The sequence below is a fragment of the Exiguobacterium sp. s7 genome, assembly GCF_018618195.1.
Taxonomy (GTDB): Bacteria; Bacillota; Bacilli; order Exiguobacteriales; family Exiguobacteriaceae; genus Exiguobacterium; species Exiguobacterium mexicanum_A.
Genome location: NZ_JACSLO010000010.1, coordinates 1 through 55,863, shown reverse-complemented (window position 1 = coordinate 55,863; position 55,863 = coordinate 1). Strand labels below are relative to the sequence as shown.

Annotated in this window: 66 protein-coding genes (1 of these 66 only partly in view); 45 read left to right on the top strand and 21 right to left on the bottom strand. The window is 50.2% G+C overall.

Annotated features, from left to right (window positions below; genetic code table 11):
- On the top strand, window positions 1-707 hold the end of the coding sequence (locus KNP79_RS12215; RefSeq protein WP_215192561.1) for a Piwi domain-containing protein. Its footprint begins 1,402 nt before the window's first position; 707 of the gene's 2,109 nt are visible here — the last part of the coding sequence; its start codon lies off the left edge, out of view; its stop codon occupies window positions 705-707.
- 58 nt (window positions 708-765) lie between these two features.
- A complete protein-coding gene (locus KNP79_RS12210; protein WP_214712039.1) occupies window positions 766-1,188 on the top strand; it encodes a hypothetical protein in 423 nt (140 codons plus the stop codon).
- A 611-nt stretch (window positions 1,189-1,799) separates the two neighbouring features.
- Here KNP79_RS12210 and KNP79_RS12205 read toward each other — a convergent pair.
- From KNP79_RS12205 to KNP79_RS15885, 3 genes are all read right to left on the bottom strand, one after another.
- Window positions 1,800-2,507, bottom strand: coding sequence for an ABC transporter permease (locus KNP79_RS12205; protein ID WP_215192559.1), 708 nt, complete (start codon window positions 2,505-2,507; stop codon window positions 1,800-1,802).
- Window positions 2,504-3,352, bottom strand: a complete 849-nt coding sequence (locus KNP79_RS12200) for an ABC transporter ATP-binding protein (protein WP_215192557.1) — start codon at window positions 3,350-3,352, stop codon at window positions 2,504-2,506. Before KNP79_RS12200 ends, KNP79_RS12205 begins: the two co-directional genes overlap by 4 nt.
- A 130-nt stretch (window positions 3,353-3,482) precedes the next feature.
- Window positions 3,483-4,469: a LytTR family transcriptional regulator DNA-binding domain-containing protein gene (locus KNP79_RS15885; protein ID WP_215192556.1), complete on the bottom strand. Its 987-nt coding sequence runs from the start codon at window positions 4,467-4,469 to the stop codon at window positions 3,483-3,485.
- A gap of 133 nt (window positions 4,470-4,602) precedes the next feature.
- Between KNP79_RS15885 and KNP79_RS12190 the strand changes: the two genes are divergently transcribed.
- The 3 genes from KNP79_RS12190 to KNP79_RS12180 all read left to right on the top strand — a co-directional run bounded on the left by KNP79_RS12190 (window position 4,603) and on the right by KNP79_RS12180 (window position 6,161).
- Window positions 4,603-4,911, top strand: coding sequence for a nucleotide pyrophosphohydrolase (locus KNP79_RS12190; protein ID WP_215192554.1), 309 nt, complete (start codon window positions 4,603-4,605; stop codon window positions 4,909-4,911).
- 94 nt (window positions 4,912-5,005) lie between these two features.
- Complete coding sequence (locus KNP79_RS12185; protein WP_215192553.1) at window positions 5,006-5,671, top strand: DUF3841 domain-containing protein; 666 nt, start codon at window positions 5,006-5,008, stop codon at window positions 5,669-5,671.
- A 19-nt stretch (window positions 5,672-5,690) separates the two neighbouring features.
- Window positions 5,691-6,161, top strand: a complete 471-nt coding sequence (locus tag KNP79_RS12180) for a hypothetical protein (RefSeq protein ID WP_215192551.1) — start codon at window positions 5,691-5,693, stop codon at window positions 6,159-6,161.
- Between the two features lie 26 nt (window positions 6,162-6,187).
- On the opposite strand, the gene KNP79_RS12175 is transcribed toward KNP79_RS12180, so the two are convergent.
- Window positions 6,188-6,460 carry a hypothetical protein gene (locus tag KNP79_RS12175; protein WP_215192549.1) on the bottom strand — a complete coding sequence of 91 codons (273 nt, stop codon included), beginning with the start codon at window positions 6,458-6,460 and terminating at the stop codon, window positions 6,188-6,190.
- 18 nt (window positions 6,461-6,478) lie between these two features.
- The gene (locus KNP79_RS12170) at window positions 6,479-6,706 is read right to left on the bottom strand and encodes a hypothetical protein (protein ID WP_215192547.1); all 228 of its coding nucleotides are present in this window, start codon (window positions 6,704-6,706) and stop codon (window positions 6,479-6,481) included.
- A gap of 479 nt (window positions 6,707-7,185) precedes the next feature.
- Between KNP79_RS12170 and KNP79_RS12165 the strand changes: the two genes are divergently transcribed.
- Complete coding sequence (locus tag KNP79_RS12165; protein WP_215192546.1) at window positions 7,186-8,226, top strand: flavin monoamine oxidase family protein; 1,041 nt, start codon at window positions 7,186-7,188, stop codon at window positions 8,224-8,226.
- A gap of 43 nt (window positions 8,227-8,269) precedes the next feature.
- On the opposite strand, the gene KNP79_RS12160 is transcribed toward KNP79_RS12165, so the two are convergent.
- Complete coding sequence (locus KNP79_RS12160; RefSeq protein ID WP_232819589.1) at window positions 8,270-8,701, bottom strand: MarR family winged helix-turn-helix transcriptional regulator; 432 nt, start codon at window positions 8,699-8,701, stop codon at window positions 8,270-8,272.
- Between the two features lie 14 nt (window positions 8,702-8,715).
- Window positions 8,716-9,921 (bottom strand): MFS transporter, encoded by a 1,206-nt coding sequence (locus KNP79_RS12155; protein ID WP_215192544.1) that lies wholly within the window; start codon window positions 9,919-9,921, stop codon window positions 8,716-8,718.
- A gap of 160 nt (window positions 9,922-10,081) precedes the next feature.
- On the opposite strand from KNP79_RS12155, the gene KNP79_RS12150 reads away from it, so the two are divergent.
- The 17 genes from KNP79_RS12150 (at window position 10,082) to KNP79_RS12070 (ending at window position 27,035) form a co-directional block, all read left to right on the top strand.
- A complete protein-coding gene (locus tag KNP79_RS12150; protein ID WP_215192543.1) occupies window positions 10,082-10,546 on the top strand; it encodes a hypothetical protein in 465 nt (154 codons plus the stop codon).
- Between the two features lie 55 nt (window positions 10,547-10,601).
- Window positions 10,602-11,057, top strand: a complete 456-nt coding sequence (locus tag KNP79_RS12145; RefSeq protein ID WP_215192542.1) for a hypothetical protein — start codon at window positions 10,602-10,604, stop codon at window positions 11,055-11,057.
- Window positions 11,058-11,068: 11 nt separating this feature from the next.
- Window positions 11,069-11,530: a hypothetical protein gene (locus KNP79_RS12140; RefSeq protein WP_215192541.1), complete on the top strand. Its 462-nt coding sequence runs from the start codon at window positions 11,069-11,071 to the stop codon at window positions 11,528-11,530.
- Window positions 11,531-11,541: 11 nt separating this feature from the next.
- The gene (locus KNP79_RS12135) at window positions 11,542-12,024 is read left to right on the top strand and encodes a hypothetical protein (protein ID WP_215192540.1); all 483 of its coding nucleotides are present in this window, start codon (window positions 11,542-11,544) and stop codon (window positions 12,022-12,024) included.
- A 17-nt stretch (window positions 12,025-12,041) separates the two neighbouring features.
- Window positions 12,042-12,497, top strand: coding sequence for a hypothetical protein (locus KNP79_RS12130; protein ID WP_215192538.1), 456 nt, complete (start codon window positions 12,042-12,044; stop codon window positions 12,495-12,497).
- Between the two features lie 2 nt (window positions 12,498-12,499).
- On the top strand, window positions 12,500-12,982 hold the full coding sequence (locus tag KNP79_RS12125) for a hypothetical protein (RefSeq protein ID WP_215192536.1): 483 nt from the start codon (window positions 12,500-12,502) through the stop codon (window positions 12,980-12,982).
- A gap of 267 nt (window positions 12,983-13,249) precedes the next feature.
- A complete protein-coding gene (locus tag KNP79_RS12120) occupies window positions 13,250-15,376 on the top strand; it encodes a glycoside hydrolase family 3 N-terminal domain-containing protein (protein WP_215192534.1) in 2,127 nt (708 codons plus the stop codon).
- Window positions 15,373-18,591: a GH36-type glycosyl hydrolase domain-containing protein gene (locus tag KNP79_RS15880; protein ID WP_215192533.1), complete on the top strand. Its 3,219-nt coding sequence runs from the start codon at window positions 15,373-15,375 to the stop codon at window positions 18,589-18,591. Before KNP79_RS12120 ends, KNP79_RS15880 begins: the two co-directional genes overlap by 4 nt.
- A 35-nt stretch (window positions 18,592-18,626) precedes the next feature.
- A complete protein-coding gene (locus KNP79_RS12110; protein ID WP_215192531.1) occupies window positions 18,627-20,159 on the top strand; it encodes an alpha-glucosidase in 1,533 nt (510 codons plus the stop codon).
- 17 nt (window positions 20,160-20,176) lie between these two features.
- Window positions 20,177-21,151: a LacI family DNA-binding transcriptional regulator gene (locus KNP79_RS12105; RefSeq protein WP_215192529.1), complete on the top strand. Its 975-nt coding sequence runs from the start codon at window positions 20,177-20,179 to the stop codon at window positions 21,149-21,151.
- Between the two features lie 146 nt (window positions 21,152-21,297).
- Window positions 21,298-22,539: a sugar ABC transporter substrate-binding protein gene (locus KNP79_RS12100; protein WP_215192527.1), complete on the top strand. Its 1,242-nt coding sequence runs from the start codon at window positions 21,298-21,300 to the stop codon at window positions 22,537-22,539.
- A 43-nt stretch (window positions 22,540-22,582) separates the two neighbouring features.
- Complete coding sequence (locus KNP79_RS12095; RefSeq protein ID WP_034781489.1) at window positions 22,583-23,470, top strand: carbohydrate ABC transporter permease; 888 nt, start codon at window positions 22,583-22,585, stop codon at window positions 23,468-23,470.
- A gap of 12 nt (window positions 23,471-23,482) precedes the next feature.
- Window positions 23,483-24,376, top strand: a complete 894-nt coding sequence (locus KNP79_RS12090; protein WP_152567792.1) for a carbohydrate ABC transporter permease — start codon at window positions 23,483-23,485, stop codon at window positions 24,374-24,376.
- A 118-nt stretch (window positions 24,377-24,494) separates the two neighbouring features.
- Window positions 24,495-25,433, top strand: a complete 939-nt coding sequence (locus KNP79_RS12085) for a DMT family transporter (RefSeq protein ID WP_215192525.1) — start codon at window positions 24,495-24,497, stop codon at window positions 25,431-25,433.
- Between the two features lie 15 nt (window positions 25,434-25,448).
- Window positions 25,449-25,874, top strand: coding sequence for a DMT family transporter (locus KNP79_RS12080; RefSeq protein WP_131436846.1), 426 nt, complete (start codon window positions 25,449-25,451; stop codon window positions 25,872-25,874).
- A 6-nt stretch (window positions 25,875-25,880) separates the two neighbouring features.
- A complete protein-coding gene (locus KNP79_RS12075) occupies window positions 25,881-26,549 on the top strand; it encodes a Crp/Fnr family transcriptional regulator (RefSeq protein ID WP_215192523.1) in 669 nt (222 codons plus the stop codon).
- Between the two features lie 12 nt (window positions 26,550-26,561).
- Window positions 26,562-27,035 carry a DMT family transporter gene (locus KNP79_RS12070; RefSeq protein ID WP_034781495.1) on the top strand — a complete coding sequence of 158 codons (474 nt, stop codon included), beginning with the start codon at window positions 26,562-26,564 and terminating at the stop codon, window positions 27,033-27,035.
- Here the strand turns inward: KNP79_RS12070 and KNP79_RS12065 are convergent.
- Window positions 27,032-27,235 (bottom strand): hypothetical protein, encoded by a 204-nt coding sequence (locus tag KNP79_RS12065; RefSeq protein ID WP_034781499.1) that lies wholly within the window; start codon window positions 27,233-27,235, stop codon window positions 27,032-27,034. The genes KNP79_RS12070 and KNP79_RS12065 overlap by 4 nt on opposite strands.
- 78 nt (window positions 27,236-27,313) lie before the next feature.
- Here KNP79_RS12065 and KNP79_RS12060 point away from each other — a divergent pair, with 78 nt between their 5' ends.
- The 5 genes from KNP79_RS12060 to KNP79_RS12040 are packed head-to-tail and all read left to right on the top strand — an operon-like array spanning window position 27,314 to window position 30,140.
- Window positions 27,314-27,805, top strand: coding sequence for a hypothetical protein (locus tag KNP79_RS12060; protein ID WP_215192521.1), 492 nt, complete (start codon window positions 27,314-27,316; stop codon window positions 27,803-27,805).
- Window positions 27,805-28,287: a hypothetical protein gene (locus KNP79_RS12055; RefSeq protein ID WP_215192519.1), complete on the top strand. Its 483-nt coding sequence runs from the start codon at window positions 27,805-27,807 to the stop codon at window positions 28,285-28,287. The genes KNP79_RS12060 and KNP79_RS12055 overlap by 1 nt, the downstream gene beginning before the upstream one ends.
- A 34-nt stretch (window positions 28,288-28,321) precedes the next feature.
- Window positions 28,322-29,101, top strand: coding sequence for an SMI1/KNR4 family protein (locus KNP79_RS12050; RefSeq protein ID WP_215192517.1), 780 nt, complete (start codon window positions 28,322-28,324; stop codon window positions 29,099-29,101).
- A gap of 58 nt (window positions 29,102-29,159) precedes the next feature.
- Entirely contained in the window at window positions 29,160-29,639 is a 480-nt protein-coding gene (locus KNP79_RS12045; protein WP_215192515.1) for a hypothetical protein, read from the top strand.
- A 15-nt stretch (window positions 29,640-29,654) separates the two neighbouring features.
- Window positions 29,655-30,140, top strand: coding sequence for a hypothetical protein (locus tag KNP79_RS12040; RefSeq protein ID WP_034781514.1), 486 nt, complete (start codon window positions 29,655-29,657; stop codon window positions 30,138-30,140).
- Between the two features lie 245 nt (window positions 30,141-30,385).
- Here KNP79_RS12040 and KNP79_RS12035 read toward each other — a convergent pair whose 3' ends face one another.
- The 4 genes from KNP79_RS12035 to KNP79_RS12020 form a co-directional block, all read right to left on the bottom strand.
- Window positions 30,386-31,114 carry an ATP-binding cassette domain-containing protein gene (locus tag KNP79_RS12035; RefSeq protein WP_215192513.1) on the bottom strand — a complete coding sequence of 243 codons (729 nt, stop codon included), beginning with the start codon at window positions 31,112-31,114 and terminating at the stop codon, window positions 30,386-30,388.
- Between the two features lie 9 nt (window positions 31,115-31,123).
- Entirely contained in the window at window positions 31,124-31,849 is a 726-nt protein-coding gene (locus KNP79_RS12030) for a hypothetical protein (RefSeq protein ID WP_034781519.1), read from the bottom strand.
- Between the two features lie 110 nt (window positions 31,850-31,959).
- Window positions 31,960-33,456, bottom strand: a complete 1,497-nt coding sequence (locus tag KNP79_RS12025; RefSeq protein ID WP_215192511.1) for a phytoene desaturase family protein — start codon at window positions 33,454-33,456, stop codon at window positions 31,960-31,962.
- Between the two features lie 123 nt (window positions 33,457-33,579).
- Window positions 33,580-34,182: a TetR/AcrR family transcriptional regulator gene (locus KNP79_RS12020; RefSeq protein ID WP_215192509.1), complete on the bottom strand. Its 603-nt coding sequence runs from the start codon at window positions 34,180-34,182 to the stop codon at window positions 33,580-33,582.
- 171 nt (window positions 34,183-34,353) lie between these two features.
- Between KNP79_RS12020 and KNP79_RS12015 the strand changes: the two genes are divergently transcribed.
- Entirely contained in the window at window positions 34,354-35,082 is a 729-nt protein-coding gene (locus KNP79_RS12015; RefSeq protein ID WP_215192506.1) for an ABC transporter ATP-binding protein, read from the top strand.
- Window positions 35,075-36,088 carry an ABC transporter permease gene (locus KNP79_RS12010; RefSeq protein ID WP_215192504.1) on the top strand — a complete coding sequence of 338 codons (1,014 nt, stop codon included), beginning with the start codon at window positions 35,075-35,077 and terminating at the stop codon, window positions 36,086-36,088. The genes KNP79_RS12015 and KNP79_RS12010 overlap by 8 nt, the downstream gene beginning before the upstream one ends.
- Window positions 36,089-36,138: 50 nt before the next feature.
- On the opposite strand, the gene KNP79_RS12005 is transcribed toward KNP79_RS12010, so the two are convergent.
- The gene (locus tag KNP79_RS12005; RefSeq protein ID WP_215192502.1) at window positions 36,139-36,744 is read right to left on the bottom strand and encodes an SAM-dependent methyltransferase; all 606 of its coding nucleotides are present in this window, start codon (window positions 36,742-36,744) and stop codon (window positions 36,139-36,141) included.
- A gap of 288 nt (window positions 36,745-37,032) precedes the next feature.
- On the opposite strand from KNP79_RS12005, the gene KNP79_RS12000 reads away from it, so the two are divergent.
- On the top strand, window positions 37,033-37,491 hold the full coding sequence (locus KNP79_RS12000) for a hypothetical protein (RefSeq protein WP_215192500.1): 459 nt from the start codon (window positions 37,033-37,035) through the stop codon (window positions 37,489-37,491).
- Window positions 37,492-37,539: 48 nt separating this feature from the next.
- Here KNP79_RS12000 and KNP79_RS11995 read toward each other — a convergent pair whose 3' ends face one another.
- A complete protein-coding gene (locus tag KNP79_RS11995; protein ID WP_215192498.1) occupies window positions 37,540-39,033 on the bottom strand; it encodes an MDR family MFS transporter in 1,494 nt (497 codons plus the stop codon).
- A gap of 154 nt (window positions 39,034-39,187) precedes the next feature.
- Between KNP79_RS11995 and KNP79_RS11990 the strand changes: the two genes are divergently transcribed.
- The 8 genes from KNP79_RS11990 to KNP79_RS11955 all read left to right on the top strand — a co-directional run bounded on the left by KNP79_RS11990 (window position 39,188) and on the right by KNP79_RS11955 (window position 47,053).
- Window positions 39,188-40,060 (top strand): TetR/AcrR family transcriptional regulator, encoded by an 873-nt coding sequence (locus KNP79_RS11990; RefSeq protein WP_215192496.1) that lies wholly within the window; start codon window positions 39,188-39,190, stop codon window positions 40,058-40,060.
- A gap of 146 nt (window positions 40,061-40,206) precedes the next feature.
- Window positions 40,207-41,220 (top strand): LacI family DNA-binding transcriptional regulator, encoded by a 1,014-nt coding sequence (locus KNP79_RS11985; protein ID WP_214754579.1) that lies wholly within the window; start codon window positions 40,207-40,209, stop codon window positions 41,218-41,220.
- A 196-nt stretch (window positions 41,221-41,416) separates the two neighbouring features.
- Window positions 41,417-42,730: an ABC transporter substrate-binding protein gene (locus KNP79_RS11980; protein ID WP_251132960.1), complete on the top strand. Its 1,314-nt coding sequence runs from the start codon at window positions 41,417-41,419 to the stop codon at window positions 42,728-42,730.
- Between the two features lie 62 nt (window positions 42,731-42,792).
- Window positions 42,793-43,692, top strand: coding sequence for a carbohydrate ABC transporter permease (locus KNP79_RS11975; protein WP_034781543.1), 900 nt, complete (start codon window positions 42,793-42,795; stop codon window positions 43,690-43,692).
- A gap of 3 nt (window positions 43,693-43,695) precedes the next feature.
- Window positions 43,696-44,622: a carbohydrate ABC transporter permease gene (locus KNP79_RS11970; protein ID WP_214754577.1), complete on the top strand. Its 927-nt coding sequence runs from the start codon at window positions 43,696-43,698 to the stop codon at window positions 44,620-44,622.
- A gap of 21 nt (window positions 44,623-44,643) precedes the next feature.
- Window positions 44,644-45,996 (top strand): GH1 family beta-glucosidase, encoded by a 1,353-nt coding sequence (locus KNP79_RS11965; protein WP_215192492.1) that lies wholly within the window; start codon window positions 44,644-44,646, stop codon window positions 45,994-45,996.
- A gap of 92 nt (window positions 45,997-46,088) precedes the next feature.
- The gene (locus tag KNP79_RS11960) at window positions 46,089-46,589 is read left to right on the top strand and encodes a hypothetical protein (RefSeq protein WP_215192490.1); all 501 of its coding nucleotides are present in this window, start codon (window positions 46,089-46,091) and stop codon (window positions 46,587-46,589) included.
- Between the two features lie 2 nt (window positions 46,590-46,591).
- The gene (locus tag KNP79_RS11955) at window positions 46,592-47,053 is read left to right on the top strand and encodes a WapI family immunity protein (RefSeq protein ID WP_215192488.1); all 462 of its coding nucleotides are present in this window, start codon (window positions 46,592-46,594) and stop codon (window positions 47,051-47,053) included.
- Between the two features lie 47 nt (window positions 47,054-47,100).
- Here the strand turns inward: KNP79_RS11955 and KNP79_RS11950 are convergent, their stop codons facing one another.
- From KNP79_RS11950 to KNP79_RS11925, 6 genes are all read right to left on the bottom strand, one after another.
- A complete protein-coding gene (locus KNP79_RS11950) occupies window positions 47,101-47,283 on the bottom strand; it encodes a hypothetical protein (protein ID WP_034781551.1) in 183 nt (60 codons plus the stop codon).
- 339 nt (window positions 47,284-47,622) lie between these two features.
- Complete coding sequence (locus KNP79_RS11945) at window positions 47,623-48,951, bottom strand: PTS sugar transporter subunit IIC (RefSeq protein WP_034781555.1); 1,329 nt, start codon at window positions 48,949-48,951, stop codon at window positions 47,623-47,625.
- Window positions 48,952-48,962: 11 nt separating this feature from the next.
- Window positions 48,963-50,369, bottom strand: coding sequence for a GH1 family beta-glucosidase (locus KNP79_RS11940; RefSeq protein ID WP_034781558.1), 1,407 nt, complete (start codon window positions 50,367-50,369; stop codon window positions 48,963-48,965).
- A 15-nt stretch (window positions 50,370-50,384) separates the two neighbouring features.
- Window positions 50,385-50,693, bottom strand: coding sequence for a PTS sugar transporter subunit IIB (locus KNP79_RS11935; RefSeq protein WP_034781560.1), 309 nt, complete (start codon window positions 50,691-50,693; stop codon window positions 50,385-50,387).
- Window positions 50,690-51,037, bottom strand: coding sequence for a PTS lactose/cellobiose transporter subunit IIA (locus tag KNP79_RS11930; RefSeq protein ID WP_034781561.1), 348 nt, complete (start codon window positions 51,035-51,037; stop codon window positions 50,690-50,692). Before KNP79_RS11930 ends, KNP79_RS11935 begins: the two co-directional genes overlap by 4 nt.
- A gap of 152 nt (window positions 51,038-51,189) precedes the next feature.
- Window positions 51,190-51,900: a GntR family transcriptional regulator gene (locus tag KNP79_RS11925; protein ID WP_215192486.1), complete on the bottom strand. Its 711-nt coding sequence runs from the start codon at window positions 51,898-51,900 to the stop codon at window positions 51,190-51,192.
- Window positions 51,901-52,098: 198 nt separating this feature from the next.
- On the opposite strand from KNP79_RS11925, the gene KNP79_RS11920 reads away from it, so the two are divergent.
- From KNP79_RS11920 to KNP79_RS11895, 6 genes are all read left to right on the top strand, one after another.
- Window positions 52,099-52,539: a hypothetical protein gene (locus KNP79_RS11920; protein ID WP_215192485.1), complete on the top strand. Its 441-nt coding sequence runs from the start codon at window positions 52,099-52,101 to the stop codon at window positions 52,537-52,539.
- 66 nt (window positions 52,540-52,605) lie between these two features.
- The gene (locus KNP79_RS11915; RefSeq protein WP_215192483.1) at window positions 52,606-53,049 is read left to right on the top strand and encodes a hypothetical protein; all 444 of its coding nucleotides are present in this window, start codon (window positions 52,606-52,608) and stop codon (window positions 53,047-53,049) included.
- A complete protein-coding gene (locus KNP79_RS11910; RefSeq protein ID WP_214834037.1) occupies window positions 53,050-53,559 on the top strand; it encodes a hypothetical protein in 510 nt (169 codons plus the stop codon).
- Entirely contained in the window at window positions 53,552-54,022 is a 471-nt protein-coding gene (locus KNP79_RS11905; protein ID WP_215192481.1) for a hypothetical protein, read from the top strand. The genes KNP79_RS11910 and KNP79_RS11905 overlap by 8 nt, the downstream gene beginning before the upstream one ends.
- A gap of 35 nt (window positions 54,023-54,057) precedes the next feature.
- The gene (locus KNP79_RS11900; protein WP_215192479.1) at window positions 54,058-54,603 is read left to right on the top strand and encodes a P-loop nucleotide/nucleoside kinase family protein; all 546 of its coding nucleotides are present in this window, start codon (window positions 54,058-54,060) and stop codon (window positions 54,601-54,603) included.
- Window positions 54,600-55,358, top strand: coding sequence for an endonuclease/exonuclease/phosphatase family protein (locus tag KNP79_RS11895; protein WP_215192478.1), 759 nt, complete (start codon window positions 54,600-54,602; stop codon window positions 55,356-55,358). The genes KNP79_RS11900 and KNP79_RS11895 overlap by 4 nt, the downstream gene beginning before the upstream one ends.
- Before the next feature lie 33 nt (window positions 55,359-55,391).
- On the opposite strand, the gene KNP79_RS11890 is transcribed toward KNP79_RS11895, so the two are convergent.
- Window positions 55,392-55,727, bottom strand: coding sequence for a hypothetical protein (locus KNP79_RS11890; protein ID WP_215192476.1), 336 nt, complete (start codon window positions 55,725-55,727; stop codon window positions 55,392-55,394).
- Between the last annotated feature and the right edge of the window lie 136 nt (window positions 55,728-55,863).

Sequence of the window (55,863 nt, the reverse complement as noted above, 5' to 3'; positions counted from 1 at the left end):
TGCTCGGTGTATACGTAAAGGCAGGCCTCCAGCCTTGGATTCTCGGTGAACCGCTCCACTCTGATTGTTTTGTCGGGTTAGACGTAAGCCATGAGAATGGAAAACATGCGTCGGGCATCATTCAAATCATTGGGAAAGACGGGGCGATGATTAAGCAGAAATCACTCTCGACAAGTGAAGCGGGGGAGAAAATCAGTGCTGAGACGATGCGGGAAATCGTCTATGACACGCTTCATGCATTTGAAGAACAGTATGGTCATGCGCCAACGCATATCACGTTCCACCGGGATGGATTCTGCCGCGAAGATTTGGCTCTCATCGACTCGCTTCTTTCTCCACGTGGGATTCAGTTCGACTACGTGGAAATTTTGAAGAATGTCAATCGACGGATGGCGATTCATGAAGAAGGATGGAAGACCTCGCAGGGGCTTAGTTATACAAAGGAACGCATGGGCTATCTTCTTGCGACCAATCCAAGCAAGCATGTCGGGATGGCGAAACCGCTCAAAGTGGTGCAACAGACAAACGTCTTACCGTTTGAGGCTGTGTTAAGTGATGTGTATCGTTTATCGTTCATGCATGTCCACTCGCTCTTAAAGACACGACTGCCGATTACGACACACTATGCGGACTTGAGTTCGACGTTCCATAACCGTGGATTGATCAATGCAAATACGCGACATGAAGAGGCGTTGCCGTTTGTATAACATGTGGAGTTGAAAGGTATCGTATAATTAGATTGAGACAATACTAGGAGGTAGAGTGATGAGTGAAAAAGGAGAAATCAGTCAATCCGCAAAACAGCTTATGGAAAATGAACATGCGTTAAATGACATCCCTTTTAAACAATATGAAACACTTTTAAAGCATACTCCAGACGTCATAAATGCAGTTAGCAATATGGGAGGAGTCGGCTCGAAATCGCAAGACAAAGTGTACAGTACGATCGATAAAGCGATTGATGTCTTTTCTGAACAACTCAAAGACGACAACCTAACGGATGAAACTAGAGACAAACTCAATGATCGGATTGAGCGAATGGTGGATAAGTCATTTCAAAAAGATTCGGAGTTCAAGAGATGGATGGGTGCATCGATTGTAGCCGGAGTCAGTGGTGCCGCATTGGCACTAGCAAAAAATCCAGAAGCGAGAAAAACGCTGATTAATTTGCTGACGAAGAAGGGCTGAATGTAGCAAATAGGATAGTTGTACGAAGTTTTTAAAATAGCAGGAGCGACGATTCAATTCGTCGCTCTTTTCTAGTTCACCTGATCTATTCTCCATTACCGATACACTAGCATTCAAACTGGTCGTTTGTTAAAACGAAACTTAAGTAGTACTGATACGTAAAAGAAAGTGAGAAAGGGGAGGGGGATAATGGCGCCACGTTGCACGAATTGTCACTACAAATGGAGAATAAAAGAAGTTTTAGCACTCGGTTTTTCTAGGGACGGAAAAGACTGCCCAAATTGTGGTCAAAAACAATTCATTTCTGCTGAAACTCAAAGTTTGTTGACCTTGGGATACTTAAGCCTCGTATTCGTTCCGTTTATCCTACTTTGGATTAAATTAAGTGATCACGATGAGAACGCAAGCAGATGATTAAATTCCTAGGACTATGCTTATCTATTGGTTTAGCGTATTGGGCCCTCGATTATGGGATTCACGATGAAGGGTTAGGGTTTCGTAGAACGGTGCCGTTGTTTACCGTGCTGCCGTCGTGTATTTTATACGTAGTTCTTTATGGAATGGATTTAAAAGAACGCTTTAAAAAAAGCGACGAGTAACATCGTCGCTTTTTAGTCTGTCTGTTTCCGGTTATACATCACAATACTCCCGACGAACATCACAAGCGCCCAGGCAGACAGAATCACGAGCTCTATCCATGTAGAGCCGAGTCCAGCTCCCGCTTCGATTTGATGAGCGAGGTCGATCAAGACGATGTTCGGCAAGTACTCGAGGAGACCGATGATGGAGAAGCGGTCCTCGTATACCAACAGCATCGGTGAGAACGAGAAGAAGAAAAACGCCGGCATGACGATGAGTGAGGCTTCCATGACCGTCTTCGTCATCAATCCGAGAATCGTTCCAATCCCGATATAAAAGAACGTCGAGACGATGAGTGCGAGTGAGATGACGAGAAGGTTCGCCGGGCTGTATCCCATGATAAAGGCACACGCCGCGATGAGGATGAGCGTCGTCACGAACGTGAGCGCGCTCTTTCCGAGTAAGATGTCGAGCGTGCTTGCAGGCGATAACATCAGCCCGCGGAGCGTGTTCTTCTCTTTCTCTTCGGCAATCAAGGCACACTGGACGAACGTCGCGACGAGGCTGAACGTGATGTTGATGACGAAGTATGTCACGTCGATGCCTCCTCCGCCGAGCTGTGAATAGAAGACGGCGAAGAACAGCGGCATAATCAACGTCGACGAGACGAATAAGTTCCGCGACAAGTCTTTATAGTCTTTCTGGAAAATGGCGAGTGCCCGTTTCATTGAAAATGTCATGATAATTTCCTCCCCGTCACTTCGATAAAGATATCCCCGAGCGTCGGCTCGTTTGAATGAATGGCCGCGATATTTTGGTCGCGCATTTGTGCATGGAGCCAGTCGGCCCCGTCTTTTCCTTGTTTCAAGTCCACCGTTTCCCCGTCATGCAGTTCGACGCGCATGGAGCCATTCGCATAGTTCCGGCGCAATCGTTTCGGAGCGTCGAGCAGTTGAATCTCTCCTTGATGTAAGAAGGCGACACGGTCGCACAATTCTTCGGCCTCATTCATGTCGTGCGTCGTCAAAAAGATGGTCGTCCCTTTGGCCTTCAACCGTTCGATGCCTTTATAGATGTGGCGTGAGTTGACCGGATCGAGTGCCGACGTCGGCTCATCTAAAAACAACAGTTCCGGTTCATGTAACAACGCCCGGGCCAGTGTCACCCGTTGCAGCATCCCACGTGATAAGGCGGAGATGCGTTTTTTGCGTTCCCCGGCCAAGTTCACCGTCTGGAGCACGTCATCGATTCGTGTGCGTGGCTCGTCGTATAAGTCGCAGTAAAGTTGTAAGTTCTCTTCGATGGAGAGACGCGTGTACAGTCCGCTGTTATCGGTCAATACACCAATCCGTTTCCGATACTGTTCTTGTTTCAACTCCGAGACCGGGACGCCGAACACGGTTGCGTCACCTGATGTCTGCGCGAGTTGGGACGTCAAGATTTTGATGGTCGTCGTCTTCCCTGATCCACTCGGTCCAAGAAAGCCGAACACTTCTCCCTTGCCGACAGAAAACGTCACGTCGCGTAACGCCTCTTCATTACCGAATAGCTTTTTTAATCCGTTCACTTGAATGATTGAGTCCATTCTCGTTCCTCCTTGTCGATGTCGTCTTGCTTGCTTACATCATATCGAGAGGAAGAGGAGAGCGCATTAGAATGGCGGTAACTGGCGCTTTTCGAGGAGCGAGTGGAGCAAATGAACCGGTGAATGGAGCCTATTTCAGCCCGATCATCGTCTTCAATTCGGCCATTTTCGTCTTCGAGAGCGGGATGGTCGTCTTCGCCGAATCGTCGAGCACGAGACTGAAACTGTTCTTCGTATACGTGATCACTTCCCGCACTCGTTGAAGGTTGACGATGTACGACCGATGGCAGCGGAAGAAGCCGTATGGGGTCAGACGCGTCTCGAGCTCGTTCATCGTGAAGACGCTCGGGAACTGTTCGGACTGACTGTGCAATACGGATTGTCCGTCCTGACTCTCGATGTAGTCGATTTCCGGCGGGTCGAGCAAGACGATTTTCTCGTTCACTTTCGTCGGGATTTTCTCGAAGCGGACGTGCATCACGTCAGGGGTGACGTCTTCACTCGTATCCGGTTCATCCGGCTCCACGTCGAGTAGGCGTAGGTGTCGGTGGTCGATGCGATAGACGGTCGACGTGACGAACAGGGCGCTCTCCATGTTGCTCGTCAGGAGCAGGATGACTTTTTGTTGCTGTTTCAGTTGCATTAAGACGGTCGCGAACAAGTGCCGCGTCTCTTGGTCGACGTTTTGATCCGGTTCTTCAAGCACATAGATATCCCGGTTATGTAAGAGCAGGGCCGCGTATTGGACGCGCCGAACGAGAGACAAGCTGAGCCGGTTTAATCGTTTGTTCCGGTATGGGGTGAGTTGAACGGTTTGCAGGACTGTATCCAGCGATTCCGTCGATTCGTAGAGCGTGTGCGTGAAACGCAAATATTCCTCGACCGTCAACCGGTCATATAACCCGTCACGTATGGAGAAGACCGAAAGCGTGCAATTTTGTGTATCGATGGTCCCAGAGTAGTTCGCGTGCGAGTCCGTCAATAGCGCGAACAATATTTCCCGGGAAGTGACGCCGCAGTGGATGGCTGCGACTTCACCCTGATTGATGGTGAACGAGATATTTTCAAGGATGAGCGTGTCCTGTTGGCGAACAGAGACGTTGTCGAACGTAAGCACCGAATCCCTCCCTTTTTAGTTGGAGTATACCATTGATTCAGGAAAGACTTGAGTAATGAATTGGAATAAGACTATGCTAAACTGGAGATAATTTGAAATTGAGAAAAACGTATTCAAGGGAGCGAACGTGGAGATGAACGAAGTACAACGATTGATGGACAAAGTGATTGAATTCTGTGACGAGCGTGATTGGGCGTTCCACCATAACCCGAAAGACTTGGCATTATCGTTATCGCTCGAGGCGAGCGAACTGTTGGAGTTGTTCCAATGGGTGTCGAGTGAAGAAGCGCTCGAGACGAAACACGTCGAGATGAAAGAAGAACTCGCGGATGTCCTCATCTACGCGTTGACGTTCGCCCATGCGGCAGGAATCGATGTGTCGCAGGCGATTGAAGAGAAGCTCGAGAAAAATGCGGTGAAGTATCCGAGTCCGAACGCCTAAGTTGTAATCGACCGATTAACCCTGACCATTATTTTCACTACTTCTTGATGTGAAATCGGATAAAGTGGTGAAAGAATAAGTCTGGAGAGGGTTAATGAATATGGGCATCTATTATACGTATCAGCATGAAGACGCTTGGAAAATAGCATTGGAGCGAGGGTATCTCCAAGGTGATCCTCGCTACGCCATGTTCAATGACGAAGGATTCGAATTTTTCAAACCGGCTTATGACTGGATGGTTGAACAATATGAGCAACGAATTGGAATTCCGCTAAACGGAAACTATCCGGTTTGGTGTCGGGACGAGTTTCCTGACCTAAGCAGTGACGGACAGATCGGACAAGGGAATAAAGGTATGGTGTTAACGGTTGAATTACCGGACGATCAAGTCTTGGCTTCGGAAGTTTCATTTTGGGACTTCGTTCCGTATCACTCTACTTTTTCTGATACGGCCGAAGCATTTGACCACCGGGAAGACATTGATCCGGCATATACACGAAAGTCTTGGGAAAAAATCTTTGACCAGAAATGGTGCGAAGCGATGGCGGTCAATCGGTCAATCGAGGCCCCTGATTACCAATACGTGATTCATCGGATCGAGCTACATCAAGTCCGAGCCGTCATGCCGTTTCAAAATTTGGGTGATAGTTGGACGGACCGGATCCGAAGATTGGGTTGGCGTCTCGGTTATCGACTTGGTTTGAAAAAGTCGATTCCATTTCAGTGGCGAGACCAAATTGGGTTGACGGAAATTAGTTGAACAAAAGGAGTCTGGTTCCATGACGCAGCGCGAACGGTTCAATCATTTGTATGAAAGCGGCAAGCGCTCGACCCGTCAGGCAATCATTCTGTTTGCACTGATTACAGGAATCAGTGTGATCTTGATGATGATTGGCGAGCGTCGTCTCGCTGAATTCATCTGGTTCCTTCTAGTGTTTCCATCTGTCGGTCTCGTGAAAATAGGGGCCCGGACGAACACGTTGCTGCGCTTCAACCAGTCCGCCGAGTATAAGCGGCTTGTGCGTCTCGAATGGTGGACAGCATTTGGACTGATTGGAGCATATGTTGTATTGATCTTGACGCTACTGCTCAATCCGGAACTAATCAGTGTGACGGTTGGCGCAACCGGTATTTATGGAATCGGAATCATTGTGTCGTCTCGTCTCGATCAAAGACTTGGCAAAGTTGACCCGGAGCACGTGACGCACAAAGTGTATGCCCGAGGGAAAGTCGGTTACTTCAACTCATAAAAGCCGGAAAAAGGGAGTAGCGCGCGCTACTCCCTTTCGTTTACCCGATCGACCAGCTGTTTTGCTTCAACGAGTGTCATATTGTATGTCTCTCGTAAATACCGAATTGCTGGAATGATACCATCCGTGTCTATTTTTTCTTTTAACGTTGCAACCAATTCATCGTCTTGTACAAGCAGATTGGTCTGGAGTTGCTTTCGTTTCAATGCACTCATATCCTTTGCTTGTTGCGCAATGATATTGAGCAAGAAGGCGTTCAAAAACAACGAAGCAGTCAACATGATCGTGGTCCAATCCATTCAACCACTCCTTTCGATTTACGGGCGAGTCTCCATCTTCTCTTCAATTTGATCGAGTCGTTCTACTAACACGTTGAATTGCTCTTGTTGACGAGCGGCTACTTGACGCTCAAACTCAAGCCGTTCATCAGCACGCTGTTCATAACGGTTCATAAATTTCATGACCATCACGATGACGGTGATGGCTAAAATAATCGGCAAGAATGTCACCAATAAGCCGAATAACGAGACGAATGCTATGTTCATTCTGTCTTCCTCCCCTTTATGTAATCTACGGATTCTGCTTTTTAATCGATATAAGAAACAAAAAAACGTATCCTTTCTAATTGAATACGTTTTAATACGCTATTTGGTTTCATCAATCGGAACGTATCCCGGTTTTGTGCGTCGTCGCTTCACATCAGATTCGAAGTAATACATCGGCGTAAACAATCCTGCCGAAAGATAAATCATAAAAAAGGTTTCTAGTAATAGCGACACTGGAAGGCTATAGCCAATTATGAGGATATGGATAGGGACAAAGAACAACATGAATGCATAAAACATTGTACCTTCCGTTTTAATAAACCGATATAACCCTCGCATTAACAAGATGTAAGGAAATAAGATGTAATAGAAGAAACGCTTCATGTCGCAACGCCCTTTCCCGAGCGATTCGCTCAAATCATATAGATGCATCTTTTTCAGTATAATGGGAGCACCACGTATAGAGAAGGAGTATTTATATGACCAAATCAATCGCCATCATCGGAGCGGGCGCGAGCGGGTTATATGCCGCATCGCTCCTCACTGAGAAAGGCTATGACGTCACCGTGTTCGAGGCGCGCGACCGTATCGGGGGACGGGTGTTGAGCCATGACGGTTTCGACCTCGGTCCGACCTGGTATTGGCCAGAGACGGAGACGTCAATCACGCAACTCATCGAACGGCTCGGTCTCCCGACGTTCACACAATATACGACCGGTGATTTGATGCTCGAGCGACAGTTCGGTGTCATCGAGCGCCATACGCTCCCGCCAGGTCACACCATCCCATCAATGCGACTCGTGGGTGGCATGGCTAGTTTGACGACGGCGCTGGCAGCAACCTTGCCTGCTGGGACAATTCAACTCGAGTCGACGGTCACCTCGATCAAACAGACCGAAGATGAGGTAACGATTGAACTCGAAACAGGATGGTCCCAAGCTTTCACACACGTCATTATGGCCATCCCGCCACGACTCGTCTCACGTATCAGCTTCCAACCAGAACTGTCTGAAGCGACGAAGGCGAAGCTAGTGAAAACGCCGACCTGGATGGCTGGACAGGCGAAAGTACTCGCCGTGTATGACCGCCCGTTTTGGCGAGACAGTGGTCAATCTGGTCAAGGCATGAGCTGGGCCGGGGTGTTGCAGGAGATTCATGACGCCTCACAACCGGGCGGATTGGCCGCGTTATTCGGCTTCTTCCGGTTGTCTGCTGCCGAACGCTCGGTACTCGACCGGGACGAGCTGAATCGTCGCGTCATCGATCAACTCGTGCGACTGTTCGGGGAAGAAGCGCGCCATCCGCGTGACGTGTTATACGTCGATTGGTCGAGTGATTGTGACACGGCAAGCCCACGAGATGCCCAGCCGTTGACTGACTTCCCGGTCTATCAACCGATCGCGCTCGATTCAGCATGGGAAGGACGACTCTCACTCGCTGGGACGGAGACGGACTCCTTGTTCGGCGGTCACATCGAAGGCGCGCTTCGGGCAGCGGAACGTGTCGTCAATCAACTCTAACCAAAAATGCGTATCCTCCCGAGTCAGGGACGATACGCATTTTTCATTTGAATTTTTTGATCATCAGCGCCAGCGAACGATTGATCATCGTCATCTCGTCATCTTCGAGCACGGAGAACATCTCTTCGGCGAGCCGTTCTTCAATCGCATCGATTTGTTTCGAATATTCCATACCGATTGGGCCGAGACGGATGAAACTCTCACGTAAGTTGTCCGGGTTCTTCTCTTTTTGGACGAACTCACGTTGTTCGAGCACTTTGAGCACTTGGCTGACCGCGCTCTTCGAGATATTCATCTTCGTGGCAATCTCGGTCGTCGTCCAAGTGTCTTGTCGTTTGAACAGGAGTAACATCTGTTCTTGCTGGTAACTGAGTTCGAATTCGTTCAACTCGGTAAAATATTTGGTGAACAACAAGTCGAGCTCGTCAATTTGACGGTACATCTCGATGACTTGCTGTTTGCGTGTGTCGTTCAATCGTCGTTCTCCTTTCATCGCGTGTCACGGAACGTCTGGCTCCGCACGTATAACACGATACTGAATACTAATCCGATTATACCAAACGAGATGAGGAGCGTTTGAATCGGGACGGCCAAGGCAACCAGAATCGACAGGACAGCGAACGCGATAGGCTCTAACCCGGATGCGGCGAGCGCCATGATGCTCATGACCCGTCCGATCTTGTCATGGTCGCTATGTTCTTGCATGAGTGTGACCGTCGGCAAATAGACGAGCATCAACATAAACCCGCTCGCGGCCGCAGCCAAGGCAAGGAGCGTGATGGACTGCGCCTGCGTATAGAGGAAGAAGGCCCCAATCGTCAAAAACAGGACGCGGAAGACGAAACGTCCCCGATGGACCGAGCGGAACAACAGGACGAGAAAACTCGCGGCGAACGTCCCGACAGCAAGTCCACCTTCAATCAGACTCAAGTCAAACGCATTCCCGCCCCGTTCACCGACGAGAATCGGGATGCTCATGATGAGTGGTCCCATGACGAACAAGTTGACGATAGCAATCGATAACGTCCCGCTCCGCAAAATCGGCGTGCTCGAGACGTAACGGATGCCCTCTTTCAAATCGACGATGACATGACTGAGCGACATGGCACGGGCGAGGGGGATGGAGTCACGAATCAAGCGTGGCATGATCAAGATAGTGGCGATGAAAATCAAGACAGCTGCCGTCCCAAAGCTGAGCCCGAAGCCGCCCCATGTGAGTAACGCTCCGGCGAGGAACGGGCCGAACACGAACATGAGCTCGAGCGTCCCTTGGAAGAGCGAATTGGCACGCTGCAACTCTTCTTGTTTGACGAGCGACGGAATCAAAGAAGACAACGCCGGATAGGACATGCCGTCAAGTAGTCCGAACACGATGGAGATCATAATCAAGGCGAACACCGAATACGCGTCCGCGAGATGGAGCGCCACGACCGCGACCATGAGAAGACCTTGCCCGAGGTTCGTCAAAAACAAGAGCCGACTCTTTTGGAACCGGTCGGCGAATACGCCGCCGAATATCATCATTACGACACGAGGTAACGAGACGGCGGTCATGATAATCCCGAGGAGGGCGGGTTGCTTCAGCACATCGATCGTGAGCCACGATACGCTCAAGAAGAAAATCGAGAAGCCGAGCGTGAGCGTCATGCCGGATAACCACGTGAACACGAAGCGTGTATTTCGTAGCAAATTCATAAAGAAAACCTCAGTCTTTCTGCCTTTTAATATAGTTAAGTTAACTAAACTATAAAGCGAAGTGACTGGTTCGTCAAGCGAGTAGGCTACTACAAAACAATTGTAAAAAAACGGAACTTTTTTCGTTGAAAACCGTATAGTTAGTTAAGAGGTGAATGAGATGAGTAAACAAGAACGATTACATAGCGTGAAACGAATGAATGTACAGTGGATGTTGTTACGTTTGATGTTTGCTTTGCCTACTGGGGTTCTTATCTATTATTTTTTACAAACAGATGGTAATCCCTATTTAGCCGGTGGATCAATCTTGGCCTTCACAGGAGCTGCAGGTAGGTTATTTATAAGAGAGAGTGACTTTGTCAAAGGTCTGACAGAGTCTGAACAAGCAAAACGAATTGTCAGCATTCAATATAGGCTCGACTACTTGTTCGTCATCATGATGGCCGTGATTTTTCCACTGATGATGCGACTGAATATCCTGACCAACTTGATTCCTTTCATTCTATTCGTCAGTGGCAGCGCATTAATCTGGTTTACGCAGCATAAACTCGATCAACAGTTGAGCTGGATGGATACAGAACAACCGACTCGTCGCGAGATTCAACGCACGAGATTCACGTGGTGAGGTTGAAAAGACACGAGGTTAGCGTGTGAGTCCATCACAATTAAAGGAGTAGCTTATGAATAAACATCAGCGTTTGAAGCAAATGGTTACCGCAAACCGGAAATGGCTTCTCGTCAGGCTCGGTTTTGCGATTCCGATTGGGGTATTGCTTTTCTTCTTTCTGCAAACTGAGACACGATCGCTCATGTACGGAAGTTTGATGGTCGTGTCGCTGTTGGCGTACGGCGTGATGATTGGGCGGGAAAGTCGATTCATGAGCAGTTTCACAGACCACATTCGAGCGAAGCGGGTCATCCACATTCAATATGTGTTCGACTACATGATGGTTGTCTTCAGCTGTTTGTTTTTCCCGTTGCTCTTGAAGCTCGAAACAATCAGTTGGGTCCCATTCTTCATATTCTCCCTTGCAGCGTTGGCGCTGGTGATTGTCGAGCGGCTGCTTGATGAGAAAGTAAAGCTGATCGATCCCCAGCAACCGAGGCGTCGCGACGTCAAACGGGAAAGTTTTTAAGGAGGGATTCGATGAACAAACAACAACGCATCAATTTGATTTATAAAACCAATGTAAAGACGGCCGTATTTCAAAGTCTGCTCACGTTTCCGATGGTGTTTTGTCTCGTCGGATTGATTCAGTCGGATTCATGGAACGGTTGGTACGTGGCCGGCGTACTCGTCTGTCTGTTGCTGCTGGGAGGAATCTTCTTCAAGGCGAACCGAGTCGAGACCGAGTTGACTGAGCGAGAAGATGCCAAAATCATCATCGCCCGTCGGAACGGATTTGTCTTTGCGCTGTTCGTCGTATTCATTTTATCATTTGCGCTGACGCTTAACCTCGGTTGGATGTATTCGTGGATAGTGGTGCTGACGATCGGTGTGTTGTATGGTGGATACCGCTTGATTCGAAAACAAGACGAGCGATTGAGTGACATCGATCCGGAGCATCCGATGCTTCGTGAGATTCGACTCGACAACGTCAGAGACTGAGGAGGTACTCGATGAATAGGGAAGCCCGGACTGAAGCGTTGTTACAAATCAATACGACGTATCGGCGTTTTATGATTGGAAGCAGTGTCGTTATCTTTGTGAGTGCGCTCTATTTCATGATGCAGACGACTTATTCTGGCGTGATTGCGGTGGTCAGTCTCATCCCGACGTTGTTTTTCGAATGGAAGCAGACGACGCTCTATCTTCAGTTCAATGACGACTGGACGTATCGACGTCTCATTAAGCTACAGTTTTCCTCACTCGTTTTCACGTTCATCTTATTGTTCAGTCTGATCGCCCTGTTTTTAACGGGACAGATCCATCCGGACGTGTTGATGTGGGCGGTGGTCATCGGGGCACCACCTTCTGTCTTGTTACCGCTGTGGATCGATCGAAAACTGCTCAAACTCGACCCGGAACACGTCACGTCGAACATGCTGGCCAAAGCCAATCGCGAGCAACTGAAGCGTCGGCTTGATGGAATCAATGATTAGAAAAGGAATGGAATCGTATGACGAAACAACAACGGATTGACGAAATGAATCGATACCGTGAGCAAAGGAAGCGGCGACGAGACGTGATGTTCGCTCCTGTCCCTGGACTATTGTTTGTCACGTTGCTCGCGGATCATATTTGGTGGGTTGGCTTAGGGTTGATGGGGTTGTTCGCCAGCGGTTCAATCGTGTATTTGCTGAAAGAAGGGGAGGCGTTTGCTCGTCTATCCGATCAAAGCGGAGCACGAATGGCGACGCGGAACGTCTACCGGATTTTAAGCGGATGGTACGTCTTCATCGTCGGTAGCGTGGCGAGTTATAAACTGGTGGCCCCTTGGTGGACGTGGGTTCTCGTCATTGGGATTGCCTTCCTGTTGCCGCTTCTGTATAAACGCTTCAATGAAACTGTTCAAAGCGCAGATGCAGCTCAACCGGTCCGCTCTGAATTGGCAACGGCGAGTGGATTGCTATGAAGATGTTGACGAAACAGGAACGAATCGAGCGTTTGCTCGCACATGAGGATGCGACGTGGCACTGGCGCTACTGGGGCCTCTTCTTTAACCTCATCGTCGTCGCGTTCATCTCTTATCAGACATCGATTTACTTACCGTTGATCGTGTTCGCGCTGTACTTGCCGCAACTATGCGTCGAATGGAGGAAGACAAAACTATTGCTGACATTTAATCCAGATCCTCGCTATCGGCGCTGGATTTATAGTGATTTCATCGTCGAATGGTTCATCTTTTTGCTTTTCCTGTGTCTGTTCGCTTGCTATCACACCGGTTTCATCACGATTTGGACACTTGGACCCACCTTGGTGATTGGTGTGATTGGTGGGGTGCTGTTCTCGCATATAATCAATCGAGCTATTCTTGATTTTGACATAGAGCATGTAACCTCTAAATCATTCAATAAAGCCAAGGTGCGACGAAATAAAGGCGGGAAAATGAGTCATTGACATAAGTCAGGGCTCATTTTTTTATGGAACGATTCGGGGCAACGGGAATCTAAAGTATATTCAGTTCGAAATGGTTGAGTGAGGTGTATTTCAATCTGAAGATGATCATTTGCAGTAAATTAATACTTTTTATAGAAACGTTTCGATTAACCATTGCATCTCTTTTTGTAAGCGCTTATACTTTTGGTATACACAGGTGAAACGTTTCGATTTACAAATCATAGATAAAGGCGGGATGGAATGAGAGCGACACAATTAGTGCAGGAGATGACAGTGGCTGAAAAGGTGGGACAGCTTGTTCAGACACTGCCATCCATTTTTTCGGATGATCAGCAAGATGTGATCACCGGACCGATTGCGGAGTTGTTGAAAGAAGACGGCATCACCGATGAGAATCGGTGGAACATCGGATCGGTCATCGGGATCAGCAACGCGAAACAAGCGCAAAAGTTGCAGGAAAGTTACTTGCGACATAATCGACTCGGCATCCCGCTCTTGTTCATGGCGGACATCATCCACGGTCACCGGACGATTTTTCCGGTCCCGCTCGCGATGGCCTGTTCTTGGGATCTTGCTGAGGTCGAACGAATGGCACGCACTTCGTCGATCGAAGCGACGGCATCCGGTCTACACGTCACGTTCTCTCCGATGGCTGACTTGTCACGAGACCCGCGTTGGGGACGTGTCATGGAATCGACCGGAGAAGACGTGTGGTTGAACGGCGAGATGGCGGCGGCGTTCGTCCGTGGTTACCAGTCGGACGATTTGACGAGAGACGATACGTTGGCTGCCTGCGTCAAGCACTTCGCGGCGTATGGCGCGCCGGAAGGAGGACGCGACTACAATACGGTCGATGTATCTGACCGCGAGCTGCGTGAGTTCCATTTGCCAGCCTATAAACGAGCCCTTGAAGAGGGGGCGAAGATGGTAATGACGAGTTTCAATGTCGTCCATGGTGTTCCGGCCACGGCTAGTGAATATCTCATGCGGGATATCCTCCGCAGTGACTGGGGCTTCGAAGGTGTATTGATCTCGGACTGGACGGCAATCAAAGAACTCATCCATCATGGCGTCGCCGAGACGCTGAAGGATGCGGGCGAACTCGCACTCCGAGCTGGCGTTGATATCGATATGATGTCGGGCGCATACACGAATTATCTGGAAGCGATGCTTGCAGATGGGGTAGATGAGGCTTTACTGGATGAGGCGGTCTTGCGGATCTTGACGCTAAAAGAAGAGTTGGGTTTATTCGACAATCCTTACCGAGGGATTGATCAAGCGAAAGAGACAACGCTCCACCTTTCAGATGGGCATCGAGATCAGGCGCGTCGTCTGGCAGAAAAGAGTGCGGTCCTTTTGAAAAATGATGGTGTCCTTCCGTTACAAAAGCAACGTGTCGCGCTCATCGGACCGTTCGTCGACTCGAACGACGTGCTTGGCCCGTGGGCCGGATATGGGAAAAGAGAAGAGGCCGTGACGTTGCGGCAAGCATTTGACCGGGCTGAAATTCCTTATGTGTTTGCGGAAGGATCGACCGTCGAAAAAGAAATTGATTGGACGGAGGCTTGCCGCATCGCAGAACAGTCGGATGTCGTCATCCTGGCGCTTGGCGAAGCCTCGTGGATGAGCGGTGAAGCCGGCAGCCGTACGGACATTCGTCTTCCGAAGACACAGCGCGAAGGGCTTAAGCGTCTAAAGGCACTCGGGAAACCAGTCGTGACGATTTTATTCAATGGCCGTCCGCTCGATCTTCGCGACGTCGTCGAACATTCGGATGCGGTGCTCGAGGCTTGGTATCCAGGAACTGAAGCCGGTTCGGCGCTTGTGAACTTATTATACGGGCAAGTCAGTCCGTCGGGGAAACTGACGATGTCGTTTCCTTATAACGTCGGCCAAGTACCGATCCGCTACGACGCGTTGCGGACAGGGCGTCCGTCAGACATCGAACACGCTGATCCACGCTACACGAGCAAATATCTCGACGCACCGAATGAGCCACTCTTCCCGTTCGGATATGGCATGACATACACAACGTTTAGCTACAACGATTTCATCGTCAAAGACATGACAGGCGGCATCGTCGAGGCGACTGTCGTCATTCGAAATGATGGGGCGACGACGGCAGATGAAATTGTCCAATGGTATATCCAAGACAACATAGCCAAGGTCTCACGGCCGGTCAAACAATTGAAAGGGTACGAGAAAGTGACCCTCAAAGCCGGCGAATCCGTGACGGTGACGTTCGCCGTTGAAGGAGATATGCTCCACTATCTTCAGCCGAACGGTTCGTTTGACGCCGATCCGGGAACGTTTACGCTCTTTGTGGGCCCGAACAGCCGTGACGTATTGGCAAAATCTTTTGAACTAAAAACAAAAACGAGGTGTACGACGTGAATGTATTAACCGAACAGACAACACTAACATGCGGAGACGTGAGCCTTTCGCTCACTCCGATGGGAGACATCCGCCAATTGAAAACCGGACCGATCATGGTCAATCAGTTAATCCATCATCCATTCGATGGCTCGATGGCAAACCTTTATGTCCGACATGAGGGCGGAGTTGCCCGGCCGTTGCTGGGACTGCATTCACCTAGTGATTTCGCGGCCTCTGGTCAGGAAATCGTTTGGTCAGGACACTATCCGGAGTTTGCTTATAAAGTACGAGGGACGATCAGCGACCACGGCGTTCGCTTTGACGCTACATTCGAAGGGACAGGTCAATTCGACGTCACGTACGTCCAAGATCTCGGACTCGCTGATGAAGGCGGTGTTCGCACGAACGAAGCTTACATGGCCCAGTATATCGACTATATGAAGACGGATACGGCGCTGATGGCGCGCCAAAATCAAAAGCAGTCGACCGGGTTCCCAGCGATTCGAATGACGTCGTCCCGAGCTATCGCAGAATATGCGACGGATGGTTTTGACGTGTATGGCACATCCTATAAATTGACCGGGCGAGCCGCAGGACTAGACGGTGCACTGCCTTCCCGTGTCTATCAATATGAGTTCGCCTTGCCGACACTTCGTACTGAACCGTTAGACATGGGGACGGACCGAGAAATCGCATTCGAATTGTCATTGGTTCAAAATCATCCGGAAGCGCTGACAGAGCACTCGATCCAGCATTTCGCAACGATTGAAGCGGGAGCACCTGTCGAACAAACAGTACGTCCTCGTCCGTATCTTCGTCAATCGTTCCAATCAATCAGCGGCGGTGGGCTCGCGATGAGCGAAATCGAGCGCCTCTATCCGGTGCGACGACTCGAAGAGACAGCGGGTGGACAGCTCTTGTCCTTCTTCACAGAAGAGGGTTCGCACGTCGTCTTAGCGGCGAAAGAGCACCTCGTTGAGCGGAGTCACGGCAACATCTTATTGAACGCCGGGAGTCTGATGCCGGACGAGTCGAAGCTCGCCACGACCGTATTCATGAACGGTGTCTTCAACTCACATATTGTTTATGGCAATACAAACTTCAACAAATGGACGACTAACGTCCGAAATCCACTCAATGTCCCGAAAACATCGGGGCAACGCATCTATGTCGAGATGGATGGGGCATACCATTTGCTGACGATGCCGAGCCTGTTCGAGATGCGTCTGAACGAGGCCGTATGGCGCTACGATTTGGACGGGGAGACGATTATCGTCCGTACGTCCATCGCCTCAGGTGCTCCTGTCATCAAGACGACCGTCGAATCGTCGCAACCGCGACGGTTCGTCATGAGTCACCAGGTCGCGATGAACACGCAAGAGTACGTCGTTCCGTTCCGTATGGAGCAGACGGACAACCGGCTCCTATTCAAGGCGGACGAAACGGCAGACAGCGCCGGTATACGACCTGATTTGACATATGCAATCGAGAGCAATCAGCCGTTTGAGCTCCTCAAAACGTCGGATTGGTTCGACCAACCGTTCGAGGACGATCTTGTTTGGATGTCATACGAACCAAGCGAGCGCGTGACGGTGCATCTTGGTTTGGCGAATCACAGTCCGTTTGAGCTAGACGAAAAGCAGGAGCGGAACGCTTACCGAATGTGGATGGATAGTTATATGAACGGTCTCACGCTTAAAGGCGAGGCATCTGACATCGAGGCGTTGAATATTCAAGCGCTATGGTACGTCCAAAACATGCGGGTGCACTATCAGTCACCGCACGGCCTTGAGCAATACGGTGGAGCAGCCTGGGGTACACGGGACGTTTCACAAGGGCCGATGGAGTTCTTGCTTGCGACCGGTCATTTTGAAGAGGCGCGAAAACTCTTGCTTGTGATTTTCAGCCATCAATTTAAAGACGGAGATTGGCCGCAATGGTTCATGTTCGATGAATATGCGGGTATCCAACAAGAGGATAGCCATGGTGATGTCATCGTTTGGCCGCTCAAGGCATTGTCGGATTACTTGGCCCGAACCGAGGACGTGACATGTCTAGACGAAATAATTCCGTTCCGCGACCGTGACGGAAAGACAGAAGCGGACGCTTCACTGTATTCGCACGTGGAACGAGCACTTGGATTCATTGAAGATCACTTTGTCGAAGGTTCTGTCTTCTCAGCCTACGGTGGAGGAGACTGGGACGACACGCTCCAACCAGCCGATGAAGAGTTGAAACGTCACCTCATCAGTTCATGGACGGTCACATTGACGTACCAAGCGTTCCGTCAGTTGCACGAACAGTTGCCGGCGTCACATTTGGCAGATCGCTTAGGTGAGTTGAGCCAAGCAATTCGGAAGCAGTTCACAGACGAGATGATTCGGGACGGGGTTATCGCAGGATTCTTAAAAGAAGTTGATGGACGCTTCGAGACGATGCTTCATCCGTCCGACAAGACGCTGCCAATGCGCTACCGCTTGTTGCCAATGACGCGCAGTGTCATCGCTGAACTTGTCGATCAAGACCAGATGACACGCAACTTTGATTTGATCGCCACACATTTGACGTTCCCGGACGGAGTCCGTCTCATGAACCGACCTGCCGAGTACCGGGGCGGAGTCAGCCGTCACTTTATGCGGGCCGAACAGGCAGCGAACTTTGGTCGTGAAATCGGGCTGCAGTACGTGCATGCTCACATCCGCTACATCGAGGCGCTGGCGAAGGCGGGGCTACGCGAGAAGATTCGTCCGGCTTTCAATATGATCAACCCGGTCCGGATGGACGAAGTGAAGAATGCCGCACCGAGACAACGAAACGTCTACTTCAGTAGTTCGGACGGAGATTTCGCTGACCGCTATGCGGCGGAGTCACAGTTCGGCCGCTTGAAAGATGGAACGGTACCCGTGAAAGCGGGATGGCGCATTTATTCGAGTGGACCGGGAATCTGGTTCAACCAACTCGTCTCGAACTACCTGGGGATTCGTCTCGGGACAACCCATGTCGAGTTCGATCCGATCGTGGATGCGGACACATATGTGCAGATCCGCTTGTTCGGTACGGAGACGATGGTCCAGTTCCGTATGGGTGAGCCGAGTATTACGCTGAATGGTCAGAGGTTGAACGGTCACACCCTAACGAATCCATATCGCGAAGCAGGACAGCGTGTCGAAAAAGATGAATTTTTGCGCTACGCCAAGGAAAAGAATGAGTTAGTGATTACGGTGAAGGGGTGACGAATTCGTCACCCTTTTCTTAATAGGAGGACTATATGGACGCAAAAAAAGTGAGCACGGTCTATCAAGTATATCCAAAAAGTTTTCAAGACAGCGACGGCGATGGGGTCGGTGATTTACAAGGAGTGATCAGTCGCCTCGACTATTTAAGCTGGCTCGGGGTAGAGATGCTTTGGTTGAATCCGGTTTACGTCTCGCCCGGTTACGATAATGGCTATGACGTCGCAGACTATACACGAATCGATCCTCTGTTCGGGTCGATGGATGATATGGACGAGTTGATTCGTGAAGCACGTGACAGAGGAATCGGCATCATGATGGACATCGTCGCCAACCACACGTCGCATCAGCATGAGTGGTTCCTTCAATCCGAACGTGATCCGGAAGGAGCGTACGGTAATTTCTACATTTGGTGTGATACGCCGAATGAATGGAGCTCGTTCTTCGGGGGCGGGACGTGGACGTACTCACCGATCCGGGGCCAGTACTACTTCCATGCATTCGCTCCGGAACAACCAGATTTGAATTGGGGGAACGAGCAAGTACGTAAGGAAATGGCGGCAGTCTTAGCGTTTTGGGTCGAGCGCGGGGTGACTGGTTTTCGGTTTGATGTCATTGATTTGATTGGCAAAGACGTCCATCGAAAGCAATGGCTCGACTTTCCGTTGATGCGTCGTTACTTGAAAGATTTAGTGGCGCAAGTTGACACCTCTTCCTTGTTGCTTGTCGGGGAAGCTGGAGGATTGACTCCGAACGAAATTCTAACTTTGCAACGGGACGGTTCGCTCGACGTCGTCTTCAATTTTGAAGTATGTGCTCTCGATGAGCAGGCAGGACAAGGCAAATGGAAGCTCGCTCCGTTCGAACCGTCGAGGCTAAAAACCACGCTCGATACGTGGCAACGAGCGTTTGCGGTGGAAGGACGCAATAGCCTGTTTTGGAATAACCATGACCAGCCGCGTGTCATTTCACGATGGTATGACGATGACGAGCGGGCTGCGAAGATGCTCGCGGTCCTCCTATACGGATTGAAAGGAATCCCGTTTCTGTATCAAGGAGAAGAGGTCGGGATGACGAACGGTATGATTGCGACAGAGGAGTATCAAGACATCGAGACGCTAAATTATTTGCGGGCGGGTGGAACGCTTGATGCCGTTCGCATGAAAGGACGTGACCATGCCCGGATTCCGATGGCATGGGGCGAAGGGACGGACTCGTTCAGCACGGGAACACCGTGGCTTCGATCAGCTCACGACGAAGCAGGCAGGGACGTCGCGACGATGCGTTCAGATAAAACGAGTCTGCTTCATCTGTACCGAGAATTGATTGCGCTACGCCGGACAAATCGACTGCTTCGAGACGGAGCTTATGAACTCGTACCGACCGAGGAGCGGCTATATGTGTACCGCCGCATCATCGATGGGGAGCCTCCACTTCTTGTCGTCGCAAATTTGTCTCAAGATACGCTGCCGATGCCCAGTGGTTGCGGGGAACGTTTGGTTTCGACAGAGCAGGTTGAGGCGCCAATGCTACGGCCGTATGAAGCGTTCATATGTTATAATTTTTGACAGAAGGAAGTGAGGAAATGGCAGGAATTAAAGACATCGCAAAAGAGGCTGGCGTTTCGATATCGACCGTCTCATATGCGCTAAACGGCAGTCCGAAAGTGACAGAAAAGACGAGGCAACGCATCATTAAAATCGCCGAAGAGTTGAACTACGTGCCGAACGCCGCGGCGAGGACGCTAAAAACGAGAAAGACACATATTATCGGAGCGTTTTTAGGCGATTATTCCGGGTCGTTCTATGGAGAGTTATTAAAAGGCATCAACCAAGAGCTGTCTGATACTGGCTATGAGTTAATTGTTTGTAACGGTCCCGAATCACATCGTCTGATGACCGAACGCATGGTGGATGGGGCGCTCATCTTAGGGCATCGCTTCACCCAAGAACAGATTTTAGAGTTCGCGGACCGAGGGCACCCGCTGACGATGCTCGACCGTGAGATTGAGCATCCGAACATCAGTTGTGTGCTGCTCGATAATCAGATTGGGATGAATCAAGAGATGGACGCCATCTTAGAGACCAACCCTGGACAAATCCATCTTGTGAACGGACCGGTCGGCAATCATGATGCTGTCGAACGACGGAAAGTTGTCGTTGATCGCGCGAACGCGGCTGGGGTAACCGTCCGGGAATGGACCGGTGAATTCACGAAACGGTCAGGCATTCGGGCAGCGAGTGACTTACTTGAAGTGCTCGAAGAAGGGGATGCCATCATGTGTTTAAATGATGACATGGCGCTCGGGGTTTATGACGTCTTGCAAAACTCTTCTTTCAGAATCGGGGAAGACATTTCGCTCGTTGGCTTTGATAAACTCGAGATTACAAACTATACACAGCCTCGGATCGCAAGCGTCAGCTATTCGAAGCCTGACTGGGGCAAGAAGGCGGCTCGCGCGTTACTCCAACTGATTGAAGAGAAAGAAAATTCAAAAGAGACGATTCCTTCAAAGTTCATGAAAGACGCCTCGATTCGAAAAAAAAGTAATAAAAGATAAAATACGTATTGTAAGCGGATACATTGTGAACTATAATGTTTATAGAAACGTTTAACCTGTTGATTTGCAGTAAAACCTTTGTATAAACATTATTTTTTTACACGATAATCGAAACGTTTCGATTATCGAGAAACGGAGGAATTCAGATGAAGAAATTAGGGTTAGCAGCGGTAGCGGGCACGGTAATCATTTCAGGTCTATTGGCGGGATGTTCTTCTGGATCGAGCGGCGATGACGCAAATACCATCACAGTTTGGGCGATGGGTGAGGAAGGAAAAGCTTTGCCGAAACTAGCAGAACAATATGAAAAAGAAAACGAAGGCGTTAACGTCAAAGTACAAGCAATCCCTTGGGATACAGCGCATGATAAACTGTTGACTGCGGTCGCTTCGAAAAATGGTCCAGATGTCGTTCAAATGGGAACGTCTTGGATGCCTGAATTCGTAGAGGCGGGAGCACTCGCGAATATGAAAGATTTCGTAAAAGATTACCCGGAACTTGATCCATCAAACTTTTATGAAGGATCGGTTGAAACGGTTCAATTCGAGGACGGTCTTTACGGGGCACCTTGGTATGTCGACACACGTGTTCTTTATTATCGGAAAGACGCACTTGAAAAAGTAGGTTACCCAGAAGCGCCAAAAACGTGGGATGAATTAGAAGACGCTTCGAAAAAACTTGCGGCTCGTGACGGGGAAGACATGTACGGGATTACGTTGGACACGAACGACCAAATGCTATCGTTCATGTTCGCTCGTCAAAACGGTTCAGAGCTGTTAACAGAAAATCAAGAGCCGCTCTTTGATCAACCAGAATTCATCGAAAGCGCAGAATATTTAACAAACTACTTCACAGAAGGATATGCACCAGTCGATTTAGGGCTTGATGTTGTGCAGGCGTTCGGGGCAGAAGAACCGAACGTGCCGATGTTCATCAGTGGACCATGGATGATTAACATTATCAATGATCAAATGCCTGACATTGAAGAGAAGTGGGGTACAGCCGTTCTTCCAGCGAAAGAAAATAATATCTCGTTCCTTGGAGGATCGAACTTAAGTATTTTTGAAAGCAGTGAGAAGAAAGACGAAGCCGCGAAGTTTATCGCATATATGAGTAAACCAGAAACACAGACAGAGTGGATGGAGATGACGAAGTCACTTCCATCGACAAAAGCGACATGGGCAGAGAACGAAACGCTCAAAAACGATGAGAAACTCAAAACATTCGGTGAGCAGATGGAAGCGGCAGAGCCGATGCCGATGATGACAACGTGGGAAAAAGTAGCGCAAACATATTTGCAGAGCTTTGAGAAAATGTATCGCGGTGCGGCTACTGTAGAAGATGAAGTTAAGGTGTTCCAAGAAAAAGCGAAGTCGATTTTAAAATAAACGGAGGGGTACACCCCCTCTCGTTTAATTAAAGGAGAACCTTATGAAACAATTTCTTAATGATCGAGCGCCATACTTGCTCGTCGCGCCGACCGTTCTCTTGTTACTCATGTTCTCGATCATGCCGTTATTCATCGCTTTTTTCATGAGTTTTACAGACATGGATTTGGCGGGAATTGCGAACTGGGCAAACATTGAATGGATCGGACTCACCAACTACATTGAAATCTTCAAAGATGAAGTGTTCATCCAAGCGTTATTGAACACGATCGTTTATGTCGTTATTGGGGTACCGATTGTGATCGGTCTTTCGCTCGCGATTGCGATGGCAATCAATTTCGGGACTGGCAAAGTCTTCGAATGGTTCCGTGTCGTCTTTTATATGCCGTCGATCACGAACGTTGTAGCGGTCGCGGTCGTTTGGGGATTCTTGTTTAATCCGCAGTATGGTCTCTTCAATTTCCTGTTAAATACAATCGGCCTTCCAGATGTCCCGTGGCTACAAGATCCGTTTATCGCTAAATTATCGTTGATCATGCTTGCCGTATGGCGTGCGGTCGGAATCAATATGATTATTTTCTTGGCAGCTCTTCAAGGGATTCCACGCACGTACTATGAAGCGGCAGCGTTAGATGGGGCAAGTACGTTCCAGCAAATGTTCAAGATTACAATTCCGTTGCTCCGATATGCGATTTTCTTCGTAACGGTGACAACTTTGATTGGATGGATTCAGTTCTTCGAAGAACCGCTCATCATGACCGAGGGGGGACCACTCAATTCGACGACGTCACTCGCGTTGTTTATATACAACAACGGTTTCCAGCTCAGTAACTTCGGTTATGCGGCTGCCGGATCGGTCGTGTTGTTCATTCTGATTATTACGGTGACACTCATTCAGTTCCGTCTTCAAAAGAACGAAAACAACTATTAAGGAGGGGCATTCATGATTCCAAATGAAAAACCGGTAGCCGTGAATGTGAAGCGGGAGAAATTCTCGCCACTTCCCGACTTAAACCATAAACGAAAAGCCAAACTCTCGCAGTTGCTCGTCGCGCTTGTTTTGACCGTCCTCGGTATCGCTTTTATGTTGCCGTTCTTCTGGATGGTGATCTCGTCCTTTAAGACGGATGCGGAAATCTTGGCGCTACCGCTGACGATCCTACCGGAAAATGTGACGTTCGAACATTACATCGATTTATTCGTGAATTTAAACTTTTTAACGTATTTGAAGAACACGTTGTTGATTGTACTCGCATCATTTTTCGGTTTATTGCTCACAGCAATGGCCGGTTATGCGTTTGCGAAGCATAAGTTTAAGGGGAGTAACATCTTGTTCGTCGGTGTCTTGGCGACAATGATGATTCCAGGACAGGTTACGATGATTCCCGTTTATTTGATGCTCAATCAAATGGGTCTGACGAACACCATGATGGGGATTGTCCTCCCCGGTCTCGTTGGTGCGTTCGGGGTATTCTTGTTCCGACAGTTCATGACGACGATTCCAGAGGAAATGCTGGAAGCGGCTCGCTTGGATGGAGCGAGTGAGTTTCGAATTTTCTTCTCAATCGTCTTGCCGATGTCAAAACCGATTTTGGCGGTACAAGGAATTTTGACTTTCATCGGTGCTTGGAACAGCTTCTTGTGGCCGCTTATTATCGCCAATGATGAAGCTCTTTACACACTGTCAGTTGGATTAGCGCTTCTACAGGGGCAACATGGTGGAAACTACGCCTTACAGATGGCTGGGGCCACATTCATGGTTGTGCCGATTATCATTATCTTTATGATTTTCCAAAAGCATATCATCGAAGGATACAATATATCTGGAATGAAGTGAACCTTACGCCATGTAAGGTTCTTTTTTTATACTCAGGACATCGGTCCTTTATGCTAAAGTGTGTGGGGAGTAAGCTTAACACGTACAACAGTATATAGAGAGAATCGAGGAAGAGAAAATGTTAGCCATTGTTATTGGACTCGTCATCGGGATTTTGTTGCCGATGCAGACGAGCGTGAACTCGCGTCTGCGCACCATCGTCGGGTCACCATTTGTTGCGTCGTTCCTGTCATTCGCGATTGGGACGACCTTTTTAACACTCACGTTACTGCTCACCGGGCAGTCGTTCGGGATTGAATCATCCATTTTCCAAGGAGAACCGCTTTGGATGTGGTCGGGTGGTTTGTTGGGGGTCATCTTTTTAACGGGGAACATCCTCTTGTTCCCGAGACTCGGCAGCGTTCAGACCGTCATCATGCCAATCTTTGGACAGATATTGATGGGGCTGTTGATTGACCACTTCGGCTGGTTCCATTCAGCCGTCAACGTCCTCACGCCGTGGCGCGTGTTCGGCGCCTTGCTCGTCTTGCTCGGTGTCGTTGGCACGGTCGCGCTAACGGACTGGATCAATCGTCGCCGCGGCAAACTCGTCGCCTCGTCGCAGACGGGAACCGGCAATTTGAACGTCTGGCGCCTCGTCGGAATCGGGACCGGGATGATGAGCGCGACACAGACGGCCATCAACGGTTATTTGGGAACGGTGCTCGAATCAGCTTTGAAAGGGGCGCTCGTCTCGTTCGTCGTCGGGACGGTCACGTTACTGCTCATCTTACTCGTCTTGCGGCCGAGCGTCGAATGGCGCGGGCTACGCGGTCAACCGTGGTGGATTTGGCTCGGCGGGATCATCGGGGCACTGTTCATCGGTGGTAACGTCTTAATCGTACCGATGGTCGGGACCGGCATCGCCGTCGTCATCGTCATTGTCGGCTTGCTGTGTGGGAGTTTACTCATCGACCGCTTCGGTTGGTTTGGTGCTGCGAAGAACCCGGTCACTGGGATACAACTCGTTAGTTTACTCGTCATGGTCATCGGGATCATGCTGATTCGTTTATCGTAAGGGAGGAGAGACATCATGCGCGGAGTACTGTTCGCCATCAGTGGCGGCTTCTTTTTGACGCTACAGAGCGTCGCCAACGCTCGCATCAGTTCGAGTATCGGGACGTGGCAAGCTGCGACGTTGACGCAATTGACAGGTTTCCTTGTCGCGCTCGTCATCATGCTTCTCGTCCGCGACCGGACGTACATCCACATGCGCCGCGTCGAGCCGCTTTATTTGTCAGGGGGCGCGTTCGCTGCGTTCATCTTGTTCAGCAATATGACGGCCGTGCATGAGCTCGGTGTCACACTGACCATCTCGTTATTTTTAATCGCCCAACTTGCCCTGGCACTCGTGATCGACTGGCGCGGCTGGTTCGGGATGTTGCGCCGTGACTTGAACCGGACGCAACTGCTCGGGGTCGTCATGATGATCGTCGGGATTCTCGTATTGAAAGGATGACGTGCGATGAAACAGATTGACCGTTACATGAAGCAATATGGACTAAATGAGGTACTCCCTTCATCCGTCCGTCCTCATCTCATGCTCGTCCGTTACGCACCGGGGGAGGCGATTTGCATCCAAGGCGCTGAGGCCGAGCAGCTCCACTTTCTCGTCAGTGGAAAGATTCGGGTGGCCCACACGTCAGCGGCCGGGAAGCGGCTCGTCTTGTCGTTCAAATATCCGCTCGATTTGATTGGCGACATCGAGTACGTCCGACGTACACCGTTCTTGAACACGGTCGAGGCGGTCACGCCGGTCGAGATGATCGTCGTCCGCTTCGACGACCTCGCGCGTCATGCCAAGGAGGACGTCACGTGGCTGCATTATTTGCTCGAAGGGATCACGAAGAAGTTTGAGATGAAGTCGCAGTCGATGAGTTTCAACTTGTTCTATCCGGTCGATGTGCGGCTCGCGAGCTATCTGTTGTCGATGACACCGGAAGAGACGAGACTCGGGTCGACCGTAGATGAGTTGACCGACATCGCCGACTTGATTGGGACGAGCTATCGCCACGTTAACCGGACACTTAAGCGGTTCGTCGAACAGGGATTGATTGAACGGGATCGTCGGTCGATTGCCATCGTTGATCGCGCCGGATTGATTGCCGTCACCGGGGAGAGTATTTATGAATGAGGAGGACACGTCATGGCACTTGGAATGATGCTCGCGGTTATGGGCGGCATGCTCGTCTGTGTGCAGAATACGTTTAACGCCAAAGTGAAAGAACGGGTCGGGGCGTGGGCGACGACGACGCTCGTGCTCGCCCTTGGCTTCCTGGCGTCACTGCTCGTCGGATTGATCAGTGAAGGAGCGGGTCTGTTCGCCGTCACGGGTATGGAGACGTGGTATTGGTTCAGCGGCATCATCGGGGTCGGTGTCGTCATGAGTGTGACGCAAGGCGTCCAACAGCTCGGGCCGAGTCATGCCATCTCGATTGTCATGGTGTCACAAATTCTATTCGCACTCCTCTGGGACACGCTCGGCTGGTTCGGGCTAGAAGCCATCCCGTTCACATGGAAGACGTTTGTCGGCATCGTGTTGATTGTCGGCGGGGTGCTGTTGTTCCAGTTGAGTGGGAAAAAAGAGATGGTTCACCAAAAAGCAAAGCAAGTCGTCTAAAACGATTTCCGACAAGTTGAACAAGTCTGCCCGTGTTCCTGCCGTTTGACGACGGTTTGGCAATGCGGGCATTTTGTCGTGATCGAGGCGCGTGGTTGGACGGGTGAACGGTCTCCGAACGATGACGGATAGATGGTATAGGAACGAGTCACAATGAAGCCGACGATGCCGAGTAGGATGGCTAAAATAAGAATATCCATCGAAATACCTCCTAATTATTGGTATGCTATTCGTATATACGGTGAACGGTCCGAATTGGTTTCAAGGAGGAACAGATTATGGTGACACGAGAAGAACGAATCGAGCAGTTATATATGCTTCCCAAAAAAGGTGCATTTAAATTGTTGTGGGCCGCCGCGGCAGGGTTAGGACTGGGGTGGTGGATCTATACCAATGCATCATTGCCAATGCTTGCGATGCTCGTCTTTTTGATGATGACGGCTGTCCCGCTCAGTCACGTAGCGTGGCAGAAGACGCGCGTATCCGTGACGTTTAATGAAAATCGCTCCTACCAACGATTGATCCGGGCGAAAGGCGTCATCGCGATTGCGATGTTATGGGTCATGCTCGGTTTGATGGGCGGGTATGTATCCGGATTCTTCGTATTGTCTGTGTTCAGCGGACTGTCGGCGATGTTGATTGCAGGCATGTTGGTGGTTGAGACATGGCTCGATACCCGCTTGCTTCGGATCGATCACGAGCATGTCACGGATAGCTTGATTGGCTTTACGAAACGGGAACGGATGAAACGGAAATGGGAGAAGGAATGATGGTCGAGCATAAAGATCGCTTGCTTCAATTGATGCGGTTTGAACAAGTCTCGATTCGTTTATTTGGTCTACTGGTCGCCATCATCATCTTGACCTCGTTTTATCTCCATAGTCGTTACACCTTAACGAACATGCAGGTGTTCGCAGCCTTTTTAGTCATTTACGCATCACTGATTTTATGGGGCTGGTTACGGATGAAGCTATTGCTCCGTTTTAGTTCGGATGAGCTGTATCGCCGATATGTTCGACTCAACTTTTTATTCATCTTCATGACGGTCATCGGGCTCGCGGTATTTATTTGGGGTACAATCATTCAAAATTTTCAACACGTCACGTATTCATTGCTTGGTACGCTCATCGTTGTACCTTTCCTATATTTCGAATGGTGGGTGAATGAGCGACTCAAAAAGATTGACCCAGAGCATGTGACGAATCAAGACATTCGCCAATACAGACGATTGAAGAAAGCAGGGGAACAGTGATCATTTGGAATGACATACCGGACATCCGAATCGGTTGACCGCATTAACGGACGACGTATTAACTGAAGTGGAAGGGCGCCTCGGCGTGAAACTGCCGGACGATTATCTCGAGGCACTTCGTATCCAAAACGGGGGATATGTCGAACAGCGCGACTTACCGATTACATGGAATGGGCAAGATGACATCGCCCTCGTCGATTCGATTGCTGGAGTTGGTTTAAATAAAGGGTTGATTGAATCCAAGGCGTTATTAAAAGAGTGGGGTGTCGAGGATGAACAATTGATTGCGTTCGCCGGTGACGGGCACTTTTTCCTCGCATTCGACTACCGTGAAGGCGCGACGCCGAAGATTGCCTATATCGATACGGATACGGAAGAGATTGATGTCTTGTTCGACTCATTCCGTCAATTCACGGAAGCGCTCACGACGGTGGATATGGGAGTATATGAAGAAATGACTCCAGAATCAGGTACTGAAATGAAACAAGGGGAGACGCTCCTGAAAGATGCGCGACGCCTACTCTATAGCGATCATCTAGAAGACAAAAGGATTGGTGCGGTTATTTGGTTCAATAGCTTGGATTTACTTGAAGCGGACGAACTCGTTCGTGAGCTGTTGACCTGGATGGATGACAAGACGTTGCGAGAGACGGCGACAAGCGTCATTCAAGAAGTCATTATTCGACGGAAGCCTTTAGATCAACAACTGTTCGAAGCATTTTTTGAGACGCTCCACAGGCAAGACGACGCCTATAGTAAACAACGCTACGAAGAGACGATGTACATTCTCGATAACGATATTCGAGTCGAGTGAAACGATTTGCCGTTTCCTCTCGTAAAAGAAGGTAACGAGATTTGATTAGGGGGATTGGATGGTTGACCATAACATAAGACTTGAACGCATGATGGAGAACGATCGAAAGCGACAAAAACAAATGCTGTACCCGACGATAGGAATCATCGCACTGTTCATCATCTATTTTTGGGCGACGGACGTCCTCTTACTGTTGCCGATCATCTTGGTCGGACAGCTGCCCGTGCTGTATAAAGGGTGGCATCGGATGAAGTTGCTGCTCACCTTCAACGACGATGCTCGCTACCAACAGAAAGTACGGTCCGAGTTCGGCTTGGCCGTCGGGAACATCGTGTTTCTTTTATTGTTGATCGTGAGCTCGATGCTCGGATGGATCACGCTACTCACGCTCGTCATCGTCGTTATCGTCGGTCTGATCACGTTCCTAGCGCTTGGGATTCGCATCGACCGTGAGTTGAAAACGATTGACCCGGAGCACGTGACCGCGACGGAACTCGGCAAGGCGCAACTCGAGCGCGAAAAACGAAAGTCATCATGATGGGAGTACCTAACTATGGTTAATAAAAATGAACGGCTGAAACAAATGGTCGAGAACGACCGGAAAGTGAACCGGACGGCACTCCTGCTCACGTTCGCGATTTTAGGGATCGCCTTTTACTTCATCTTCACCCAAGACATCACCCTCGCGACATTCGCCATCATCATCATGGCGACGCAATTGCCGAGCCTCTATCGGGCGTGGCACCGCATGAAGTTGCTGCTCACATTCAATGACGACGCGCGCTATCAAAAGTTCGTGCGACTCGAGTTCGGCATCGTGCTCGCGAACGTCATCTTGCTTGGGGTCTTCATCGCCATCGCTTGGGCGATTGAAGGGTCACTCGTCATCTTCGCCATTATGCTGCTCGCCTTGTTTATCCCATTCATCTTCTTATCGGTATGGGTGAACCGGAAAATCGAGTTGATTGACCCGGAGCACGTGACGAATCATGAGCTGCGGACGGCGCATCGCGATGAAGCGAAACGTCAGCTCAAATAAGGAGGAAGACGATGGATTTACGAGTGTTTGACATGCTCTGGTCGCTTGGTACCTTTGCTGTCATGTTAGGCGGAGTCATTCTTGTATTGAAGCTGATTATCGGAAAATCGAGTTCAGGCAACTAAAAGAAGCATCTGACGTCGTGTCAGATGCTTTTTCTTATGAAAACATGCCCACCAATATTCCGCAGATGACCATGCCAATCGTATAGAACTTGAAGCGGTGTCGTTCCCAAAATGAATCGGTCATCGAGTCACCACCACATCATTCATCGTTCCTTCGACCATCGCGACGAACGCCTCGTCCGGGTCGGTCGTCCCGGAGGCGCGCAGCCAGTCTTGGAAGTCGCCTTCGTATAACACACGTCCCGCGTGGAGGAAGATGACATGTGCGTCAAATTGCGAGAGGTCGTGTAGTTGATGCGTCGAGATGAGGCACGTCCGTCCGTCTTGGACGAGACGGTGCAACCGCCGCATGATGTGGATCCGCGATGCCGGGTCGACCCCGCTCGTCGGTTCGTCGAACAGATAAAGGGAGCGCTTGACCGAGGCGAGTAACGTCACGAACAGCCACTTTCGCTCCCCGACAGACATTTTCCCGAGTTTCATCTTCCATAAGTGTTCGAACAGCTCTTGCTCTCGAGCGGTCGAGAGTCCGTTCACATACGACTCGAGTTTTTTGAAATCGGGACGTTTGGATAACCGTCCGATAAAGTAGGCGAGGTCTTTTCCGGTCAACTCATGATGGTTATACATGAGTTGTGTCAAATACAACATGTCCGCCGTCGGGACGAGTTCGAGTGATTCTTTGTCGACTGAAAGTGTCCCGGTCATACAATCAAAGAGTGTCGTCTTCCCGGCACCGTTTTGTCCGATCAAGACATTCAGCTTATTCGGTTGCAGTGTGAACGAGACACCGTCGAGCACAGGACGCGTCGCTTTCGGATAGTGATAAGTAAGTTGGTGTACGTGCATAAGAACCTCCTAGCGTGTGATGAGTGAGACGAGACTGAAGCGTTTCAACGCAATCGCACCGATGATGAAGTAACCGAGTACGGAAAGGAATGTCGCCCATACTCCAAACGAGAGTTCGACTTGAGTAGTCAGATGCAGCAATCCGAGCGCGAATTCATGGAGCGCGTAGAACGGGTTGAGGAAGCTGAACCATTGATCAGGTGAGTTGATTGCCAATAAAAAGAGCGGAAACATCAGAATGTTCGCGAACGTCCCGAGACTCGATACTTTCACTGGAAGTGCCGTGATGGCGACACTAGCAACCGCGAACGGGATACTCCCGATCAATACGAGTAGAGACGTTGCAATCAACTTGAACGAGAAGAACCCATGTACGAGTGTGACGACCGTTGTGAATAAAAGCAGGCTGATGGAGGCGAATAATAGCTGTGCTAAGATGACGGCGATGACATATGTCAGTTTGTTCCCGGAAATCATCACGTACGTTTTCATCAGTCCATATTCGCGCATGCGAGCGAGTTCTATGCCGACACCGTTCACATATGTAGCAAGAATAATATACACCCAGAAATAAGAGAGCCCTGGGTAGTATTCCGCTGTCGTCGCTTGGCGGATATCTGAAAACGACTGCGTCAAGGCGATAATGAGTGGGATTCCGAGCGTCCAGATGAATGGAATCTTATCGGTGACGACAACTTTGGCATACATAAAGAAATAACTTGTGATTTGATGCATCCTGTTCCTCCGCTTGGTTTGATTGTTGTATCGTAGTACAATATACGGAAGATGATTGGAAAAAGTTTCAAAAAAATAATCCCTCACATCGAATGAGGGATTGAAGAAAATCATTTCACTTTGTCACGTTTCGCAATCTTATCACTCACTTGCTGGCCACTCAGTGTCACCATCGGCATGCCGCCGCCGGGATTGACCGTGCCGCCGACGAAGTAGAGGTTGTCGTACAGCTCGCTCTGCTTCTTATGCTTGAAGCCGCCGTTCTGCTTCTTATCGGCGACGGTCCCATAAATCGCGCCCCGATCCGAGCTGTACGTCCGCTCGATATCATGCGGCGTCCAGACGTCGCGCGTCACTGTGTGTTCGCGCAACCCGTCCAAGCCCATCCGCTCGAGCTTATCGAGGACACGCTCTTCAAAGGCGGCGTACTGTTCAGGAGTGAACGGGTTGTCTTGGATGTACGGGATGTGCGGCAAAATTTTGATGTTCTCGTGCCCGGCCGGTGCCTGGGTCGGATCGGTCTTATTGACGTTCACCAAGTAAATCGTCGGGTCGTCCGGCAACTCGTGCTGCTCGAAAATCTTGTCCATCTGTTCATGCAAGTTCTCCGAGAAGAAGAAGTTGTGGTGGCCGAGGGCCGGGTACTCTTTGTTCACCCCGAGGTGGAGCACGAAGCCGGAGCTGGCCGGTTCATACTTTTCGACGAGCTTGTCGACGAATTGTTCATCCGCCTCGACCATCTTTTGATAGAACGGGATGACTTCCATGTTGGAGACGAAATAGTCAGCTGAACGAAGCCGTCCATCCTCGAGCTCGATGGCCGTCAGTTGACCGTTCAACGTATGGGCCCGGACGACGCCCTGCCCGGTATGGAGCTTCACACCAATCTCTTCAGCGAGTTTCGTCAATCCTTCCGCTAGTTTATGCGTCCCGCCTTCGACGTACCAGCAGCCTTGCGCGTGTTGCATGTAAATCATCATGTTGAGGACGGCCGGTGCGCTGTACGGGGATGAGCCGACATATTTCACATAATACGACAGCATCGTCCGCAAATGCGGGTTGCTGATTCGTTTGGCAATCCCATCGTACATCGTCGACGTCAAATCGAAGCCGAACAACGTCGAGAAAAGTCCGGTCTGTGCCACCGCTTCGCGCGGCGACTCGAACCCTTCCTTCAAATAACTCTTCTCCGTCGTCTTATAGATGCGCTCGGCATATTTCAACAGTTCGCGATACTCACGCATGTCTTTCCGCGACAGCGTCGGGTTGGCGCGCTTCATCACGTCCAAGTCGTGATACAAGTCGAGCACCGTTCCGTCCGGGAAGAACGAGCGCCACTCGAGGTCGAGCCGCTTGGTTGGCACATAGTCTTCCATCCGCTTACCGCTGCCTGCGAACAGTTTCTCGAAAATCTGCGGCATCGTTAAAATTGAGGGGCCGAGATCGAAGCCGAACCCGTCCTGTTCAAGCCGATTCACTTTCCCGCCGATGTGGTCGTTCTTTTCGTACAAGGAGACGTCATACCCTTTTTGAGCGAGCGAGATGGCCGCTGATATCCCTCCGAGACCTCCACCGATCACAATCACAGACTTGTTCACGTTTTGCATAGACGAGCCGCCCTTCTTTCGCCAGTTAATTTTTATGAACCAAAGACATTCTTCTCCGTATACATACCCATTTGAGAAGTATTTTATCCAAATATTAACGTACAGGAGGGAACGGTAAAAGTTTCAATGTGCACGGAGACCACCCGCGACGAGCGGCCCTTCGAATGTGATCGTATAGATGATGCGGGCAATGTCCTCGGCCGTGTCGGGACGGTCGCTATAGAGCCATTCGTAAATGACACCCATATGGGCCGACGAGATGTAAGACACTAAATAATCGGCCGGCACGAGCGCCTTCGTCTCGTCGAACAAGACCGTCGGGGAACGATGGAACAGCGCCGCATGCATGTACGACCGGAGCCGGGCCTGGAACTGCGGGTCCCCGTTCGGTCTGAGGAGCGGTTTCATCAAGATTTTATTGTCTTCGATGAAACGGATGAACGGAACGAGCAGTTGATAGGATGATTCGCCGCGTTCTTCACCGAAGACGTGAGGGAGGTTTTTGACGAGTTTAAGTTCGGCCTCATGGAAAATCGCTTCAATCGACTTCTCCATCAAGTCGAACTTATCCACATAGTGACTGTAGAACGTCCCTCGGTTGATACCGGCCCGTTCGGTGATCGCTTTCACGGTGACCGCCTCGAATCCATGCTCGTCAATCAGCTCGAGGAAGGCGCTTTTAATCAATTGTTTCGTTCGTGTGATGCGTACATCTTCATGTCCCATCTGAATATTCTCCTTTATCCAACACTTGAGTGAAAACTGTCTGATAACCGACACGATGGCCGATATTGCCGATTGTTGGGCTGTCGACTGAGGTCTATACTGAACCTATAAACCAACACGGTGTCTATTAATTCAGTGTACTCGAACAAGGCATCGAAAAGGAGAATGAATATGGATATTCAACTGAACGACATCAGTAAATCGTTCGGTGACCAATTGGCCATCGACCATGTCGGCTTTACCATCAACTCAGGCGACATTTGTTGCTTGCTCGGCCCGTCCGGTTCGGGAAAGACGACGCTCATTCGGCTGATGATCGGTGCCTTGGCCGCGGACAAAGGTTCGATTCGCATCGGCGAAACAAAGATGCCGAACATGGGCATGCTCCACAATATCGGCTTCATGCCCCAGAACGACGGATTGTATGACGACTTGTCGGCCGAGGCGAACTTGGAGTTTTTTGGCTCGATCTATAAACTCGGTAAAACGAAGCTCCAACAACGCATCACGGAAGTGCTCACGCTCGTCGATTTGACGGACGACCGAAAAAAGCTCGTCCGTAACTTCTCGGGCGGGATGAAAAAACGGCTCTCGCTTGCGATTGCCATCCTCCATCAACCCGACGTCTTATTTTTAGACGAGCCGACGGTCGGAATCGACCCGATCTTGCGCCGGCAGATTTGGGGTCAGTTTCAAGCGATTCGGGCGAACGGGACGACGATCATCGTCTCGACGCACGTCATGGATGAGGTACTCGAGTGTGACCGGGCCGCGCTCATCTATAACGGCCGTTTGATCGCTTACGATACCGTCCCGCATCTGTTGGATCAGACGGAGAATGGTCGTGTCGAGGAACTATTCCTCATCGCCGGTCGAGAAGGAGGGATGGATCATGCGTAACTTGGCGAAACGCGTCATTTTTCAGACGCTCAACGATAAACGGAGTGTCGCCTTGATTTTGATTGCGCCGCTCCTCATCTTGACGCTCGTCTACTTCCTCCTCGGTGACTCGGATTACGTGCCGGTCGTCGTGCTTGATGAGAACGCACAAACGCAACTCGTCGAGGCGTTCGAAGCCGAGACGCTCGACGTCCGTTTGGACACGGTCGACGACCCGTTCGGATACTTGGAAGACAATAAAGACGTCGATGCGATCTTTGAAGCGACGCAGGAAGGGACGACAATCACGCTCCGAGAACCGTCGACGAAGTCGTCGAAGGCGGTGCGAGAGATTCAAACGGCGCTGTCGGCGTTGAATCCGGCGGCTGATATCGAGATGAACTATGTATACGGGGAAGAAGGCCAATCGACGTTTGACTCGTTCGGCTACGTGTTCTTGTCACTGTTCTCGTTCTTCTTCGTCTTCATTCTATCGGCGATGGCGCTCGTCAAAGAACGGAGCGGCGGCACGCTCGAACGTCTGCTCATGACACCAATCAAACGTGGCCAGGTCATTCTAGGGTATACGCTCGGCTATGGCGTGTTCGCGGTCGTCCAGTCCGTCTTCATCGTCCTCTATACGATTTACGTGCTCGGGCTGACATCGCTCGGCAATATCGGCTGGGTGTTTCTCGTGATGATTCTCATGGCCGGGACAGCCGTCTTGTTCGGCGCGACGATTTCGGTGTTCGCCCGTTCTGAGCTCCAAGTCGTCCAGATGATCCCGTTCACGATCATCCCGCAAGTGTTTTTCTCAGGGTTGATCCCGCTCGACTTGATTCCATACGGCCTCGGCAACTTGAGCTATGTCATGCCAATCTTTTACGGGGCGACGGCAATCAAAGAAGTGATGGTGTACGGTAGTGGTTTCGCCGGAATTTGGGGGTATGTACTTGGCTTGATCGTTTACGCCGGTGTGCTCTACTTGTTGAATATGCGTGCGCTTGGAAAGTATCGGGGGCATTGATGTCACAATGACAAAACCGACTCGTGGTTAGCGAGTCGGTTTTCGTTTATTTATAGGCTGCTTGCTTTTTGTCCGATGTATTGCAAGACCGCCGATTCGCCGTTATGGAGCGCGCCTTCATACCGTTCCACGGTCCCATCGAAAAAGTGAATCGTTTTGAAGGCATCCGTGAGTGGGGCAAAATCGGCTGGTGTATAGAGCAGTTCTTTTTGTTTCGGACCGCCCGTCCCATAATTGAGTTGCGCCTCACTGTAGACTTCCGTCACAAAATAACCACCTGGTTTTAAGGCCCGCTTGACGCCGTCCAAGACGGACTTTTTCACCTGATTGGGGGAATGTCCGTAAATACAGACGATGGCGTCATAGGCGTCTATCGGCCAATCGGCCTCAGCCAAATCGACGAGACGGGTGTGAAGAGTGACCCCGCGACGTTCTGCTAACCGGTTTGCTTTGTCGAGGCCGACTTGCGAATAGTCCCACATGTCCACATTGACTCCTTGTTCCGCGAGCCAAACCGCGTTTCGACCTTCCCCTTCGGCGATCGCGAGCACGCGCATCCCTCGTTTGAACAGATGTGCCTGTTGCTTCACAAAAGCATTCGGGGCTTCCCCATATACATACTCATCCGTATTGAACCGTTTGTCCCAAGTTGACATGCTCTGTTCCTCCTTAATGGACGTAGGGCTTATACGTCCTCAAGTTTGTTCTTTCAGTTTACATGAAAAAAGCATCCGGGCAGATGCCCCGAATGCTTGTTAACGTTTAAGTAGTAAAGCGACGCCCGTCACGAGAAGTGCGAGTCCGCTAAACAATCGTACTTGGTTGCAAGTCACTATCCTTCACCCCTACATTCAATATCTTCCTCTAATCAGAATAATCTAAATCCTTAAAAAAGGGAACAAAAACCAGTTTCCTTACGTAAGATAGAAGTGAGGTGATTACGAATGGAGAAACAAGCACGGATCCGGACGATTCAACTGTATCAAAAAAGATGGATGCCCTTGCACGTATCGGTCGTCATCGCGGTCGGAGTCTCATTTGCGTTATTGGTCATGAACGAGTTTCAAACGGGTTATGGAATCGCCTTTTTAGCGGCGCTCGTTGTGTTGATCTATCTGGAGTGGCGCGAGAGCCGATTCATGCAACGATTGACGGACGAACGGACCGTTCAGAAGTTCATTCGTCGCACGTATGTCGGTCGCAACGCCGTCTCGTTGTTCGGGGCGATTGGATTCTACTTCTTATTTAAGAACGACATGCAGTCAAACTTGCTCTTGTGGCTCGTCATTTTCTTTGGTGCGATTGCTGCCCAGGCAGCCACGACGATACATTACGAGCGGAAGATTCGACAGATCGACCTGGAGCATCCGAGTCGGCATGATTTGAGTTTCACAAAAGGATAACCGAGAAAACAAGCCGCCCTGTTCGCACAGGACGGCTTGCTGTATTCATTAATTCGCTTTTTTGAGTTCTGCTGTCTCTTCTTTGAAATCAAGTTTTTTAACATCAACCCGTTTCACGAAGAAGGCGAGAACGAGCGCGAGTAGGTTCATTCCAAGTGCCACATAGAACGAATATTGGATGCCTGACAAAAGCGCTTGTTGCGTCAACGCGCCCATCGCACTCTCGGTGAGTGTCGCTGGGTCGACGCCGGTCATGAGCGACTCTGCCTCTGTCTTCGTGACCGAGTTCATGATTGTGACAAGGACTGCTGTCCCGATCGCACCGGATACTTGTTGGGCCGTGTTGTTGATGGCCGTTCCGTGCGGGTTGAGGCTCGTCGGCAACTGATTGAGACCGTTCGTCATGATCGGCATCATGACCATCGACATTCCGAACATACGAAGCGTGTACGTCGTCACGATGTACGTGTACGTCGAATCGAGTTGGACGTTGGCAAGCATGTACGTTGAGATCGCTGTAATCGTGAGACCAGTGATCGAGAGCAACTTCGGTCCGAACTTATCGAACAGTTTCCCTGTGATCGGTGACATGATCCCCATAATGATCGCACCCGGTAACAACATGAGCCCAGAGTCGAGCGGCGAGATGCCACGGACACTCTGTACGTAGGCCGGTGTCAAAATCATTCCGGAGAACATGGCGACGGCGTTGACAATCGCGATGATTGAGGCGAGCGCGAACATCGGGTATTTGTATGCCCGTAAGTCGAGGAGCGGTTTCTCCATGTTGAGCTGACGGATGACGAAGGCGATCAATGCGACGAACCCGACAATCATCGTCGTCAAGACGATTGGGTTATCCCAGCCGTCTGAACTCGCTGAGCTGACACCGTACAAGACGCCACCAAACCCGAGCGTCGATAAGACGAGTGACAAGTAATCGAGCGATTGCTCTTTATTTTGGACCATGACGTTCTCGGCTTTCCAAATGGCGAGACCGAGACCGATGATGGCGAGCGGGAGAATCATCTCGAACAAGACGCGCCAGTCGTAGTATTCGACGATGTAGCCCGAGAGTGTCGGACCGATTGCTGGTGCTGAAATCATGACGAGACCGAAAATCCCCATCGCCGTTCCGCGTTTTTCACGCGGGAAACTGACGAGCATGACGTTCATCAAGAGCGGTCCCATCGTCGACGCCCCGACCGCTTGAATCATCCGACCGGCGAGTAAGACACCGAAGTTCGGAGAGAAAGCGGCGATGGCCGTCCCGAGAGCGAAAATTGCCATCGACGTGATGAAGAGACCACGGTTCGAGAACCGGGTGATCAAGTAGGCCGATGCTGGGACGAGCACGCCTGTGACGAGCATAAATCCTGTCGCGAGCCATTGGACGGTCGAGTAGTCAGCAATCTCCAAATCGACCATGATCGATGGGAGCGCGACGTTAAGTAAAGAGTTGTTGAGGAAGGCGATGAACGCCCCGACAAAGAGGACCGCGAGCATGAGATACGGCGGTTTCTTTTGGAATTCTGGTTTCATACGAGTTGCTCCTTTATGTTCTGAATAGTTATATACTAGTAAGTGTCGATGTAGTGATTTTATACCCGTCGTACAAATAAATCAACCATTTTGTACTGTCGGTTCAAAATGGTATACTTAAGGCAGAAACCAGACAGAACGGAGCAATCAGTATATGAAGGATAAGAAACGAAAAGTTGCTGACGTCGCCATGGCTTTGTTCATTGAGAACGGAGTGCAGCAGACGTCGGTCCAAGAAATCATCGAACGGGCCAACATCTCAAAAGGCACGTTCTATAACTACTTCGCCTCGAAGACGGACTGTGTCGCCAACATTCTCGAGAACTTGCGCTATGACGCTGGACAGCGCCGGATTGAGATGCAGATGGGGCGTGACAAGCGCGACAAGGACGTCTTTATCGAGCAGATTTCGATTCTCATTCAATTGAACGAGGAGCGGAACCTCCACACCTTGTTCGAGTCGATTATGTCAGCGAATGAACCTGAATTAAAAAAGCTCGTCCTACAACACCGCGTCTATGAGATCGAGTGGCTCGCCATGCGCCTGACGGAAATTATCGGGGAAGAGATTCGCCCGTATTCGGTCGAGTTAACAGTGCTCTTCAACGGGATGTTGCAACATATCCTGTTCACACTCCGCATCACGAACACAGCCTACTCGATTCAGCGATTGATTCGTAATTTGTACGCCTACGTCGAGTTGATGGCGGCGCGTATGGTCGACACCGGAGAACATATCTTGAACCCGGTCACTGTCGATCAAATGCGGGGGACGACGGATAAGAACCTCGTCACGAAAGATGAGTTGATTGGGATGGCAGCGCGCATCCATGAGCACGTGAAGATGACCGAGGAACAAGCCGATTTGTTCGAAGCAATCACGTATGAGCTCCATCAAGACCGGCTCCGGAAAATCGTCCTTGAACAGTTGCTGAAACCGTTCCAACGTTTGTTCAAAGGTGAGACGGGAGAGACGGAAGTTCAAAAGTTCACGAACCTCGTTTGGTTATACACGCGGACACACTAACGACAAAAAGTGATTTTATCCGTTAATATAGAAGAAACACGGTACGAAAATAAATCTCAAAATATTCCACGAAAAAGAATTGATTCCTACAAATTCATGCGCTACAATCAAATTACCGAAAGCGCTTTCGGGAAGAGGAGAATGACATGGGCACGATTTATGATTTAGCTAAAAAAACCGGCTTTTCGATTACGACGGTCTCCAAAGCGTTGAACAACTATAAGGACGTCAGCGAAAAGACGAGAGCCAAAATATTACAAGCAGCGGCTGAGATGGATTATCTGCCGAACGCACACGCACAGTCGTTATCGACGAAAAAATCGTGGGCGATCGGGGTCATGTTCTCAGAAGCGAACGAAGTCGGAATGAAACATCCATTTTTTAACGGCATCATTGAAAGTTTCCGTCACGCGACCGAGGAACACGGCTACGATTTAATCTTCGCCTCTCGAAACCTTCGCAACCGTGACATGAGTTATCTCGAACATTTCAAACATCGAGCAGTCGACGGTATCGTCGTTATTTGTTCGGACCGGATGGACGAGCAAGTGCAAGAGCTCATGCAAAGCGATATCCCGATCGTCGTGGTCGATATGGACAGCGCCAACTGTAGCGTCGTCTATTCGGACAACACGGAAGGTGCCCGCATGGCTGTGAACTACTTGTACGAGTTAGGACATCGCCATATCGCGCATATCGCCGGAGATTCGTCGATTGACGCTGGTGCGGCCCGGGTGAAAGGGTATGAGCTTGCGATGCACGCACTCGACTTACCGATTCAACCAGGTTACTTGGTCAACGCCGGGTTCTTCTCGGTCGAAGAAGGCAAGCAGGCGATGGAGAAGTTATTACAACTGCCGGCACCGCCGACAGCAGTCTTCGTCGCAGGCGATCAAATGGCCATCGGGGCAATCGAAGCCGTCCATGAACACGGTCTCCGGGTCCCGGAAGACATCTCGATTATCGGCTATGACGACATCGAGATGATCAAATACATCACACCGAAGCTGACGACGATTCGTCAAGATACGGACGAAATCGGAGAAGCGGCGGCCGAGCTGCTCATCGAGCAGATGACAGCCAAAGAACGACGGACTGAACGTCGTGTCATCCCAGTTCGGTTGATTGAACGTGCGTCTTGCGCACCGGTCAAAAAGTAAACAAGTCACGATGATCTTTCGAAGTCGCTCTGTTCGCTTCAGCGGAATGGAGAGAAGAGAGCGATTTCGAAAATCATTCACCCCAAATCGAAACCGCTTTCGATATTTTATTTCAGCATTTTCGAAAGCGCTTTCGACAAATTATCACCTCTTCTTGTAAACGCTTTCTAAAACACTTAAAAGGATGGGTTCACACATGCGTAAAAAATTAGTCAGCTTACTCTCAATCGGAGCACTATCAGTCGGCGTCTTGGGCGCTTGCTCAAACGATGAAGGAACTTCAGGTTCTGAGTCTGGTTCAAAAGATGACGTCCTCAAAGTTTGGTCGTTCACGGACGAATTGAAAGAGCCAATCAAAACATACGAAGAGAAGAACGGCGTCAAAGTTGAATTGACGATTGTTCCAATCGCCGACTATCCGACAAAACTCAAGCCAGCACTCGAAAGCGGCGTTGGGGCACCGGATGTTTTCACAGGCGAGATCGCGTTCCTCAAGCAATGGGTTGACGCAGGCTACTGGGAAAACCTTTCAGATGAGCCGTACAACGTCAATGAAATCTCAGACGACTACATCCCGTACGTCTTCGACCTCGGTAAAGACCAAGACGGCAACGTGCGCGCCCTCTCGTGGCAAACGACACCAGGTGGCGTCTACTACAAACGTAGCTTAGCGAAAGAAGTCCTCGGCACAGACGATCCGACTGAAATCGGCAACATGATGAGCTCGATGGACGGCGTCTTCGAAGTCGCTGAGAAGATGAAGCAAAAAGGTTACAAGATGTTCCCAGACGAAGGTGCGATCCGTTGGTTCTCACAAGGCGCAAACCCAGAAGCATGGGTAAACGACAAGAACGAACTCGTGTTGACAGAAGACAAGATCAACTACATGGACTACGCGAAAGAACTTCGTGAGAAACAATACACGGCACTCGCTCCAGAATGGTCACCATCTTGGTTCGAAGGCATGTCGAAGCCGATCAAAGTTAAAGAAGGCGGCAAAGAAACGGAAACAGAAGTGTTCTCTTACGTCCTTCCAACATGGGGTCTTCACAGCGTCTTGAAAGACAGCGCGAAAGACACAGCCGGTGACTGGGCAGTCACGAACGGTCCAAGCCCGTACTTCTGGGGCGGCACATGGCTCGGTGTTTACGAAGGATCGAAAAACAAAGAAGCTGCTTACGATTTCGTGAAGCTCATGACACAAGACGAAGAGTTCTTGACTGGCTGGGCTGAAGAGACAGGCGACGTCCTCGCTTACAAACCAGTTACCGACAAAATCAAAGACGACTTCAGCGATGAGTTCCTCGGCGGACAGAACAACTACGAGTTCTTCCTTGACCAAGCGGATGAAATCACACTAGGGATCGTCACGAAATATGACCAACAGCTCGACACGCTCTACGGTGCTTCAGTCCTTCAATATGTAGAAGGTAAGAAGTCGAAAGAAGAAGCCATCGAAGAGTTCAAGAAACAAGCGAAAAACGCTTACCCAGACATTACAGTTGACTGAGGCCAGCTAACCCGTGGGGGGACTTCCCCCCTTAAGGGTTGCTATGGAAGGAGTAACACGACGTGAAAAAACTAGACCGCTATGGCTATGCCTTTATTGCCCCGTTTTGGGTCGTCTTTTTGACATTCAGTATTTATCCGGTCTTCTTGACCCTGTACTACAGTTTCACCAACTATACCGGCAGCCAAGGAGAAGAGGTCGTCGGCTTTGCGAACTACGCGCGCCTGTTGACTGACACATACTTCATCGAGGCGTTCGTCAATACGATCAAGATTTGGGGAGTAAACTTTGCCTTACAGATCGGTCTTGCACTGCTTTTGGCACTCCTGTTCTCAGATCTTCGTCTAAAACTGAAGGGCCTCGCGTTCTTCCGCTCGTTCTTCTATCTGCCTAACTTGATCACGATCAGTTCGGTCGCGCTCTTGTTCGGAATCTTGCTCGACTGGCAGCACGGTTCACTCAACATGATCCTCTTGAAACTTGGGATCATCTCTGACCCGATCAACTGGTTATCGCAACCGGTGACGGCACAACTGTCCGTCTCACTCATTTTGACATGGATGTGGTTCGGTCACTCGTTCATCATCGTCATGGCCGGCGTGTCGGGAATTTCAAAAGACTTTTTCGAAGCAGCCCATATCGATGGCGCGAACCGTTGGCAAATGTTCACGTATGTCACACTGCCACTACTCAAACCGATTCTCTTGTACATCATGATCACGTCACTCATCGGTGGACTCCAATTGTTCGATCTTCCGCTCCTCTTGACGGACGGAATCGGTGCACCGGATGGATCACTGAACACGATGGTCCTTTACTTGTACAACCAAGCATTCAAGTATAACAACTACGGCTATGCGTCAGCGGTCGCTTACGGCTTGTTCTTGATCACGCTCGTCTTCTCGGCGGTCGTCTTCAAAGGCATGTTCCGCAAAGAACGCGCTGCGCAGAAGGGAGCATAAGCAATGGAACAAAATGCAGAATCACGGCGTATGCTCGCCGACAGCGAAGTGCAGCCGCCACGCGAGGAAACACCCCGCCAAGTGGATCCACCGAAGCAAAAGCAAAAGAAAAAATGGCTCAGCCGTGGTGTCATCTACACGGGTTTGATCGTCTTGACGATCGTCTGTTTCATCCCGTTCCTCATGATGCTCGTCAACGCGACACGGACGAACGGAGAAATCATGTCTGGTTTCTCCCTTCTCCCGGGGACGGCACTCGTCGAGAACTATGCGATTTTGAGTGACTACATCAACATCTGGAACGGCTTCAAGAACAGCTTGATCATCGCTGTGCTCGTCACATTGCTCTCTGGTTACTTCTCGGCGATGACGGCGTTCGGTTTCGCTTTCTACGATTTCAAAGGGAAAAATGTGATGTTCATCTTCATGCTTGTCATGATGATGGTACCGGGACAACTCGGACTCATCGGTTTCTACGAGATTTCGAAAACGCTCGGCATTCTCGACTCGTTCATCCCGCTCATCATCCCGTCGATCGCGAGTCCGTTCGTCGTCTTCTTCATCCGGCAGTACACCCAGGCCACGCTGCACGTCAGTATGATTGAAGCGGCCCGGATCGATGGCGCGAGCGAGCTTCGCATCTTCCATACGATTGCACTCCCGATGATGATGCCGGCCGTCGCCACGATGTCGATCTTCACGTTCATCGGCTCATGGAACAACTACTTGATGCCGCTCGTGCTCTTGTTCTCACCAGAGAAGTACACGTTGCCTGTCCTCATGGGCTTCTTGAAAGGTTCGCAAGTCGCCGAGAACCTCGGTGCCCTTTACCTCGGTATCGCCATCTCGGTCGTGCCGATCATGATCGCCTTCTTGTTCATGTCGAAATACATCGTCAGCAGTATCTCGGCCGGTGCGGTCAAAGAATAATAGAGAAAAGAGGAACACACTATGCAATTCAATAAAGACTTCGTCTTCGGGACCGCGACTTCGTCGTATCAGATTGAAGGCGCGCATAACGAAGACGGGCGCACCCCGTCGATTTGGGACATGTTCTGCGACATCGACGGACGCGTGTTCGAGAAGCATAACGGTGACGTCGCGTGCGATCACTACCACCGCTTCGAGGAAGACATCCAGCACATCAAACGGCTCGGTGTCGACACGTACCGCTTCTCAATCGCATGGCCGCGCATCTTCCCGGCGAAAGGTGAGTTCAACCCGGCTGGGATGGCGTTCTACAAGACGCTCGCGACACGCCTCCGTGAGGAAGGCATCAAGCCGGCCGTCACGCTCTACCACTGGGATCTCCCGATGTGGGCACATGAAGAAGGTGGCTGGGTGAACCGCGACTCGGTCGACTGGTTCCTCGACTACGCCAAAGTATGTTTCGATGAGCTCGACGGCATCGTCGACTCATGGATCACGCACAACGAGCCATGGTGTGCCGGCTTCCTCGGCTATCACGTCGGTGTCCACGCTCCAGGACATCGCGACATGAACGAAGCGGTTCGCGCCGTGCACCATATGCTCCTCTCGCACGGAAAAGCGGTCGAACTGTTGAAACAAGAGTTGAAGTCGACGACACCAATCGGCATCACGCTCAACTTGTCACCGGTTTACGCCAAGACGGACTCGGTGAACGACCGACTCGCACAAAACAACTCGGACGGTTACTCGAATCGCTGGTTCCTCGATCCAGTGTTCAAAGGTCAGTATCCGGTCGACATGATGAACTTGTTCGCGAAATATGTTCATACGTACGATTTCATCAAACCAGGTGACATGGAGACAATCTCGACAGAGTGCGACTTCTTCGGCATCAACTTCTACAGCCGCGGACTCGTTGAGTTCAGCGCGGCGAACGACTTCATGACGGTGGCTGCGTACTCCGATTACGACAAGACGGGCATGGGCTGGGATATCGCCCCGAACGAATTCAAAGACCTGATCCGTCGCTTACGTAACGAGTACACAGACCTTCCAATCATCATCACAGAGAACGGCGCGGCTTACGACGACGTGCTTGAGAACGGCGAAGTCCATGACGTGAAACGCATCGACTACGTCCAAAAGCACCTCACAGCCGTATCCGACTTGAACGACGAAGGCATGAACATCGCCGGATATTACCTCTGGTCGCTCATGGACAACTTCGAATGGAGCTTCGGTTACGAGAAACGCTTCGGCATCCTCTACATCGACTTCGACACGCAAGAGCGCGTCTGGAAAGACAGCGCGAAATGGTACGCGGGCGTCATCGGCGACCATAAAGCCAAACACGCGGATAGCGTCGAGGCGTAAGATGGATCCATCCCTGCCGCTACAGGGATGGATTTTTTGTGTGGAACCGATTCATGCAGGGAACGTATGAAGTAGGGAGAGGAGGACGGACGATGGCGTCACACCATAGAACGAATCAAGAGCGGGAACAGGGTAAGACGACCACGCTTATGATGATGTCGTTGCTGTGCTGGTTTATGTACGGGTTGTTCTATGGGTTGGTCTATTCGAATGTCCTCGTGATCTTTTTTGTGTTGTTCTCTTCCTTTTTAGGCGTGAGAGGACTGACGGAACGGAATAAACGGATTGAACGGGAACGGGAAATTCGTGATCTCGGTGTGGAGATTGATTCGGAAGAAGGGGAGATGTTGATGAAACGCGAGTATGCGACGTATGAAGTGACAGGTTATGACGACAAAGGGAAGATCAAGTTCATCCATTTGAAGGAAGGCGAGTTCGTCTTGCCGGTCGAGATCAAAGGCGACGACTTGACGAAAATCAAGAAGATGATGGAGCTCAATCCAGGAGTGACGGTCATCGTTCATGCAGCTGTCGATCAGAAACGGATGCGGTTGCAGGAGATTGACGGCTATTCGCTCAGGAAGGACGGATAACGATGCCCATTGCCAAACTGATGTCACGAGACGAGTCATGTGATGTGACGATCGAGAGCTATGCGTATGCCTATCCTGACGCCGATGACATCCATGATGCGGCGTGGCATCGGAATTGGGTTGGGCTCCATACGCCGGACCATCGCATCACGTTCGATGACATTATGCTCGACAGTTTGCTCGTCGCACACTACATACCGGTATTCGAGTCGTTCGTTGCCGGTGACATACAAAAAGTCGAGTTCGAACCGACAGAACCGTATATCCGCTTGACGGTGACGAGGAGAGACGGCGATGGGGACGAAGTGGACGTGCGAGGCCATTTGGAGCACCCGCTCGGGGACGAGACGGAAGAACTTGATATTAACTTTGAAACCTCTGTAGCGAACGTGGAACGCTTCCTAAAAGGCTTGCGAGACATCGCTGCTGAATTTCCGGTCCGGGAACGTGAGAGTGATTTGTAATAAGACGAAACAGATGAAAAAACGCCGTGACAGTAAGTGTCATGGCGTTACGAATCGAGTTGTGATTTATTGGCCCGGTACTTGCCTAACGAGTAGGCGGCACATAGAAGAAAAATCATATGTAGCCCGATGCCGATCAACATCGCGTACGGGACGATGGATTTGAACCCAAGCCCGAAAGCGAGCGCTGCACTCGATAAGATCATGAAGCTAGGGGTGTAATTTTTCATATCCAGTTACTCCTTATCTATTTATTAGTAACTATCTTAGGTAGAAGAAGAGAAATCAAGAGTAGGGCCACCGATAGCCCGTAAGCTATAGACAAGGTAGTTCTCGTGTTTTCTCTTAATAACTGAAATCCGACAATCATAGCCATCGCTAGAGCGAACGTAGGCAAAATAGCGATAGCAAACGCAATCCATTGCATATTTTTTCTTGTCATAGAGATCTTTCCTCATTTCTAAGTCGTGGCGACTGAGCAGACAATGTTTGAGGACCATCCACATTATTACTTGTTTCCCTAAATATAACAGCCCTTCTCATCGCTGAGAAGGGCTGTCGTTTTTTGCTTAGGCTGACGCTTTGTCTGCGTCTTCTTGTGCTTTCAACTCTTCACCATACGACACGCGGTCTTGCATGCGGACGAACGGGAGGTAGACGGCTACGGCCATAGCGATCGTGACGATCTGTAAGAGCGCTGCACGCCATCCGCCGATCAAGAAACCAGAGATGACCGGTGGTGTCGTCCAAGGCACTTGAAGCGCGTTGAACGGGTCGACCCAGCCCCAAAGGATTGAGAAGTACACCATGAACGAAGCAATCGCAGGTACGATGACGAACGGTACGAACATGATCGGGTTGAACACGATTGGCATCCCGAAGATGACCGGCTCGTTGATGTTGAACAAACTTGGTGCAAGCGAGAGCTTACCGAGTTGCTTCAAGTGAGCCGAACGAGCGACGATGAGTGTCGCGATGATGAAACCGATTGTGATTCCTGATCCACCGAGCTTCGTGAAGACGTCGAGGAACTGGATTGTAACGATTTTCGCGTTCTCACCGGCAACGAGTGTTTCACCTGAATCAAGGATTGCTTGGTTTTGAAGCGCGTTCGCTGTAAGGAGTGGTCCCATGATACCCATGATGATCGCAGCTCCGTGAATTCCACACCACCACATGACTGACATGAGCACCATGATGATAACGGCTCCGGCAAGTGTGTCGGTCAAGTTTTGAAGTGGTGCTTGAAGCACGTCATAGACGACTTCAGTGAACGTACGATCTGCAACCGCTTGGAAAGTCGCGAATGTCGCAACCGCAAGTGTGATAATCGCAAGACCAGGGACAAGTGCTGAGAATGAGTTCGATACGCCCGGTGGAACACCGTCAGGCATTTTGATGCTGATGCCGCGTTTGATGAACTGCGAATAAATAAATCCAACGACCAATCCGACGACGATGGCAGCGAGGACACCTTGTCCGCCTGTCCATACTTTCGGGATGACTCCGCCGACTGTTTCTCCACCTTCAGAGAGGACAGACGCTTGCGTGATGATCAAGAACGAGATGATTCCGAGAATACCAGCTGGTACGCCTTCGATCTTTTCATTTTTCACGTACGAGTAAGCGATTCCGAATACACCGATCAAGGCGAGAATGTCAAACGTCGCACCGACGACTTGCGTGAGCGGGAGCGTCCAATCGGCTCCGAACAGACCTGACATGAATTCGGCCCAACCTGGAATCGGGAGCGCGAGGATGAGCAAGAACAATGACCCGATGATCGTCATCGGCATCGTCAGGATGAACCCGTCCTTAATAGCAAGGACGGGCTTGGCGTTCGCGAAACGAACGAACCCTGGCGTGAATTTTTCAAATACGGTTTCTAAGCGGCTCATGGGGAACCTCCTTATAGGTTTTCAGCGCGAGTAGCGATAATGTCTTTGTACCAGTAGAACGATTTTTTCTTCTTACGAGCAAGTCCGTTGGCGTGGTCCACGTAGATGAAGCCATATTGCTTCTTATATCCGTTGAGCCAGCTGAGGAGATCGATGGCCGACCAAGCGTAGTAACCTGCGACGTTGACACCTTGTTCGACAGCGTGTTTCACGGCGCGGATATGACCTTCGATGTATTCGATGCGAGCGTCGTCGACGATTTCTCCGTCCACGATCGGGTCGACATCACCGAGACCGTTCTCTGTGATGTAGATTTTCACATCGCCGTAACGATCTTTGAGCATGTGCATGCCGTCAAGGAACGCTTCCGGTGAAATTTCCCAAGCCCATTTCGTGTAGACCTTGTCATCCATCATGACCGTCTTATAGACGCCATCGAATGAAGGGTTACCCGGACGGCCTGTCGAGTTCTCGCGGCCACCGGCCATGACGAGCGCCGAGTCATTTTTCATGACGCGTTGCGGGCTGTAGTAGTTGAGGCCGATGAAGTCGTTCATCGAAGCCGTGCGCTTCAAGAGGTCGAGCTCTTCGTCTGTCATTTCAGGGAGAAGGCCTTGCTCTTCGAGTCCTTTCACGACGTATGCTGGATATTCACCTTTCAAGATCGGGTCATAGAACCAGTGCGTCGAGTAGGCGTTCGCGTGCATTTCGGCGAACTTGTTCTCTTCGGCGTCATCGATGCTGAAGGCCGGGTTGAACACGTGTGTGATTCCGATTTCGCCCTCGTATCCGTTTTGTTTGAACAACTCGACGGCACGAGCATGAGCGACGAAGACGTGGTGCGTCGTTTGGAAGTATCCTTTGACGTCGCCTTCGATGCCTGGTGGGTGTGCCCCAGTCAAGTAGCCGAGCGAGCAGAAGATGACCGCTTCGTTGAACGTGATCCAGTGACGGACACGGTCGCCGAACGATTGGAAGCAAGTATCGGCGAAACGGACGAATGCGTCAACCGTCTCTGGGTTTTTCCAGCCGCCTTTTTCTTCAAGCGCTTGCGGGAGGTCCCAATGGTAGAGTGTCACGAACGGGACGATGTTGTGCTTCAAGCACTCATCGATCAAGTTGTTGTAAAACTCGAGTCCTTTTTCGTTCACTTCACCTGTGCCGTTCGGGAAGACGCGCGGCCATGAGATTGAGAAGCGATATGATTCGAGTCCCATCTCCGCCATGAGCGCGATGTCTTCTTTATAACGGTGGTAATGGTCGACTGCGACGTCGCCGTTTGTATCTTCAAATGTTTTCCCAGGAATTTTCGAGAAGACGTCCCAGTTCGAGAGTCCTTTCCCGTCCTCGTTCCATGCGCCCTCGACTTGGTAAGAAGCCGAGGCAGCGCCGAACAAGAAATTGTTTGGCATTTTCAAAGTGGTCACCTCAGTTTATTTATTCGCGAGTTTCAATGCGTGGTCTAATACTTTCGTTCCGTTCATCATGCCGTAGTCGACAGTGTTGATGACGTCGATTGGAACGCCCTTCGGCTCACAGATTTGTTTGCCTTTCGAGAGCAAGTATTTAACTTGTGGTCCGAGAAGCGCGACGTCGAGGTTGTCCACGTACGTTTCCATTTCTGATTCTGGGTAAGCAGCGATTTCAGCATCGATGCCTCGCTCAGCGGCAACCGCTTTCATTTTTTCTACTAACATACTTGTTGACATACCTGCTGCACAGAAGAGTCCGATTTTCATCATTTTTGATCCATTCCTTTCAATTGGTTGATTTCGTTTTGCATGTTCATCATATAGCCGAGCATCTCTTTTACGAGGATCGTGTTCATCAAGTGATCTTGTGCGTGCACCATGAGAACGCCGACCGTAGCCGTTTTCCCTTGTGCCTCGAGTGTGACGAATTTCGTCTGGATAGCGTGTGCTTCTTTCAATGTCGCGTCACCAGCTTTTACTGCCTCAGCCGCTTCATCTGCTTTGCCTTCTTGCATCAACAGCATTGCATGATGGTAGCTCGCTTTGGCGTCGCCTGAAAGGGCGATTAAACCGAAGATATCTTCGGGAGTAATTTCAATCGTTTCAGAAACCATAGTATCTCTCCTTTTTGTATGGATAACCAAAATTCATAGGTACAAATTCTACAAGTTGATAGTAGCACGATACCGCTTACATGTAAACCCTTTCTTTTCGTCCGAAATGTGAACATGAAAAAACGCACACGAGAACGATCTCTCGAATGCGTTTAGGACTTGATGTTAGAGACTTTGAGCATCTTAACATGGCGGAAATGATGTGTCGAGCGCGATACGTCGAAGATTTGACCGTTCGTCAAATAGACGGTGTTGTCGACGAGAAGGGCCGGGTCGTTCTCTTTCAGTCCGAGCAGTGCCGCATCTTCCGTGTTCAAAAAGTCGGCGTAAATGACACGGTCGGCAAAACCGATGGCGAGCTTTTGGTCGTTGCGGAAGTAGTTGTAGATCGACTTCTCGGTGATGTTCCGGTCGAGATAGACGACGAGGTCTTTTCGGAAATACGAGTCCTCGACCGAAAACGGATGGTCATCGACGAGCCGGAGACGTTTGACGTAGTACACAGGCGTCCCGACGTTGCACTTCATCCGTTCGGCGACTTCCTCATTCGCTGTCGTCAATTCGAAATCAAGGACTTGCGTTTCGACTTTCCGTCCACTGAAGTCGCTCGTGAGACCTTGCAACTTTTCTAGGTTCACGTAATCGCTCATATAATGGTCACGGACGAAGACGCCGCTCCCTTGGACTTGATAGACGTAACCTTTGTTGACGAGAATCTCGATCGCTTTTCGAATCGTGTTGCGGCTGACGCCATACTTGTTGGCGTACTCGTCCTCGGTGAGGAGCTTGTTCGTATGTTGATAGACGTGATTCATAATGTCCGTCTCAATCTGTTCGGCGACTTGTTTATACTTTGGGGACATCAGGGTCTGCACCTTTCACATGAAAATTTGTAGGTATGAATACGCTATCAGTATATCAGAAATTATATATGGGTGGAGGACAATCCTTCGGCAATTGTTGAAAAACGTCGAACGATTACTTGGGAAATCGATGAATTCAACGAAACGAATCAGAAAGGAATTCGTATAGAAAAGGAGAAGAGTGAGGAGGAGAAGGTCATGGCACAATCAGTTCGGATGGAACGGGAACGAGAATGGAAGCGACGACATACGCGCATCGGTTACGCTTTATTGGCGGTGGTCATTCTGGCGTTCGCTTTGATGTTCTTTGGACGGGCAACGTGGATCACCGTCCCGCTCGGCCTTGTCGGCGTCGCCCTGCTAGTTTCAGACGTGGCAAAATATCGGATGAGACGGTCGTTTTTGTTCGAGTCCGCCGCACGAAAAATGCTCCGTTGGCAGTTAGGACACGACATCGTGAATACGAGCGTACTCATCATCATGGTCGGCGGGCTATTGATTTTCAGTCAAGATAACATCTATTGGGCGTTCGCGGTCGTCATCTGGGGAATCATTGCCGAAGTCGTGTCGCGTCGCTTACACCGGGCGCTAAAAGCCCATGATCCAATCTTACGAGCCCTTGAACTGGAGGAAGCATGATGAGGGAACGAGTTAAGTAGGAGCGGGTGTTGCTTTCTATAAATGAACACACTAGGAGGTGAGCGGATGGAACAACAATTACAACAAGAGATACGTTGGGTGCAACGGATGCAAAAGCTCGCGGTACCAATATGGGTCACTTACGTGATTGCACTGATTGCCGCGTTGATTGTGAACAAGGACTGGCTGATTCCGCTCATGTTTTTTGTAGCCGTCTTGACCATGTATATGAGTTATCGCCAATACCGCATCATGCGTCACATTTCGAACCGCGGTGACGTCCACCGTTTATTGAAATTAAAAATGGGCGTCGATTGGATCGGGTCCATCCTCTTGTTCACCTTTTTCGCGACGTTGTTAACGGTAGAGTCGGTGGGATTGTTACTCGGCGGCGTCTTCGCTATTTGGTCGATGACCGATTCGGCAAGGAGTCGGTTCATTCAGCAAAAAATCACCGCGTGCGATCCGACGATGCCGACTTATGATGAAGTAATCGAAAGGATGAGCTAAATGGAACTGTCACCACAATCAAAACAACAAATTGATACGATTCTTCGATTTGAAAAGTGGACCGGTTGGGGTTTTGGCATCCTGGCTGTTTCTGCAATCATTGGGATGCTCGTTTACGCATCGTACTGGGAGATGCCCGATTCGTTCTTTCTATTGTTCTTAGTAGCGATTTTCGCTATGTTGATTAGCATTGAAACGACTCGATTCCTCATGTGGCTCCGGTTCGTGAAAAACGAAAAAGCACGAAAGCTGCTCACGTTGCGGTACACGGTTTATTTGATTGGGTTTAGCGCAATCGGATACTACGGGGTCGTCGTATTTTATGAGACGACACAGCCACAAACGTTCCAGGCATTCTTGTTGTCGCAAGCCTTTTTCTGGGGAGCAGCCTTTTTCGGGAGATGGCTCGACCGCATCATCCAAAAGCATGACGGTCATTATTTGACGGGAGAGGATTTGAAACTGATTCGGGAAGCCCGTGAGATCGAGAAGGAACGAAAGCATGGATAAACGGAGCCAAATGCGTGAATTGACGGCGTTCGATCAGAGAAAGCATTCCACACAAGTGTTCTTGTCAGCGGTGTTGGCCGCGCTTCTATTTTTCTCATTAGAGTATAATTGGCTCTCACCAATGACAGTCATATTTCTCAGCATCGCAGCGGGTCTTCCCGATTTTCGTAAGATGTGGCAACGCGAGAATATTAAAAAACAATTTTTGAAGTCGGATGCAGCAAAGCGCCTCATCCATCTTAACTCCATCTTCGGGCTCGTGACGCTACCATTCTTCCTAGTGTGGGTTTATGCATTGTTCACGGATTTGATTACACTCCAAACGTTCGCTTTGATTGGGCTAGGAGCATACGGGCTCGCTATTCTTGAGCATCGTCTGTACGAGCGTCACATGGCTCAGCTCGACGATCACTACGTCACGGAAGCCGAATTACGAGAAGAGCAAAAGTGGGGGAGCGCTTAGGCGCTTCCTTTTACATGTTGAAGGGGGAACAATTGATGAAGCGGAAGGTATGGATTATCTCGGGACCGGCTGGCGTCGGAAAGTCGACGACGGCGAGACGGCTCGCTCAAGACATGGAGAAGAGTGCATATGTGTCTGGTGACGACATCAGTCATATGACGGTGTCCGGTCGTGAAAGGCCATGGGAATCGGAGCGGGCGAACGACCTGGTATGGAAGAACATCGTATCTTTAACCAGTAATTTTCTTGAGGCAAGCTATGACGTCGTCGTGGATTGGGTCGCGTTTTGGAAGGACGTGAAGCGCTACACGGCGCACTGGATTGAACAAGGTATTGAAGTACGCTACGTCATCTTATGGGCGGAGCAAGACGTTCACATCCAACGTGATCAACACCGACCGAGCGATGCGCAGATGGGGGAGCGGGTCATCCTATTGCGGAACGAGTTTTTAAGTTCCGGTGCACCGGACCGTTACTATTTAGACAACACGGTCGGTGAGTTGAGCGAGACGATTCAACAGCTTCAAGAAAGCGAACAATTCGTGCTGACAGATTTGCAACAAAGTGGAGCCAGTACATGAGGATTGCGACGTTCAACCTCTGGAACAATCCGACATTATGGTCCGAACGGATCGAGTCCATCTGTGCCACAGTGAAGATGATTGACGCCGATGTGCTGGCGTTTCAAGAAGTCAAAACGTATGTGGAAGGGGAGCAACGCATCAGTGTGGCCGAGCAAATCGCCAACGAAACGGGCTATCCGTTTTGCGTATTTCTCGCCTATCCGGACTCACCCGATGAAGGGCTCGCTATCTTAAGTCATATTCCGCTCGATACGAATGATGCGATTTGGCACCACGAGGTAGAAGAAGCGAACTACTGTGCGATGCGGGTGACGTTTCAAGCAGGAGGTCACGCGTTCGGATTGACGAACGTCCATCTGAATTGGAGGTCGCCGGTCATTCGGGAAGCACAAGTGCAGGCGGTCCGCGAGTGGATTGGTGAGGGAGAACGTTACGAGCTGCTATGTGGTGACTTCAATGACAATCCGCAGTCGGAGATTTATCGTGATTTGACCGCACATCGTTGGATCGATGTCGCCACATGTGATCGTGGTGGGGATGAGCCGACGCTGGATTATGGACACAATCCGTATTTGAAGCAGGATTCTTTGCAGAAACAACCAGCACGCTATGATTGGATCTTATTGCGTCACGACGAAGGGGAGGTCCCGCTCATCTCGAGCGTGGACGTGTTTGGGAAGACGTCCGATTCGATCACCGACGTGCTGCCGAGTGATCACTATGGAGTCTTATTCGACCTCGACATATCTTAAAAAAGGGGGAACGCTTAGGCGCTCCCCCCACTTTCATTTGAACGTACGGATCACGAAGTAGAGACAGACGAGGAACGGGATCAAGAACATACTTCCGATCCACTCGCCTTGACCGAATAGGAGCCAGGCGAAGAGCTGGAACGATAAGACGCCGCCAGCAGCAAGTCCAGCAAAGCGATACGCTTTCGGGCGAAGCGACGGGTCATCCCACCATTCTTTAAAGAACGGGAAGCTGAACAAGAGCGCGAGCGCCAAGAAAAAGGCGGCCGGAAACACGAGAAAGTCCCCAACTTCACTCTGTCCTTCGATTTGCAGCCATTTCGATGCGGTCGATAAGAAAATACCGATGACGAGAAAGACGATATTCATAGCCATTCCTCCACTTCATCTAGTAGATACCTTTATCATGCCCGAACTGTATTTTGCAATACAAATGTGCACAATAATGCAACGAAAAGTACAGAACTTTGCCAGCTGGGTTTTAGTGTTTCGACAACGCATGCGT

Coding starts and splice junctions, on each gene's coding strand:
- KNP79_RS11935 (WP_034781560.1), bottom strand. CDS start 50,693: ATGATGAAAATCGGACTCTTCTGTGCAGCAGGTATGTCAACAAGTATG.
- KNP79_RS12150 (WP_215192543.1), top strand. CDS start 10,082: ATGAGTAAACAAGAACGATTACATAGCGTGAAACGAATGAATGTACAG.
- KNP79_RS12135 (WP_215192540.1), top strand. CDS start 11,542: ATGAATAGGGAAGCCCGGACTGAAGCGTTGTTACAAATCAATACGACG.
- KNP79_RS12065 (WP_034781499.1), bottom strand. CDS start 27,235: ATGGATATTCTTATTTTAGCCATCCTACTCGGCATCGTCGGCTTCATT.
- KNP79_RS12130 (WP_215192538.1), top strand. CDS start 12,042: ATGACGAAACAACAACGGATTGACGAAATGAATCGATACCGTGAGCAA.
- KNP79_RS11950 (WP_034781551.1), bottom strand. CDS start 47,283: ATGAAAAATTACACCCCTAGCTTCATGATCTTATCGAGTGCAGCGCTC.
- KNP79_RS11925 (WP_215192486.1), bottom strand. CDS start 51,900: ATGTCCCCAAAGTATAAACAAGTCGCCGAACAGATTGAGACGGACATT.
- KNP79_RS11955 (WP_215192488.1), top strand. CDS start 46,592: ATGCCCATTGCCAAACTGATGTCACGAGACGAGTCATGTGATGTGACG.
- KNP79_RS11890 (WP_215192476.1), bottom strand. CDS start 55,727: ATGAATATCGTCTTTCTCGTCATCGGTATTTTCTTATCGACCGCATCG.
- KNP79_RS12155 (WP_215192544.1), bottom strand. CDS start 9,921: ATGAATTTGCTACGAAATACACGCTTCGTGTTCACGTGGTTATCCGGC.
- KNP79_RS12205 (WP_215192559.1), bottom strand. CDS start 2,507: ATGACATTTTCAATGAAACGGGCACTCGCCATTTTCCAGAAAGACTAT.
- KNP79_RS12020 (WP_215192509.1), bottom strand. CDS start 34,182: ATGGGACATGAAGATGTACGCATCACACGAACGAAACAATTGATTAAA.
- KNP79_RS12100 (WP_215192527.1), top strand. CDS start 21,298: ATGAAGAAATTAGGGTTAGCAGCGGTAGCGGGCACGGTAATCATTTCA.
- KNP79_RS11995 (WP_215192498.1), bottom strand. CDS start 39,033: ATGAAACCAGAATTCCAAAAGAAACCGCCGTATCTCATGCTCGCGGTC.
- KNP79_RS12080 (WP_131436846.1), top strand. CDS start 25,449: ATGCGCGGAGTACTGTTCGCCATCAGTGGCGGCTTCTTTTTGACGCTA.
- KNP79_RS11970 (WP_214754577.1), top strand. CDS start 43,696: ATGGAACAAAATGCAGAATCACGGCGTATGCTCGCCGACAGCGAAGTG.
- KNP79_RS12035 (WP_215192513.1), bottom strand. CDS start 31,114: ATGCACGTACACCAACTTACTTATCACTATCCGAAAGCGACGCGTCCT.
- KNP79_RS12090 (WP_152567792.1), top strand. CDS start 23,483: ATGATTCCAAATGAAAAACCGGTAGCCGTGAATGTGAAGCGGGAGAAA.
- KNP79_RS12030 (WP_034781519.1), bottom strand. CDS start 31,849: ATGCATCAAATCACAAGTTATTTCTTTATGTATGCCAAAGTTGTCGTC.
- KNP79_RS12165 (WP_215192546.1), top strand. CDS start 7,186: ATGACCAAATCAATCGCCATCATCGGAGCGGGCGCGAGCGGGTTATAT.
- KNP79_RS11915 (WP_215192483.1), top strand. CDS start 52,606: ATGGAACAACAATTACAACAAGAGATACGTTGGGTGCAACGGATGCAA.
- KNP79_RS12095 (WP_034781489.1), top strand. CDS start 22,583: ATGAAACAATTTCTTAATGATCGAGCGCCATACTTGCTCGTCGCGCCG.
- KNP79_RS12105 (WP_215192529.1), top strand. CDS start 20,177: ATGGCAGGAATTAAAGACATCGCAAAAGAGGCTGGCGTTTCGATATCG.
- KNP79_RS11960 (WP_215192490.1), top strand. CDS start 46,089: ATGGCGTCACACCATAGAACGAATCAAGAGCGGGAACAGGGTAAGACG.
- KNP79_RS12125 (WP_215192536.1), top strand. CDS start 12,500: ATGTTGACGAAACAGGAACGAATCGAGCGTTTGCTCGCACATGAGGAT.
- KNP79_RS12025 (WP_215192511.1), bottom strand. CDS start 33,456: ATGCAAAACGTGAACAAGTCTGTGATTGTGATCGGTGGAGGTCTCGGA.
- KNP79_RS12015 (WP_215192506.1), top strand. CDS start 34,354: ATGGATATTCAACTGAACGACATCAGTAAATCGTTCGGTGACCAATTG.
- KNP79_RS12010 (WP_215192504.1), top strand. CDS start 35,075: ATGCGTAACTTGGCGAAACGCGTCATTTTTCAGACGCTCAACGATAAA.
- KNP79_RS12120 (WP_215192534.1), top strand. CDS start 13,250: ATGACAGTGGCTGAAAAGGTGGGACAGCTTGTTCAGACACTGCCATCC.
- KNP79_RS11895 (WP_215192478.1), top strand. CDS start 54,600: ATGAGGATTGCGACGTTCAACCTCTGGAACAATCCGACATTATGGTCC.
- KNP79_RS12145 (WP_215192542.1), top strand. CDS start 10,602: ATGAATAAACATCAGCGTTTGAAGCAAATGGTTACCGCAAACCGGAAA.
- KNP79_RS11985 (WP_214754579.1), top strand. CDS start 40,207: ATGGGCACGATTTATGATTTAGCTAAAAAAACCGGCTTTTCGATTACG.
- KNP79_RS12040 (WP_034781514.1), top strand. CDS start 29,655: ATGGTTAATAAAAATGAACGGCTGAAACAAATGGTCGAGAACGACCGG.
- KNP79_RS11900 (WP_215192479.1), top strand. CDS start 54,058: ATGAAGCGGAAGGTATGGATTATCTCGGGACCGGCTGGCGTCGGAAAG.
- KNP79_RS12140 (WP_215192541.1), top strand. CDS start 11,069: ATGAACAAACAACAACGCATCAATTTGATTTATAAAACCAATGTAAAG.
- KNP79_RS12200 (WP_215192557.1), bottom strand. CDS start 3,352: ATGGACTCAATCATTCAAGTGAACGGATTAAAAAAGCTATTCGGTAAT.
- KNP79_RS11930 (WP_034781561.1), bottom strand. CDS start 51,037: ATGGTTTCTGAAACGATTGAAATTACTCCCGAAGATATCTTCGGTTTA.
- KNP79_RS12000 (WP_215192500.1), top strand. CDS start 37,033: ATGGAGAAACAAGCACGGATCCGGACGATTCAACTGTATCAAAAAAGA.
- KNP79_RS11920 (WP_215192485.1), top strand. CDS start 52,099: ATGGCACAATCAGTTCGGATGGAACGGGAACGAGAATGGAAGCGACGA.
- KNP79_RS11990 (WP_215192496.1), top strand. CDS start 39,188: ATGAAGGATAAGAAACGAAAAGTTGCTGACGTCGCCATGGCTTTGTTC.
- KNP79_RS11965 (WP_215192492.1), top strand. CDS start 44,644: ATGCAATTCAATAAAGACTTCGTCTTCGGGACCGCGACTTCGTCGTAT.
- KNP79_RS12055 (WP_215192519.1), top strand. CDS start 27,805: ATGGTCGAGCATAAAGATCGCTTGCTTCAATTGATGCGGTTTGAACAA.
- KNP79_RS12045 (WP_215192515.1), top strand. CDS start 29,160: ATGGTTGACCATAACATAAGACTTGAACGCATGATGGAGAACGATCGA.
- KNP79_RS12210 (WP_214712039.1), top strand. CDS start 766: ATGAGTGAAAAAGGAGAAATCAGTCAATCCGCAAAACAGCTTATGGAA.
- KNP79_RS12110 (WP_215192531.1), top strand. CDS start 18,627: ATGGACGCAAAAAAAGTGAGCACGGTCTATCAAGTATATCCAAAAAGT.
- KNP79_RS12085 (WP_215192525.1), top strand. CDS start 24,495: ATGTTAGCCATTGTTATTGGACTCGTCATCGGGATTTTGTTGCCGATG.
- KNP79_RS12170 (WP_215192547.1), bottom strand. CDS start 6,706: ATGAACATAGCATTCGTCTCGTTATTCGGCTTATTGGTGACATTCTTG.
- KNP79_RS12005 (WP_215192502.1), bottom strand. CDS start 36,744: ATGTCAACTTGGGACAAACGGTTCAATACGGATGAGTATGTATATGGG.
- KNP79_RS12180 (WP_215192551.1), top strand. CDS start 5,691: ATGACGCAGCGCGAACGGTTCAATCATTTGTATGAAAGCGGCAAGCGC.
- KNP79_RS11910 (WP_214834037.1), top strand. CDS start 53,050: ATGGAACTGTCACCACAATCAAAACAACAAATTGATACGATTCTTCGA.
- KNP79_RS12070 (WP_034781495.1), top strand. CDS start 26,562: ATGGCACTTGGAATGATGCTCGCGGTTATGGGCGGCATGCTCGTCTGT.
- KNP79_RS12190 (WP_215192554.1), top strand. CDS start 4,603: ATGAACGAAGTACAACGATTGATGGACAAAGTGATTGAATTCTGTGAC.
- KNP79_RS12075 (WP_215192523.1), top strand. CDS start 25,881: ATGAAACAGATTGACCGTTACATGAAGCAATATGGACTAAATGAGGTA.
- KNP79_RS12060 (WP_215192521.1), top strand. CDS start 27,314: ATGGTGACACGAGAAGAACGAATCGAGCAGTTATATATGCTTCCCAAA.
- KNP79_RS11945 (WP_034781555.1), bottom strand. CDS start 48,951: ATGAGCCGCTTAGAAACCGTATTTGAAAAATTCACGCCAGGGTTCGTT.
- KNP79_RS11905 (WP_215192481.1), top strand. CDS start 53,552: ATGGATAAACGGAGCCAAATGCGTGAATTGACGGCGTTCGATCAGAGA.
- KNP79_RS12175 (WP_215192549.1), bottom strand. CDS start 6,460: ATGGATTGGACCACGATCATGTTGACTGCTTCGTTGTTTTTGAACGCC.
- KNP79_RS11980 (WP_251132960.1), top strand. CDS start 41,417: ATGCGTAAAAAATTAGTCAGCTTACTCTCAATCGGAGCACTATCAGTC.
- KNP79_RS12185 (WP_215192553.1), top strand. CDS start 5,006: ATGAATATGGGCATCTATTATACGTATCAGCATGAAGACGCTTGGAAA.